Annotated in this window: 47 protein-coding genes, 3 pseudogenes and 1 riboswitch; of the genes and pseudogenes, 21 read left to right on the forward strand and 29 right to left on the reverse strand. The window is 38.8% G+C overall.

Features of this window, described 5'->3' with window-relative positions:
• The 4 genes from G6554_RS11300 to G6554_RS11315 form a co-directional block, all read right to left on the reverse strand.
• A partial coding sequence (locus G6554_RS11300) for a choice-of-anchor L domain-containing protein (protein ID WP_242692140.1) occupies positions 1–2,748 on the reverse strand: 2,748 nt, incomplete at its 3' end.
• A 372-nt stretch (positions 2,749–3,120) separates the two neighbouring features.
• On the reverse strand, positions 3,121–6,159 hold the full coding sequence (locus tag G6554_RS11305) for a hybrid sensor histidine kinase/response regulator (protein ID WP_166241823.1): 3,039 nt from the start codon (positions 6,157–6,159) through the stop codon (positions 3,121–3,123).
• 11 nt (positions 6,160–6,170) lie between these two features.
• Positions 6,171–7,295 (reverse strand): response regulator, encoded by a 1,125-nt coding sequence (locus tag G6554_RS11310; RefSeq protein ID WP_166241825.1) that lies wholly within the window; start codon positions 7,293–7,295, stop codon positions 6,171–6,173.
• 243 nt (positions 7,296–7,538) lie between these two features.
• On the reverse strand, positions 7,539–8,216 hold the full coding sequence (locus tag G6554_RS11315; protein ID WP_166241827.1) for a Crp/Fnr family transcriptional regulator: 678 nt from the start codon (positions 8,214–8,216) through the stop codon (positions 7,539–7,541).
• 65 nt (positions 8,217–8,281) lie between these two features.
• Between G6554_RS11315 and G6554_RS11320 the strand changes: the two genes are divergently transcribed.
• From G6554_RS11320 to G6554_RS11330, 3 genes are read left to right on the forward strand one after another with little or no spacing between them, the layout of a single operon-like run.
• The gene (locus G6554_RS11320; protein WP_166241829.1) at positions 8,282–9,424 is read left to right on the forward strand and encodes an aminotransferase class V-fold PLP-dependent enzyme; all 1,143 of its coding nucleotides are present in this window, start codon (positions 8,282–8,284) and stop codon (positions 9,422–9,424) included.
• Positions 9,405–10,010 (forward strand): YitT family protein, encoded by a 606-nt coding sequence (locus G6554_RS11325; protein WP_166241831.1) that lies wholly within the window; start codon positions 9,405–9,407, stop codon positions 10,008–10,010. The genes G6554_RS11320 and G6554_RS11325 overlap by 20 nt, the downstream gene beginning before the upstream one ends.
• Positions 10,007–11,404, forward strand: a complete 1,398-nt coding sequence (locus tag G6554_RS11330; RefSeq protein ID WP_166241833.1) for an amino acid permease — start codon at positions 10,007–10,009, stop codon at positions 11,402–11,404. The genes G6554_RS11325 and G6554_RS11330 overlap by 4 nt, the downstream gene beginning before the upstream one ends.
• 403 nt (positions 11,405–11,807) lie before the next feature.
• Here the strand turns inward: G6554_RS11330 and G6554_RS11335 are convergent, their stop codons facing one another.
• Entirely contained in the window at positions 11,808–12,224 is a 417-nt protein-coding gene (locus G6554_RS11335) for a hypothetical protein (protein ID WP_166241835.1), read from the reverse strand.
• A gap of 655 nt (positions 12,225–12,879) precedes the next feature.
• Between G6554_RS11335 and G6554_RS11340 the strand changes: the two genes are divergently transcribed.
• Together G6554_RS11340 and G6554_RS11345 are read left to right on the forward strand one after the other, a co-directional pair.
• A complete protein-coding gene (locus G6554_RS11340; protein WP_166241837.1) occupies positions 12,880–13,389 on the forward strand; it encodes a DUF6773 family protein in 510 nt (169 codons plus the stop codon).
• 9 nt (positions 13,390–13,398) lie between these two features.
• A complete protein-coding gene (locus G6554_RS11345) occupies positions 13,399–13,599 on the forward strand; it encodes a helix-turn-helix transcriptional regulator (protein ID WP_166241839.1) in 201 nt (66 codons plus the stop codon).
• Positions 13,600–13,819: 220 nt separating this feature from the next.
• Here the strand turns inward: G6554_RS11345 and trmL are convergent, their stop codons facing one another.
• Positions 13,820–14,290 carry a tRNA (uridine(34)/cytosine(34)/5-carboxymethylaminomethyluridine(34)-2'-O)-methyltransferase TrmL gene (gene trmL, locus G6554_RS11350; protein WP_166241841.1) on the reverse strand — a complete coding sequence of 157 codons (471 nt, stop codon included), beginning with the start codon at positions 14,288–14,290 and terminating at the stop codon, positions 13,820–13,822.
• Positions 14,291–14,724: 434 nt separating this feature from the next.
• Between trmL and G6554_RS26335 the strand changes: the two genes are divergently transcribed.
• On the forward strand, positions 14,725–14,853 hold the full coding sequence (locus G6554_RS26335; protein WP_166241906.1) for a YjcZ family sporulation protein: 129 nt from the start codon (positions 14,725–14,727) through the stop codon (positions 14,851–14,853).
• Positions 14,854–15,122: 269 nt separating this feature from the next.
• On the opposite strand, the gene G6554_RS11360 is transcribed toward G6554_RS26335, so the two are convergent.
• The 6 genes from G6554_RS11360 to G6554_RS11385 form a co-directional block, all read right to left on the reverse strand.
• Complete coding sequence (locus tag G6554_RS11360) at positions 15,123–16,400, reverse strand: TRAP transporter large permease (protein WP_166241843.1); 1,278 nt, start codon at positions 16,398–16,400, stop codon at positions 15,123–15,125.
• Positions 16,401–16,455: 55 nt separating this feature from the next.
• Positions 16,456–16,950, reverse strand: coding sequence for a TRAP transporter small permease (locus G6554_RS11365; protein ID WP_166241845.1), 495 nt, complete (start codon positions 16,948–16,950; stop codon positions 16,456–16,458).
• 97 nt (positions 16,951–17,047) lie between these two features.
• Positions 17,048–18,127: a TRAP transporter substrate-binding protein DctP gene (gene dctP, locus G6554_RS11370; protein ID WP_166241847.1), complete on the reverse strand. Its 1,080-nt coding sequence runs from the start codon at positions 18,125–18,127 to the stop codon at positions 17,048–17,050.
• 20 nt (positions 18,128–18,147) lie between these two features.
• On the reverse strand, positions 18,148–19,026 hold the full coding sequence (locus G6554_RS11375; protein ID WP_166241849.1) for an isocitrate lyase/PEP mutase family protein: 879 nt from the start codon (positions 19,024–19,026) through the stop codon (positions 18,148–18,150).
• Positions 19,027–19,040: 14 nt separating this feature from the next.
• Positions 19,041–19,565: a 3-isopropylmalate dehydratase small subunit gene (locus G6554_RS11380; RefSeq protein ID WP_166241851.1), complete on the reverse strand. Its 525-nt coding sequence runs from the start codon at positions 19,563–19,565 to the stop codon at positions 19,041–19,043.
• Positions 19,566–19,571: 6 nt separating this feature from the next.
• A complete protein-coding gene (locus tag G6554_RS11385; protein WP_242637773.1) occupies positions 19,572–20,852 on the reverse strand; it encodes a 3-isopropylmalate dehydratase large subunit in 1,281 nt (426 codons plus the stop codon).
• Between the two features lie 166 nt (positions 20,853–21,018).
• Here G6554_RS11385 and G6554_RS11390 point away from each other — a divergent pair, with 166 nt between their 5' ends.
• The gene (locus tag G6554_RS11390) at positions 21,019–21,609 is read left to right on the forward strand and encodes a TetR/AcrR family transcriptional regulator (protein ID WP_166241855.1); all 591 of its coding nucleotides are present in this window, start codon (positions 21,019–21,021) and stop codon (positions 21,607–21,609) included.
• Positions 21,610–22,266: 657 nt separating this feature from the next.
• Here G6554_RS11390 and rbsK read toward each other — a convergent pair.
• From rbsK to G6554_RS11410, 4 genes are all read right to left on the reverse strand, one after another.
• Complete coding sequence (rbsK, locus tag G6554_RS11395; protein WP_166241857.1) at positions 22,267–23,190, reverse strand: ribokinase; 924 nt, start codon at positions 23,188–23,190, stop codon at positions 22,267–22,269.
• Positions 23,191–23,202: 12 nt separating this feature from the next.
• Positions 23,203–24,219, reverse strand: a complete 1,017-nt coding sequence (locus G6554_RS11400; protein WP_166241859.1) for an aldose 1-epimerase family protein — start codon at positions 24,217–24,219, stop codon at positions 23,203–23,205.
• Between the two features lie 71 nt (positions 24,220–24,290).
• Positions 24,291–25,640, reverse strand: a complete 1,350-nt coding sequence (fucP, locus tag G6554_RS11405; RefSeq protein ID WP_166241861.1) for an L-fucose:H+ symporter permease — start codon at positions 25,638–25,640, stop codon at positions 24,291–24,293.
• A gap of 367 nt (positions 25,641–26,007) precedes the next feature.
• Positions 26,008–27,024 (reverse strand): LacI family DNA-binding transcriptional regulator, encoded by a 1,017-nt coding sequence (locus G6554_RS11410; protein WP_166241863.1) that lies wholly within the window; start codon positions 27,022–27,024, stop codon positions 26,008–26,010.
• 326 nt (positions 27,025–27,350) lie between these two features.
• On the opposite strand from G6554_RS11410, the gene G6554_RS11415 reads away from it, so the two are divergent.
• Entirely contained in the window at positions 27,351–27,827 is a 477-nt protein-coding gene (locus G6554_RS11415) for a hypothetical protein (protein ID WP_166241865.1), read from the forward strand.
• Positions 27,828–27,979: 152 nt separating this feature from the next.
• On the opposite strand, the gene G6554_RS26005 is transcribed toward G6554_RS11415, so the two are convergent.
• The 3 genes from G6554_RS26005 to G6554_RS11425 all read right to left on the reverse strand — a co-directional run bounded on the left by G6554_RS26005 (position 27,980) and on the right by G6554_RS11425 (position 30,547).
• The gene (locus G6554_RS26005) at positions 27,980–28,105 is read right to left on the reverse strand and encodes a hypothetical protein (protein WP_278187246.1); all 126 of its coding nucleotides are present in this window, start codon (positions 28,103–28,105) and stop codon (positions 27,980–27,982) included.
• Between the two features lie 104 nt (positions 28,106–28,209).
• Positions 28,210–29,391, reverse strand: coding sequence for a sigma 54-interacting transcriptional regulator (locus G6554_RS26010; protein ID WP_278187247.1), 1,182 nt, complete (start codon positions 29,389–29,391; stop codon positions 28,210–28,212).
• A gap of 286 nt (positions 29,392–29,677) precedes the next feature.
• Positions 29,678–30,547, reverse strand: coding sequence for a hypothetical protein (locus tag G6554_RS11425; protein WP_166241867.1), 870 nt, complete (start codon positions 30,545–30,547; stop codon positions 29,678–29,680).
• A gap of 512 nt (positions 30,548–31,059) precedes the next feature.
• On the opposite strand from G6554_RS11425, the gene G6554_RS11430 reads away from it, so the two are divergent.
• The 5 genes from G6554_RS11430 to G6554_RS11450 all read left to right on the forward strand — a co-directional run bounded on the left by G6554_RS11430 (position 31,060) and on the right by G6554_RS11450 (position 32,929).
• Positions 31,060–31,617, forward strand: coding sequence for a competence protein ComK (locus G6554_RS11430; protein ID WP_166241869.1), 558 nt, complete (start codon positions 31,060–31,062; stop codon positions 31,615–31,617).
• 78 nt (positions 31,618–31,695) lie between these two features.
• The gene (locus tag G6554_RS11435) at positions 31,696–31,923 is read left to right on the forward strand and encodes a helix-turn-helix domain-containing protein (protein ID WP_166241871.1); all 228 of its coding nucleotides are present in this window, start codon (positions 31,696–31,698) and stop codon (positions 31,921–31,923) included.
• A 164-nt stretch (positions 31,924–32,087) separates the two neighbouring features.
• Positions 32,088–32,351 (forward strand): helix-turn-helix domain-containing protein, encoded by a 264-nt coding sequence (locus G6554_RS11440; protein ID WP_166241872.1) that lies wholly within the window; start codon positions 32,088–32,090, stop codon positions 32,349–32,351.
• A gap of 98 nt (positions 32,352–32,449) precedes the next feature.
• On the forward strand, positions 32,450–32,668 hold the full coding sequence (locus tag G6554_RS11445; RefSeq protein ID WP_166241874.1) for a DUF1659 domain-containing protein: 219 nt from the start codon (positions 32,450–32,452) through the stop codon (positions 32,666–32,668).
• Between the two features lie 42 nt (positions 32,669–32,710).
• Positions 32,711–32,929: a DUF2922 domain-containing protein gene (locus G6554_RS11450; protein WP_166241876.1), complete on the forward strand. Its 219-nt coding sequence runs from the start codon at positions 32,711–32,713 to the stop codon at positions 32,927–32,929.
• A gap of 52 nt (positions 32,930–32,981) precedes the next feature.
• Here the strand turns inward: G6554_RS11450 and G6554_RS11455 are convergent, their stop codons facing one another.
• The 3 genes from G6554_RS11455 to G6554_RS26020 form a co-directional block, all read right to left on the reverse strand.
• On the reverse strand, positions 32,982–33,422 hold the full coding sequence (locus G6554_RS11455) for an SRPBCC family protein (RefSeq protein WP_166241879.1): 441 nt from the start codon (positions 33,420–33,422) through the stop codon (positions 32,982–32,984).
• 110 nt (positions 33,423–33,532) lie between these two features.
• Positions 33,533–33,655: a hypothetical protein gene (locus G6554_RS26015; RefSeq protein ID WP_278187248.1), complete on the reverse strand. Its 123-nt coding sequence runs from the start codon at positions 33,653–33,655 to the stop codon at positions 33,533–33,535.
• Positions 33,656–34,157: 502 nt separating this feature from the next.
• Positions 34,158–34,283 carry a hypothetical protein gene (locus G6554_RS26020; protein WP_278187249.1) on the reverse strand — a complete coding sequence of 42 codons (126 nt, stop codon included), beginning with the start codon at positions 34,281–34,283 and terminating at the stop codon, positions 34,158–34,160.
• Between the two features lie 48 nt (positions 34,284–34,331).
• A riboswitch (cyclic di-GMP riboswitch) is annotated at positions 34,332–34,417 on the reverse strand.
• 278 nt (positions 34,418–34,695) lie between these two features.
• Between G6554_RS26020 and G6554_RS11460 the strand changes: the two genes are divergently transcribed.
• Positions 34,696–35,613 carry an LCP family protein gene (locus G6554_RS11460; RefSeq protein ID WP_347564296.1) on the forward strand — a complete coding sequence of 306 codons (918 nt, stop codon included), beginning with the start codon at positions 34,696–34,698 and terminating at the stop codon, positions 35,611–35,613.
• A 200-nt stretch (positions 35,614–35,813) separates the two neighbouring features.
• Here G6554_RS11460 and G6554_RS11465 read toward each other — a convergent pair whose 3' ends face one another.
• Positions 35,814–36,425: a DUF1643 domain-containing protein gene (locus G6554_RS11465; RefSeq protein WP_166241881.1), complete on the reverse strand. Its 612-nt coding sequence runs from the start codon at positions 36,423–36,425 to the stop codon at positions 35,814–35,816.
• A gap of 367 nt (positions 36,426–36,792) precedes the next feature.
• Here G6554_RS11465 and G6554_RS11470 point away from each other — a divergent pair, with 367 nt between their 5' ends.
• The 5 genes and pseudogenes from G6554_RS11470 to G6554_RS11485 form a co-directional block, all read left to right on the forward strand.
• Positions 36,793–39,606, forward strand: coding sequence for a hypothetical protein (locus tag G6554_RS11470; RefSeq protein WP_166241883.1), 2,814 nt, complete (start codon positions 36,793–36,795; stop codon positions 39,604–39,606).
• 13 nt (positions 39,607–39,619) lie between these two features.
• A complete protein-coding gene (locus G6554_RS11475) occupies positions 39,620–42,367 on the forward strand; it encodes an amidohydrolase family protein (RefSeq protein ID WP_166241885.1) in 2,748 nt (915 codons plus the stop codon).
• Positions 42,368–42,627: 260 nt separating this feature from the next.
• Positions 42,628–42,783 (forward strand): annotated as a pseudogene (locus G6554_RS26340) (hypothetical protein); the annotation flags it as partial.
• Positions 42,784–42,874: 91 nt separating this feature from the next.
• The gene (locus tag G6554_RS26345; RefSeq protein ID WP_166241887.1) at positions 42,875–43,195 is read left to right on the forward strand and encodes an IS3 family transposase; all 321 of its coding nucleotides are present in this window, start codon (positions 42,875–42,877) and stop codon (positions 43,193–43,195) included.
• A gap of 40 nt (positions 43,196–43,235) precedes the next feature.
• Positions 43,236–43,538 (forward strand): annotated as a pseudogene (locus G6554_RS11485) (DDE-type integrase/transposase/recombinase); the annotation flags it as partial.
• A 27-nt stretch (positions 43,539–43,565) separates the two neighbouring features.
• Here G6554_RS11485 and istB read toward each other — a convergent pair.
• The 3 genes and pseudogenes from istB to G6554_RS25735 all read right to left on the reverse strand — a co-directional run bounded on the left by istB (position 43,566) and on the right by G6554_RS25735 (position 45,762).
• Positions 43,566–44,338: pseudogene (istB, locus tag G6554_RS11490) on the reverse strand (IS21-like element helper ATPase IstB).
• On the reverse strand, positions 44,335–45,303 hold the full coding sequence (locus G6554_RS25730) for a hypothetical protein (RefSeq protein WP_242637766.1): 969 nt from the start codon (positions 45,301–45,303) through the stop codon (positions 44,335–44,337). The pseudogene istB and the gene G6554_RS25730 overlap by 4 nt, the downstream one beginning before the upstream one ends.
• Before the next feature lie 6 nt (positions 45,304–45,309).
• Positions 45,310–45,762, reverse strand: coding sequence for a hypothetical protein (locus tag G6554_RS25735; protein ID WP_242637767.1), 453 nt, complete (start codon positions 45,760–45,762; stop codon positions 45,310–45,312).
• 199 nt (positions 45,763–45,961) lie between these two features.
• Between G6554_RS25735 and G6554_RS11500 the strand changes: the two genes are divergently transcribed.
• Entirely contained in the window at positions 45,962–46,210 is a 249-nt protein-coding gene (locus G6554_RS11500) for a transposase (RefSeq protein WP_166241755.1), read from the forward strand.
• Positions 46,207–47,256 (forward strand): IS3 family transposase, encoded by a 1,050-nt coding sequence (locus G6554_RS11505; RefSeq protein WP_166241892.1) that lies wholly within the window; start codon positions 46,207–46,209, stop codon positions 47,254–47,256. Before G6554_RS11500 ends, G6554_RS11505 begins: the two co-directional genes overlap by 4 nt.
• Positions 47,257–47,583: 327 nt before the next feature.
• Here G6554_RS11505 and G6554_RS11510 read toward each other — a convergent pair whose 3' ends face one another.
• The 3 genes from G6554_RS11510 to G6554_RS11520 all read right to left on the reverse strand — a co-directional run.
• On the reverse strand, positions 47,584–48,411 hold the full coding sequence (locus G6554_RS11510) for a glycosyltransferase (RefSeq protein WP_166241894.1): 828 nt from the start codon (positions 48,409–48,411) through the stop codon (positions 47,584–47,586).
• Between the two features lie 22 nt (positions 48,412–48,433).
• Positions 48,434–49,546, reverse strand: a complete 1,113-nt coding sequence (locus G6554_RS11515; RefSeq protein WP_166241896.1) for a glycosyltransferase family 4 protein — start codon at positions 49,544–49,546, stop codon at positions 48,434–48,436.
• A gap of 19 nt (positions 49,547–49,565) precedes the next feature.
• Positions 49,566–50,390 (reverse strand): hypothetical protein (locus G6554_RS11520; protein WP_166241898.1); only part of this gene is annotated, 825 nt, incomplete at its 5' end.

The raw sequence follows: 50,390 nt of genomic DNA on the forward strand, positions 1-50,390 counted from the left end.
CTTGATTTTTTTCGTATCCTGCGGGTCTTCTGCAAGAGCTGCTTCTAGTTCTGCTTTTGCCTTTTCTACCGCTTTATATTCCGCGGCAGTTTCTTCGCCACCAGCTTTGGTGTAACGATCTTCTGCTGTTTCTGCTTGCTTTTTCGCTTCTTCTGCAGTCGCAATTGCATTGCTTAATTCTTTCGCTTTGCTAGACTTATTCAATTCTTTGACCGCTTTTGTTAACGCTTTTGTGGCTTCTTTGATTTTTTTTGTATCCTTCGGATTTTCGGCCAGGGCTGCATTTAGGTCCGTTACGCCCTTTTCTACCGCTTTATATTCTATCGCCGTTTCCTCGCCACCAGCCTTTTTATAACAATTTTCGGCTGTTTCTGCTTGCTTTTTTGCTTCTTCCGCCGCAACAATCGCATTGCTTAATTCTTTTGCTTTGCTGGCATCATTTAATACCTTAACGGCCTCACTTACTTTTTTCGTTGCATCTTTAATTGCCTTTGTATGTGATGGATCGGCTGTTAATGCCACTTCTAATTCTATTAAGGCTGTTTCAACGGCCATATACTCATCATCGGTATCTTTACCGCCGGCTTTTGAAAAACGTTCTTTTGATATTTTTGCACTCTTCTTAGCCTTTTCCGCTGCCGCAATTGCATTAACTAACTCTTTCGCTTTACTTGATTTGTTTAATGCTTTTACAGCCCCATATACCTTTTTCGTTGCTTCATTGATTGCTTCACTATCTTGAGGTTCCGCTGTAAGGGCAGATTCTAATTCAGCTAGCGATTTTTCTACAGCTTTATATTCCTCATCTGTTTCCCCACCGCCTGCATTTTTATAGCGGGCTTTCGCTGCCTCTGCCTGCTTTTTCGCTTCTTCCGCAGCTGCAATGGCATTGTGCAATTCTTTTACTTTACTTGCCTCATTTAATGCATTGACCGTATTCACTAATGTTTGCGTGGCATCTTTTATTGCTTGAAGATCCTGTGGATTTTCCGCTAAAGCTGTTTCTAATTCTGCTAACGCCACTTCTACGGCTTTAAACTCCGCTTCTGTTTCTTCCCCACCAGCATGGTTAAATCGATCTTTCGCTGCTTCCGCCTTGCTCTTTGCATCTTCTGCAGCTTCAATTGCATTGTTTAATTCTTTTATTTTACTTGCCTCATTTAGTGTATGAACTGCATCCACTAATTTTTGTGTGGCTTCTTTAATTGATGGAAGATCCTGCGGGGTAACACCTAATGCCGCTTCCAATTCAGTTAAAAGCTCTGCTACAGCTATGAATACCTCTTCCGTTTCTACCCCGCCAACATGTTTAAAGTAATTTTCAGCATCATTCGCTTGTTCTATAGCTATATTAGCTGCCCCAATGATATCCTCTGGGATGATTGCCGCTGAAGGTGCCGATGCTTCCGATGTACCGATTGCATTTGTTGCCGTAACGGTAAACGTATAAGATGTTCCATTTATTAATCCTGGTACGATAATCGGGCTGCTTGTACCCGTTGAAGTGGCTCCCCCAGGATGGGCTGTAACCGTATATCCAGTAATATTGCTTCCGCCATTGGCAGGCGCTGTGAAACTTACGGTTGCTTGACCATTCCCTGCAACTGCCGTTACATCTGTCGGTGCTCCCGGAACCGTATTGTTTGGAATCTGATCTAAAGGCTTGGAGGTACTTTCCGGTTCAATTGTCGCCCCACCCTTAGGATTACTTAACTCAACGGTTTTTGTCGTTCCTGGAACCGTGATTACTTTTTCCGTTTCACCATCACCAAATGTAATAGTACCGTATTTCACAACCGTTCCGTTCTGATCCTTTGCTTTCCAATCTACTGCCGCCATACCATCACTACCACCAGTACGTTTGACGGTCACATCATAATCTTTCCGTGAATCCAAGGAAACTTGCCCTGGTTGAACCTCCCGGTCGTTTAAGCTACCTGCTTTAATCAATACATTGGAATCGTAACTATTATCATAGCCATCAGCAATGGCTAGTTTTATACTATTCTTCACACCTGGAGTTACTTGAACCGAAACAGACATAACAACGGTCAAACCATCCATTTCAGTATTTATCTTGTCTGCTGCACTTACAGTACTGATCTCATTATTGCGAAAGTACTCTGGGTTATTAGCCTTAACCCCATAAGGTTTCCCACCATTCACCGTATTGATTGACACTGGTGTGGTCGAATTGGGGATTAGTGCGGCATTTTTTCCATTGACAAAAAAGGCAAAGACATCATTATATTCACTATTTGCGTATTCGTTGTATTCCTCAGAAGAAAACACATATTGAAATGAAATATGATCTCCTTTAGGAATAAAATTAAACTCTAAAATAGCGGCATCCTTCGTAGCAATATTTCCTGCTAATGTAGATAAACTTGAATCACCTGGTGTATTCCACTCTGTTGATTTTTTATTAGATATGTTTGGGCCCACAATATCTTGAGCCTTCCCCGTACTCAACACAATTCCATTCTCAAAACCAACAATACTACTATCCCCGCTAAACATACCAAATGCCTGCGGGTTCCCCGTTAGCTTAATATCGCTTACCTCAACACCTGTCCCTACTATGTTTTGAACCAATTCTTCTTTGGTATGGCCCGTTGTGACCTGTAAGCCCCCTGCCGCTAAACTTTCCTTTGGAAAAAGGAAGAGATGAGTGCTAATGGAACTAAAAATCATGGTAACGAGTAGTACCCAAGTAAAGGCCTTATTCAGTTTCTTTTTACTCTTCAATTTCGTCTCTCCTCTTGTTTGAAATTTTCACACACACACCACCAACCTAACACCCACATAAAAGGAAGAGTCACATGTGTCTTTGTGCCTAAAAGTAGAATCTAAAAATATCATTCTATCCTTTTGTACATATCGAAAATAAAGTATAGGGTATTTATTCTTATTGACAAATCTCTATATTCGAACCCGAATTTCTTGCTTCAGTGGTATAAACCTACTAGTATCTTAAAAAATCAACCCCTTTTCGTGTGATAAATATCACGTTTCTACACATTTCAACATCATACGACATCCAACCTTAAAGAAACCTTAAAAAAAAACGAATTACCTGTCGCGATTTGACAGGTAATTCGTTTTTTCGAGTTGACTTTTTTATTCCGGCTCACAAGGAATTCGCACTGATACTTTTGTCCCAACTTCGGGCTCACTTTGAATAGTCAAGTCCAAACCATACTCATGCTTCATTCTTCTACGAATATTTTTTAACCCTACTCCATTGCTTTCGTTTGTATCACCATCTAAACTTTCCAGAAAGCTCCCTTTCATCCCTACTCCGTTATCTTCAACTACGAAATGATGATATCCCCGATCACGATAGGCAGTTAGTTTCACTGTTCCTCCTTCAAGCCGCCTCCCAATCCCATGCCGAATGGCATTCTCAACAAGCGGCTGAATGAGAAGTGGAGGAATCTTGACGTCGTGCATAACGGAATCAATCTTGTATTCAACTTGAATGCGGTCTCTGAACCGAGCTCGTTCAATCTCTACATAAGATTGAATCAAATTTAATTCCTGGCTAAAGGGAACCCGCTTTTGCAAATTATTAAAATGAAAACTTCCTCGTAAATAATCAGCGAGCTTTAGCGTTAAATTTCTCGATCTTTCCATATCCTTGTAACTTGACGCGACAATACTGTTCAACGCGTTATAAAGAAAATGCGGTTTAATCTGTGACTGCAAGAAAGCGATCTCTAAATTTAAGGCCCTGCTGAAAGAATCCTTCAACGCAAGCAAACTGCCAATCCTTGCCTTTAACTCATCCAGGTCAAATGGTTTTGGCAAGAAGTCATTCGCTCCCGCCTCAAAGGCGGACACCTTATCCTTCGGTTGTATGGCTGCTGTTACCATTAACACAGGGAACTCTGTTAAGGAATAGTTCGTACGAATGGCCTGGCAAACCTCATAACCAGACATACCTGGCATCATTAGATCCAAAATAGCCAAGTCAATCGAATGTGGTTTGTTAAGCTGCTCCATCACCTCATGACCATTTTGAACCGCAATGACATTACAATGCATGGATGTAAGGGCATCGATTAATATTCTTAAATTAGAAAAGTTATCATCCGCAATCAAAACAGTATATTCGCCTTGTTGTTCCAAATAATAGGGCGTTGGAAAGGTATACTCCGGCAGCTTTGCCGTTTTACCCGTATCCTGATTCTTTTTAGTTGGTTCGTCTCCTCTATTTGCAATCGGTAGAGCGATGGTAAATGTGGTTCCCTCACCCTTTGTGGATAAAACGCGTATTTCCCCATTTTGCAGTTCAACAAGCTGCTTGACAATCGTCAATCCCAGTCCTACTCCTTGCTGAGCTGTCTGCGACTCCAATGATTGAAAGGGTTCGAAAATATGCGGAATCTTTTCCTCTTCCATCCCCGCACCTGTATCTCGAACAGAAATTTCAATCATTCCATTTTGTGCATCAGCCACAATTTGAACAACACCATTTTCAGTATGCTTAATAGCATTATCAAGTAAGTTGCTGATAATTTGGACAACGCGGCTTTCATCCGCAAGCGCATATGGCAGATTCTCAGGTACCTGATTTTCCAGCTGAATATTTCGATCTGTCGCCAGAAAAGAATAGATTTGCAGATTGACGTCAATCGTTGAACGGATATCGACCGGTTCTAAGTGAATGGTCAATTCTCCTTCTTGTAGCTTTGAAAAATCTAAAATATCATACACTAACTGTGAAAGTCTGTCTGTAATGGTGGTAATCAATTGCAGCCGTTCCCGATGGCCCTCCGTTAATGGATGATCCGGATCATTCAGAATAGAACGTGAGATATTCATAATGCCATGCAACGGCGATTTAAACTCATGGGAGGTTCTAGCAAGAAACTCATCCTTCATTTTATCCGCTTTAATAAGCCGGACAGAGAGCTCTTTGTTTTTCTGAAAGGCATTTGAAAACCGCCATGACATAAACAACGCCAGCATGATTAAAAACAGGAACGGTTCAAAGGGAATCACCTTATATACCCGTACAGCAAAATAGGAATAGGCCGTTTGAGTGAGTGCATAGGCGATTAAAGCTACCGCAGCCACCGCAAGATAAATGCTGCCCTCTATCCGATGGAGAGCTGCTAATACGAAAACATAGGTAACATATAATAATGTCAACGTGATGTATCCTGATATAATCGGTAAAAACACACCTGTATAAAGATGCGTAAGAAAGACGAGCGCCAATAGGCTCATGATGGATCCAGCAATCAAGCCAATTTGAATGATAGCTCGTGAACAATACGACTGAAATGCTGTATAGACGAAAAGGACCATCCCCATCCCCGTGCCAATAGAAGATAAAATCTGTATCCGATAATATAACCAAAATGGAAGCTTGGGGAATAGGTCAAAGATGACTCTTTCTCCACTTACTGCCGCAAACAGTGCCGAACAAATACAGACCAGTCCGAAAATAATCAAGGAAGTGTCTTCCTTACGCTGTGAATATAACCCGACGAAATACAGACCCATAATCAGAAAGGAAACAACGATAATCCAATCATGGGAGAGTGCCTGATTGTCTAGAGCAGAAATTTGCTTGGCAGAACCTAGATAGAGTGGTCCGTTAATCCCACCGCTTCCCCGTAAGTCATAATTGGCCACTTGAACAATGAGTTCATTCCATCCCGGCTGTAAGTTGATATAGCTTGTATAAGGCTTATTCCTTGCTACATAGCCACCTTTTTCCGCCGGCTTTCCACTCTTGCCAATGGTCTTCCCATTCAGCATAATCCGATTGGCTAATTGTATCGAAGATAATTTCAAGCCATAAACTTGATTGGTATCCTTTACTTTTACATGCAAGCGATAGGTTGCCACACCCAGCGACTTCATCTCGCGATTGAATTTCCCCGGCACCTTGATCATATCTCGATTTAATTTACTTCCATTAGAATCAAAATCATCATGGAACAAAAGCTGATGGGGGTAAAACTCCCACTCACCATTTAACGGAACAGGCTGGTCCGTAGAGAAATCCCAAGAGGAAAGTTGTAAATACCCTTCTGCTGCTTTTGGAGTTTGTTTCGTATGATCGGTAAAAGCAAAATAGAGAACGAAACAAATCAAAACGAATATCAAGAAGGTAATGGTAATGGATTGGATCTTTTTTCTCATACATGCCTCTTTTAATGTAAAAGTACGTTCAGTTGCTTCAATAACTGAACCGTTTCTTGTTCTAATTCAATTCCCAGTTCATTAATCGTTTGTTCCAAATGCCTATATACCACAATGGCCGCATTCCGCCTGCCTAATTCTATGTATATCCGCATCAATTCCCGGGCATATTTTTCAGAATCAGGGATCATCGTCAATATACACTGTAAACTTTCTTCTGCCAGCGTCAGATTTCGGTCTTTGAAATATTCATAACGCCGAATTACCGCACGAATATACAGATTCTTTAACTCGATTTGCCTAGAGACTCCCCACTGATAACCAGAACTCTCCATATAGTCTCCTTTATATAGAGAATGGATTTGTTGAAAAAGGGTTTCATCAAAGTCCCCGTTTGCATGTAGGTCTAGCAATTTCTCCCTCACCAGTTGCTCGTCACTTTTTACACCGTTTGCTGTAAAGACAAATCCTTTTCCGATTTTATTTATTTCCACCTGAAGCCCAGATTCTTTTAAACTCTTTCGCAAGTACGACAAACACGTATATAAATACCCTTTTGCCTTCTTCAAATCATGCTCAGGCCAAATTGCTTCAATGATACTATCTGTATCGACAGGTTGATCAAAATGATGAACCAAAAAGGCACACACTTCTTTCTCCTTTTTTGTTTTCCATGATAGTGTCCGTTTCTGATCACCAGGCAAATGAAGATAGAGTCCTCCCATACACTGGATATAAGGGTGGACTATCTCATTCTGAGATTGGCGCTGTTCTATGATGATAGGCCGGATACGTGAAATACATAGCTGCAATCGTTCCGGTGTAACTGGTTTTACTAAATAATCATTCGATTGAATTTCAAATGCCTCAACGGCATATTCTGAATAGGCCGTTACGAATACCACCATTAATTGAGGGTTAACCGACTTCATTTTTCTCGCAACCTCTGTCCCCTTAAGGCCAGGCATATCAATATCAAGGAAAACAAGATCAATCCCATTCCCTTCAAAGGCCTGTAACGCCTGGAAAGGATCCGTATAACGTCCAACAATCGCTACATTTTCATTCTGTTGTAATAATATTTCTAATAGATCAAGTGCATCTTCTTCATCATCAATGAGCATCACACGTAACACGTACATTTCCCCTTAATCAGGCTTCTATGTTATAAAACTGGAAATCTAAAAATTAATCCATAGGCATCTGGTAAAATTCTAAGCCCTATACCTAACAATCCGTTCGTTCAATAGCTTTGTTATTATAGACTCAATAAAAAATTTCGTAAATATTATTTTATTGGAAAACCAGTATGTGTTTCTCCATCTTATATTGCGGAATATTCACTAAATTCAGGGATTTTGTAAAACACTTTACAGAATTCAATCGTGTTTGGAATTAAACTTATCATAGGTTAAAAGTTTAAAGGCGTTTATGGAGTGAATCAGGTATTGTTTATTTACTTTACTAATTAAGCCCTTTTCTTGTAAATAAAGCATGACATTGGAGACGCTTACTCTTGAAGAGCCAACGACCTGGGAAAGTTCTTGATGGGTAAAGGGTATGGCAATCAAAACACCATCGCCCGAGCATTCGCCATATGTTTCAGCCAATTGTGCCAGCACAAACATGACACGTTCTTCAATGTTTGAAAAACTCATTAGGTGTGTTTGCACAAGCAAGGCGTTTTGTTTTTGGCTCATGGATTGCAGCACTCGTTCAAATAGGCCTGGAGTTCCTCTAACAATTTCTCGGAATGGTTCATGGGGAATTCGAATGACTTCTATTTCTGTTGAGGCAGCAGCACAATACGGATAGGTTTCACCAGACCAAACATTGCATTCACCCATGATAGAATTCGACCCAATTACAAACAAATGCCGTTCTTCACCAGAAGGGGACAACAGGTACGCCCTTACTCGTCCAGTTAGGATTAAATAAATATCCGACAAAGCCTGATGCTCCATAAAAAGGCAGGTACCCTTTGGGTAGAGCTTTCTCGTTCCATGCTGCTTAAAAAGTTCAGGATCCCAATTTCCTTGTTCCACCCATAAGTTCATTTGTACACGCCTCCTTTAACCTAATGAAATTGAAATGGATATTTTTATAGAAAGGAAGAAAGTAGATGAATCATCCTTTTAAAGAACAAAGAAAACTTTTCCCAACACTTACGAATACCATTCATTTATCCAGCTGTTCACAAAGCGCGATCAGCCTACCCGTGAAAGAGGCTATAAATAATTACCTGGCAAGCTGGACTGAAAACGGCATGGATTGGAACGGCTGGATGGAGCGGGTTCAAGATGCAAAAAGTGAATTTGCCGCACTGATCAATGCCGATCCAGAAGAGATCGCTGTATTATCTAGTGTTTCGGACGCCGCCTCCGCATTCGCAAGTGCACTTTCCTTTACATCCGATCGAAATAAAGTAGTGACAACAGATATTGATTTTCCATGCATTGGACATGTTTGGCTGTCTCACAAAAAGAGAAATGCGGAAGTAACCTTTGTCCCTGCTGATGAGAATCATACAATCCCATTTGAAGCCTATGAAAAAGCAATTGATACAAATACGCTTGTCACGTCCATCGCACATGTATCTTATTATAACGGCTTCAAGCAAAATTTGAAATCGCTTTCCTCCCTTGCACATAGCAATGGATCCTTCTTATTTGTCGATGCCTATCAGTCAGCGGGAAGCGTTCCGATTGACGTCAAAGACAGCCATATCGATGCCCTTGTTGCGGGAGCCCAGAAGTTTTTACTAGGAGTTCCGGGAATCGCCTTTATGTATATAAAAAAAGAACTCGCAAATCAATTGGAACCCCTGACAACCGGATGGTTTAGCCGGCAAAATCCCTTTGCCTTTACCAATCAAATTTTAGACTACGCGGATGGTGCCAGGAGATTTGATACAGGTACACCACCCATGATCAATGCCTATGCAGCACATGCGGGAATTTCACTCTTAAATGATATTGGCATCAAACCAATTGAAGCCTATTTAGAACATTTATCTAGCGTTTGTATAGATACGGCGCAAAAACATGGACTGGAGATCGCAAGTCCATTAGATATTCAGCAAAAAGGAAGTAATACCGCCATACGGGTTAAAAATGCCGGCATTTTGGAAGGTCACTTGAAATCCCAAGGAATGATTGTATCAGCCCGTAATGATGTGCTTAGAATTGCTCCACATTTCTACAACACAGAAGAAGAAATAGTCCAAACCATTGAGGCGATTGCCCATGCTCTTATTACAAAGTAAAAAAATCGCATCGATTCTACTAGGAACCTTCCTTGTAGCTGCTGCTTACTATGTTTTTCAAAAACCAAATGGGATTACAGCACCAGGATTAGGGGGAATTGCGGTCATCGTGGCGAACGTCCTGCATTCTCCCTTAGGACTAATCTATTTTGTACTCAATATTCCCTTATTTTTAATTGGATACCGTTCCATCGGTTCCTCTTTTGCTTTCTTTAGTTTAATTGGAATGGGGGCACTCTCTCTCTTCTTAGCCATTTTATCGACAATCCCCACCCTTCCTTCACCCATAGTCGGTTGTATTTTAGGCGGGGTTCTCTCTGGGATTGGTATTGGCATCGTGATTCAAGCTGGCGCAACCACCGGTGGACTCGATATTGCCAGCGTCGTGATTGCCAAGCATTTCCCCTTCATCACGATTGGAAAAACGATGATGGTCGTCAATGGCTTTGTCCTTTTTTTAACCTTTTTAACAGACGGATTTGATCATACGGTTCTTACATTTATTAGCATTATCATTGCAGGAAAAAGCGTGGATTCATCGATATCCTTACTTCAACGATACAAAAATGAGGAGGCCAGTTTATGAAGGATCATTTAATCAAGCAAGAAGAAGGGTTACAGCGTGCCCTTACTGACCGACAACTAACGATGATTGCCATTGGTGGAGCAATAGGAACTGGATTGTTTATGGGAAGTGGAATTGCGATTGGCTATGCAGGTCCGGGTGTACTGATTAGCTATGTGATTACTGCGTGTATTGCGGTGATCATGATGTTCAGTCTATCTGAAATGGCGGTAGTTCACCCTACAGCTGGCTCATTTGGTACTTATGCAGAAATGTATCTCAATTCCTGGGTAGGGTTTTTAGTTCGGTATACGTATTGGGCCGCACAAGTGATTGCCATCGGGAGCGAGGCTGTAGCGGTAGGAATTTATATGCAATATTGGTTCCCCTCGATCCCTGTTTGGCTGTGGGCACTGGGATTTGGTGCCATTATCCTCTATGTAAACAGCCGTTCTGTAGGGAATTTTGGAACGATTGAATATTGGTTTGCGATGATTAAAGTCGTGGCTATTGTTCTCTTTATCATTTTCGGAATCACCGTCGTATTTGGAATTGGACATTCTGAATCCGTAGGTTTTAGCCATTATACAGACAACCAGGGTTTCTTTCCACATGGGTTTAAAGGGGTGTGGATGGGTGTGCTGATGGCCATTTTCTCCTTTTATGGAGTAGAAATTATTGCTGTTACCGCCGGTGAGTCAAAGAACCCACAAAAGGCTGTTCCAAAAGCCATGAAAACGATGATTATCCGATTATTCCTCTTCTATATCTTGTCGTTGGCCATTATTCTTGCCATCGTCCCTTGGGCACATGCCGGTGCACAAGTAGTGGAACAGAGCCCGTTTGTAAAAGTATTCGAAAGCTCTGGCATTCGGTATGCAGCCGGTATTATGAACTTTGTTGTATTAACAGCTGCGTTATCAAGTATGAACACAAATCTATATCTCACATCACGAATGCTTTTCTCCTTATCACGCGGCCGCTACGCTCCCAAAGCTTTAGGGAATTTAAGCAAAACGGGAACCCCTGTGAATGCGATCTTAGCGTCTAGCGGAGGCGTCTTGATTGCCAGTCTAGTGTCCTATTTTAGTCCCATGGCGTTTAATTATCTTTTTGGGGTTGCCCTATTTGGCGGCATCCTCGTATGGATCATCATTCTAGTAAGCCACTTGAACTTTAGAAAAACGGTCCATTTGCATCACCCGGAACCACTGCCTGTAAAGGCACCCTTGTTTCCATTATTGCAGTGGATTGGGATTATATTATTAAGTGCCATTCTAATTACGATGGCCTTTTCCTCAGACTTCCGAGTCGCATGGATCGTGGGAGTGCCTTTTATCATCGTCGTGAGCATCATCTTCTTCCTACGCCGAAAAACAATGCCGGCCGTAATCGACAGTCAAGTAAAATCCTAAAATCCATATAAATAGGGTTCAGCCTCCGGCACAAGCAGGAAGCTGAACCCTTTATTTAGATGGATTATGGGCCAAGAGCGACGTAAAAAAATTTTTACTAGCCATTTTTAGTAGAATTGCTTTTCAATAGCTGGATGAGGGGCTAATCTCAGTGGCTTTTTAAAAGATTAGTCCTTCATTGCCTTGATGAAGGACTAATCTCAGTGGCTTTTTAAAAGATTAGTTCCTCATAGCCTTGATGAAGGACTAATCTCAGTGGCTTTTTAAAAGATTCGTCCCTCATAGCCTTGATGAGGGACGAATCTCAGTAATTTTTAAAAGATTAGTCCTTCATTGGCAAATGAAGGTGGTTACTTTGCGACTTCCTCCAATTGTGTCGTTGTAAACATCTTCAAATCTTTCTTTAAATTGGCATCTCTTCTTTTCGTTCACTCAAAATATCTTGAATAATTTCCATATGAAAGGCTGCCCATGCCTTTTCACGAAAGTGGAGAATCACGCCTATAATGAGGATGAAAAGATAAATAAAGCCAAAGGATACCCAAAGTAAACTTCCAAGTAAGTCAGTAATTTGCTTTGAAAACATCAGCAGCAGCCAGGGAACAGAGGTTAAAAAGATGGGAATAAAGCCGGATCCGTTTTTCTCTTTGACCATTCGATAATAAATAAGTCTTAATGTACTGCTATCCAACGATTGATAAAGAGCCATGACTTCTTCTATTTCCGCGAACTCTTTCATATCATTGACAGATTCTTTTTTATGTACGGTTTTTTGCAGTTGAAGATATACTTTGTGTGCATCCCCTCGGTATGAAAACATAATGCAAAGGGCTCCTTTTGTAGAATTTACCTAGTGTAGTAACAAAGATAGAATACATCAGATTAGCGGTCTTTATACATAGAGGCGCGCGGGGACGGTTCTCATGCTCTATTTCCGCCTGCTAACATGTTTTAAGTTTTACTCGTTACCACCAACCCTTTCTTGACAAACTTCGCACCCCAAATGTCTCGAAATCCCCTCTGTACCAGCAAAAGCAGCAAATCCAATCAAACGTTTGATTAACAAGAAATGTACTAATCAAACGATTAATTAAAACTCCCCCACCCCGCCCCAATCCTGAACAACACCATCCTATTGCATAGAAAATATGTCGAAAATTGCTGCCAAAGAACCTTTAGTAAAAGGAAGAAAGTTGGCACCTTAACATGAAAGGGGCAGAGGCTACTATCAAGTAATAGATATTAAATGGCATTTTAAAAAGGGAAACGAAGCAAGTGAACTGTTTTCCGCTTCCCAAAAAAGCCACCAGAACCGTCCCCTTGGTTCTTCAATTAGGTAAGCTTAACTTCAGGCCTTAACTTCAGGCCTTAACTTCAGGATGACAAATAACTTTACCAAAATGTCATATATATATTGCATATTGCAAATTAAATCATATAATAAAGGGGAACAAGAAAAATGGAGGGGATTGGAAATGAACATTTTTAAGCGGGCGGGAAAGGTCACGGATGAACGCATTGAAAATATCCGCAATAAGATTTTTAAGGAAATGTATTATCTGATCATGGTCATTTGTTTTATCAGTATCGGGATAAAAGTTTTCAAGTATGGTGTGGATACAAAGTTGATGGTCTTGGAATTGGTGATTCTTTTCTTTGGAGGTGTTTATTACCTCATTCGCTCTATTTTCTTGGGGGTGTATTGGGATGAAGTGGAGATGCACGATCGCACAAGTAAAACGACAATGGGTTCGAAGACCATTTTTTCCAGCATTGGTTTAGCCTTAGTCATGGCCATCATGATTGGCGTGAAGAGTGCTGTTTCATACGCTGACGGCCGTGCGCAGGGTATTTGGTACTTTGCCATGGTATCATTTGCTTCTATTGTGATCTATGTACCCATTTTTCTTCTTCTTTTTGGCGGTATCCACCTGCTCGCGAAGAAAATTAGTTTGAAGAAACAAGATGACGATAACGAATTGTAGGTACTAATCATGAAAAATATAAAATTAAAACTGGCAAGGGTTGAAAAGGATTTATCCCAAGAAGAACTAGCCAAAGCTGTTGGCGTATCCAGACAAACGATTGGCTTAATTGAATCCGGAAAATACAATCCATCCTTAAGTCTGTGCATTAAAATCTGCAAAGTCCTATCTCGCACATTAAATGATTTGTTTTGGGATGAGGAAACATAATAATCCTTATCCCTTTCATTAAAGGATGGTTTTACGCTTAAAGGATAACGTCCCTTTTTCATAATTAGAAGCAATTTTGATAAAATGACCGTTATTTTAATATGGAGCTTTTGTTTTATAACGCAGTTTCTGTTCAGCTAACGGGGTGTATGGTGATCGTCTACGTTTATAATTCCGAATAGAAAAATCAAACAAAAAATCTTCCAAGCAGGAAGATTTTTTAGTTTAAATGAGGGAATCCTTGCTGGCGCAGGGCCTCATACACCAAGATAGCAGCCGTGTTTGAAAGGTTGAGTGAACGAATATGCGTATTCATGGGTATTCTCAAGAAATGGTCTTTATTATTTTCCAGTAAATCCTTGGGTAAACCGGTTGTTTCTTTTCCGAACATAAAATAATGTTCCTTTGCTATATGACTGAAATCAAAGGCGGAATGGGCCTTTTCCCCAAACGTCTCAATATAGTAGAACTCGCCTTGATTTTTTGAAAAAAAGTCATCCAATGAGTCATAGTACGTTATGTTGACAAACTGCCAGTAATCTAACCCAGCTCGTTTGATCATGGCTTCATCTGTAGAAAAGCCCAGCGGCCGAATTAAATGCAAGGCTGTGTTGGTGGCAGCACACATACGTGCAATATTTGCCGTATTGACTGGAATTTCTGGTTGATATAGGACAACATGGATTGCCAAGAATGGTCACCTCTATCTTCGTTTTACCATTCAAATTATAACATACCGCTTCGGAGGATATGTATGTACGCACACAACAAGAGGGAGAAATAAAAGCACACATAGAAACAGGTTTGATACAAAAATACTCAGAATTGCGCAGAGGTTTCAAAGTAGTTACCAAACGGATTCGCTTCATGGTTGTTAGAAAGGCTAAAAGTGATTGTCACTAAATCATGCCCATATCTGATCTAGACGGGCTCCAATTTTCTCCCCGAGTGTACTATATAATGTAATGTCATATTAACTGTCCCTACATTCGAAAGGAAGTGTATTAAATGCATAATGCCTTACCGATTTCAAATGCCTTTCCAAATGCGGTGCCAAATGCAGTACCAAACGCCTTGCCCAATGCAATACCAAATGCCTTACCAATTACGCCTCTTCCCCAGCCAATGGCTTGCTCCTATGCAACACCTGTTTATGCCGATTGTTTTCCTGCCCAAGGATGCGGTGACTTTATACTGATTGTAGTGTTGTTTATTTTATTAATCATCGTTGGTGCTGTTTGTTTCTGTGGTTAAAAAGTCTATAACCCCTATAAAGATATATTATGAATTAAATGCTTACCTTTTAAATGTATCAGCACTGGGGGCTTCGATTTCCAAGTTTACCGGGACCTGGTAACCAGCGGGTTTACCAGGCCTACCCGGATTCCAAATTCCAAAAGCTATTCCCTGTTATGGGCGTTTCTATAATAAAATGCGTCGAAACATGCCAGCCGAAACACACCTGCATTTCTTCTACCTCACCAACCTACGTGTTCAATGAAGCGGGAGAACTGTCCCCTGCCTCACATGTGAGATGGAAGGAATAAAACAATTTGTGGGAAGAGGATGATTAATAGAACGGTAAGTAATAGAACGCCGATAAAAGGAATTGATCCTTTTAAGACTTTGTTTATACTTACACCTGACTGCTGGCTCGTAATATAAAGGTTAATTCCTACTGGAGGGGTAACTAACCCGATTTCTAATACTAGTACTACTATAATACCGAACCATAAAGGATCATAACCTAGGTTGGTAATCAATGGGAAAACAAGTGGAAGGGTTAGTAGCATCGATCCAAATAAGTCTAAGAACAATCCTAATAGTAAGTACATTAATATGATAAGGAGCAAGACACCAATGGCAGGGATATTCGTTGATTCTATATAATTGATTAATGAATTTCCTAATCGACTAAAGGCAATAAAGTATGAAAATAATGTTGCCCCAATTAATATAACGAAAATCATACAGGTCTGTTGAACTGTTTCAATTAACGCATCAATAATTGCCTTGAAATTTAACCGCTTAATAAAGAGCCCAATCACTAAGGAACCGAAGGCGCCGAAGGCAGCTGCTTCTGTTGAGGTACCAATACCCGAATAAATAGCAACAATGACTATCATAATTAATAGTAAGATAGGCCAAATATGTCGTATGGAATTTAACCTTTCACTCCAACTTGATTTTTCTACCACACTTTTATTTTTTAGCGCGACGGCAACGACAACAATACATAATAAAAAGGCAAGTAATAATCCAGGAAGTATACCCGAAATAAGTAAACTACCAATTGATGTTTCCGTTTGAATAGCATAGACAATAAGGGGAACACTGGGTGGAATTAGTGCTGCTAGCGTTCCACTTGAGGAAGCAACTAAACCCGCAGAAAAGGAATCCGAGTATTTTGATTTTATCATTTGTGGCACAGCCACTTTGGACATAATCGAAGTAGCAGCAATACTTGAACCAGAGAGTGCACCGAATGCAGCGCTAGAGAATACAGTCGCAACACCCACTCCACCGGGTTTGTGCCCAATCCATTTTAGAATACAATCAAATAAGTCCTCTGCGATACGGCTTTTTGAGATGAAATTAGCCATTAAGATGAACATAGGAATGGTGGTATAGCTAAAACTATTGACACTTCTATAGGCGGTTGTCCCCATAATCCCCAGTAAAGCATCCCATCCAGAAACCAACCATACACCTATGGTACCGATAATTAATAAAACGAAAGCAATCGGCATACCCGCTAATATCAGAAGGAGTAATAACCCTGTCAGTATTAATACACTCATAGCATATTCACCTCTGCGAGAATTCTAGTATATATAAAAAGATTCAACGTCTTAGTCATTCAATATTACTTCCGCTTGTACCCAATTTAGCTGTAAAAATGGAGATAAATAGTCTAATAGACATGACGAAGGAACCAAAACAAATCATAAAAACTGCAGGTGTAAGGGGATAAGCTAAACTACTAACAAATCGAATATCCTGATTGAGGTGTCTGATAAATAATAAATAGGAAGTATAGGTAAGAATGGCGAAGATACTGGCAGATAGAATCTTTACCAAAATATCTAATAAAAATGTAAGTCTTGCTGAAAGACGTTTCTGTAAAATCTCAACTTTAACATGCCCTTCGTTTTTCTGAGTGAAGCTCATAGCAAGATAAACCACCATGACCATTAAATATTCTCCTGTAAATTCAATAACGCCAGTAACCGGTTTATTGAAAAGAAATCTTGAAATAGCATTAATAAAAATAAGCAACATCATACTAAACAAAGCGAAACTTGAAATATACGCCAAAATGTGATCGACCTTCTTAAAGACTTTTGACAAGATACACTCCCCCATGATCAAACCATCTAATCGATTTCTTTGATACTAAGGGTATTCACCATTCTGATGAATACCCTATTCAAGTGATATTTAGTAGCTACTGTTTAGCTAGAAGTTCTTTAAATTGATCCAAGACTTCCCCAATCTTAGAACCACTTTTCTCTTGTTCTTTAACCCAAGATTTATTAAATGCTTCGTATTTCTTTACCCATTCTTTCTTTTCCGCATCGGAAAGTGTCTTAATTTCCATCGACTTTGACCATTCTCCAATGATTTTTACATTTTGAGCATCATCCGCTTTACTTCCACTATCGGCTACTTCTGTTGCCGCTTGTTGGAAAGCCTTTTGTACCTTCTCAGGTAGTGACTGCCAAACATTCTCATTAATAATAAATCCGCAGCTTCCGGCTCCAAAACTAACTCCCTGTGTACCATATTTAATCAATTCCCCTAACCCAAAAGATTCAAGAGTAGTAGAATATTGACCAACCTGATCCACAATCCCTTTTTCAAGTCCCTCATATAATTCCGGGGTAGCAATCGTAACAGGTGTTCCACCAAACGTTTTAATTAACTCACTCATAAATGCTCCAGAACTTCTTACTTGTTGGCCTTTTAGGTCACCAGGTGCAGAGGCTAATTTTTTGGTACTGAATAAATCGTAGGGATTTGTCACATATCCTAGTAATGGCCTTACTCCATTTTTTAAATAATCGGTTTCAAGAACTGTGCCTTGCTGGATTAATTCATGGAATGCCTTCGTCCCTTGGTTACTAGAAGAAAATAACCCTGGAAAACCTGCTATAGAGCTGCTGTATGGCATTCTATCAGATGTGTACGAAGGGATGAAAAATGCAATATCCGTTACACCCTGGGAAGTTAAGTCAAGATAATCACTAACATTTCCTAATTGTTGAGATGGATAAAATTCAAATTCAACTTGACCATCTGATAATTCTTCCACTCTTTTCATAAACGGTTTGGTCACAGTCTCCGAGAAGAACGCCTCTGGTGCTTCATGTGAAGCGAATTTCAGCACAATCTTCTTGTCGGTATCAGCAGGCTTTTTAGACCCTTCTTCTGAGGAAGAACCCCCAGTGGAAGATGAACCCCCACATGCCGCCATCATTAGAACTAAACAAAGAACCAGAAAAGATACCATAAATTTTTTATTCATCTCAATACCCCTTTGCAAAGTTATGATTTTGGTAAAGCGGAAAGATATTTATCTTGTAGTCTTTCAATATCCTTAAATTTAATGATATCCTTAAATTCGCTAAGCGGCATCATTTCGGTTCTCATCTCATCCGTCTTTTTATATTTTACGAGTTCATTTAAGCCATTTTGAATAGCCGCACTTGAAAGTAACAGCGGAACAAGGGGGAAATGAATGAATTTGCAATTCATTTCTCTTAGTAATTCTTCCGGCAAGCCTTTAGGTGCAAACACTGTCATTTGTACAGAAAGCGGAACAGATACACTCTGACCAAACGTAACTAGACCATATTCATTACCATTCACATACGATAAAGGCTGAATAAAATCTGCACCTGCCTCAATATAAGCATTGGCCCGTTTTGACGCTTCCTCTCCTTCCGCATCTGTCCTAGCGATAATAACAAAATCTTTATCCTCTCTTGCATCAACCGCTGCCCTAATCTTCGCCACTCCTTCTTCAAGCGAAATGAGTTCAGGCTTTGAGTTTATGCCAAGCGGACATCTTTTAGGTACCACTTGATCTTCTAGTGTTATACCGGCAACTCCTGCCTTTTCAAAAGATCTTACCGTTCTCATTACATTTATCGCATTCCCATATCCAGTGTCTGCATCTGCAATAACGGGAGCGCTTACGGCATTAACAATATTTTGCACCACTTGCAGATTCTCAGTTGCCGTATAAAGTTCCGCATCTGGTAAACCTAGTGCACTTGCAGAAACACCAAATCCTGTTGTAAAAACAGCATCAAATCCAGCATTTTCTATCATTATGGCGCTTAATGAATCATAAGCCCCTGCAGTATAAATGAACTCCTTCTCGTGAATCAGCTTTCTCAAAAGCTTGGCTTTGCTAGACATAAGAATTCCCCTCTTTATTGTTGGATTTTTTGTTCATTGGCAAACCGTTGCTTTAAGTAGGCGATATGACCGCCAAGCTCAATCATGTATTTGTCCGACTTTGGAAGTGGATTATACACAATCTTTTCTTTCGTAGACTCATTTAGGATGAAAGATTCCTTCCAATTCACAGTAAGTTGATCAAAGCGTTTTACCTTCCCCAATATACCTTCACAATTTATTAGAGGCACTCCATCTGCCACTTGACCACGATAAAACCCAGGAGAAAAAGATTCTGCAATAATGCCCGCAATCCCCAAATGCCTCAACACTAACATAGGTGGTTTATGCGGGTGTCCATAGCCAAAGTTTCTCCCACCCACAATCCAATCACCCTTTTGAACCTTTTCGACAAAATCAGATTCATAGGGTTTCATACAGACCTTCACTAGATTATCCATGTTTGTTTCTTTAATATTCTCAATCCCAATGACACGATCTATATCAAAATGGGATTCATTAAAAATCCAAATGGCCCTCCCCTTAAGAACGTTTTCCAAGTTGAATCACCCCTTACTCTCCATTAGGTAATTTGTATCCATATACTTTCTTGGATCAGTAATCACTCCATCGATTGCAGATGCTGCCACTGTTGCCGAACTTACTAAATAAATATCCGCCTCTGTACTTCCCATTCTCCCCGGGACGTTTAAGGTTGCTGTTGATAATGCCTTTTGCCCTGCTGAGATGGTGCCACTTCTCCCGAAGCAAAAATCACAACTTGGGGCAGCAATAAAAGCCCCTGCTTCTAGGAAGATGGATAGAAGGCCCTCTTCAGAAGCTTGATGCATTAACTCATTGGACGATGGAATAATATTTAGCTTAAAGTTTGGATCTACTTTTCTCCCTTTTAAAATTTCAGCAGCCACGCGCATGTCATCGATGGTTCCCCCCACGCACGAACCAATATATCCCTGGTCAATCCTCGTTCCCACCACAGTACTAAGTGGAGCTATATTGGCTGGAGAAGGCGGAAGTACTACTAATGGTTCAAGATCTGTTAAATCGATAACATATTCATCTACGTACGTAGCATCAGAATCTGGATGGATTCGTTCAAAGTCATTTAATGCTCGATCTTTTAAGTACTCTTCTACTCTAGCATCAGGTATAACGATAGCACTTACAGCGCCGACAAACATGGCGAGACCACAGATAATGGCTCGTGCATCGATACTTAAATGGGCAACGGCAGGCCCATCAATTTCTAATACATTCGATAAACATCCATCCGGGCCAATTTTTGACTGAATGTAGTTATAAATATCCCGAGCCGTCACTCCTTTTCTCGGAATCCCTGTCAGGGTTACCTTGACGCTACCAGGAACTTGAACCATTACTTTTTCTGAGAAATAGGCTTCAAATAAATATCGGCGGTTGCCTATCGCTAACGAACCAAGTGCTCCTAATGCACTTACATGTCCATCGTAATGAAATAAAAATGATCCTGGTGTTGCATACCCAAGCTCACGAGCAATCTGATGCCCTATTCCTTTTCGTTCATAAAGAGTAATTCCTTGCTCCTTAGCAAAACGACGTGTTTGTTCATGAAATGCCTCTTCCTTAGCTGTTATGGCTGGGGTCATGTGGTCAATAAACAAGACAAACTTTTCTGGGTTTTTTACGTACTTTATGCCAAACTCTTCCTTCATCTGCTTTTCAATCCGATCCGTATATCCAGGAAAGTCATACGCTAATACATAATCAGGAGAAACCATTAGTTCCTCCCCCGGTTTAACAAAGTCTTTTCCGGCTGCACGTGCTAGTATCTTCTCAGTTACTGTCATTCCCAATTTTTCCACCTCCAGAATTTGATATAAAAGGAGCCACTTACCAAATTGACCCAAGTCAGTGACCGTGGTCATTGTTTTTTTTTATTATATAATCTATAATCAAATGGAGTCAATATAAATTATTTTGAATTTACTGAATATTTTTTTAGGGGTGAGGACCTTGAATCAGAGACAGATCAATGCCATGCACACAAAAGAAAAAATTTATAAAGTCGCTTTAAAGTTATTTATTGAACACGGCTTTGAAAATGTATCCATAAACGATATTACTCAACAGGTTGGAATGGCGAAAGGAACCTTTTACACGCACTTTAAATCGAAGGATCAAATAATAGTCGACCATTATAGGAAAATTGATGACCACTATGAAGATACCTTTCAAGTCTTAACAAATATAGAATCAAACTATGAAAGAGTTATGTTAATTTTAAAAGAGGGATTTTTATATACAGAAAAAATTGGGAAGGAATTATTACGAGTGGTTCTAATTAGTCAAATTAGTGGCAAGGAAGATATTCCCTTTGTTATGGATAGCAGACGAAAAATCTATAAAATTTTATTAGAGTTGGTTCGAAATGGCCAACAAAATGGGGAGTTTTCTTTAGAACATGAGGCTAATAAAATCGTCGTTTCCATCCTACAACATTACAGCGGAGTTTATATGAGATGGTGTTTATTAGATGAAGAGGATTCACTTACCGAAATCGGAATGGATTCTATACGTTTATTATTCGATAGTTTCAGAAAATGATGGTCGATAGTTGGCGTCCGTATTCGGGAAAAGAAAGTCGTAAAAGCAGCAAAAGGACCCTAAAAACGTGAACTCCTTTCAGGGTTCAAATCAACTAGTAAATGGTAATCTACTAGGTCTATTAAGAGGCGGTTTGATCTTGTTAGTGTCTGTTTATCCATCTGGAGAAACAACTAAAACAATTTGAGCTGCGTAGGTATGTGACAAAACCGCCTCTCGACAGCCTTCGCACCCCAAAAGTCTCGTAATCCCTTCTTTAACAGCAACAGCAGCAAATCCAATCAAACAGTTGATTAACATGCAATTTACTAATGAATCGTTTGATTAAATGTGGCCAAAATCCTTATGTTAAAATACCTCAGGCCAGTTGGTCGGTAAAATTCCTGTCGAAGATCGGTCTCAATCTTCGACAGCTATCCTCACTAGCACCTTATAAAAACGAATACTCAACAAAAGGTGGTACATTTTGATACTATCAAACGATTAGTTAAACTCCCCACACCACTGCTACTGCTAAATAGGGGGTTCTATAATAAAATGCGTCGAAGTAGGTTGCCCTTACACACGATGACGTTTCTTTTCCCCCCCATTGTCAATGAAGCAAGAGAACCGTCCCCTGCTTCACTTTGAACGATACTAGGCAGCGGAATAATTATTTTATACTGCCGTTACATTCATAAAATTTTCTACCTCATCGATAGTTGGATAAGAAGATTGTGTGCCACGTTTTGTGACGCTTAATGCCGCAAATGCAGTAGCCATTTTTATTGCATGAAGGATATCTTTATTCTTCACAAAATAGTGGGCAAAGCAGCCGATGAAAGCATCTCCCGCTCCAGTTGTGTCAATCGCATTTACTTTATACGAGTCCACCATATGTGCCTCACCTTTGGTTACCCACATGACTCCACGACTACCCATCGTGACAATCACATCCTTAACCCCTTTATCAATTAAGTTGATTGCAGCAGCTTTGATTTGCTCTTCCGTTTCGACAGGCATGCCCGTCAAGATCTCTAATTCAGTTTCATTTGGAATGAAAAAGTCGCATTTACATACATAACTGAAGTCCAGATCTATAGTGGCTGGTGCAGGATTAAGGATAACAGGAATTCCATTCTCATTACCAAATTCGATTGCTCGATATATCGTCTCTAGCGGTATCTCCAGTTGCAGAACAAGTAAAGAACATTTCTTTAATTTCTCTGCTGCCCGGTCTATATCCGCGGGTAAAAGGTACTGATTCGCCCCTTTAATAATGAGGATACGATTTTTGGATTCTGGATCTACAAAAATGGGCGCGACACCACTTGAGGTATCTTGAACTTTATTCGTAAACTCCGTATCAATTCCGTAATTTTCAAGATTTTTAATTGTATTCTCCGCAAAAAGATCATCTCCCACCTTTGTGACCATCATCACCTTGGAGCCCATCTTAGCAGCCGCAACGGCCTGATTTGCGCCTTTACCTCCACACCCAATCTTAAAGTCCGGTGCCTCTAGTGTTTCCCCTTCTTTTGGCATCTTATTAATATATGAAATTAGATCCACCATATTGGATCCGATTACTGCGATATCCATGTGATTACCTCCTTATTTCTTTCCCGTTACCACTGTAAACGTTCTCTCTTCACCTGCATCAAGCTTTAGTAATGTACCTGACTTTTCAGCAGCAAGAAACCCTTCCGGCCTGCAAGTCGCTGGAAGTACGAAGGCTCCCACCTGTTGATCACAATTATGAAGAATCCAACGTGTGGCGTAATTTAGTTCAGCCGTTGAAAACTGGGTAAAAAATACTGTTCCATCCGGTGATATCATTTCGAATTCAGCCGTTTCCTGGTACTGGTTTATTCGATCCGCAAAAAAGACAATCTCAGGATCGTACATCTCCGGCCTATTTAAAGTGCTAATCGTTTCTTCGCCGCTGATGATCTTTTTATTATAATCCAGCCATCCTTCAGTCGGTTTGACATGTCCCGGTACTGATTCTCTCAGTTTAAAAGCCTTGTCAGGGATATTTTGCTTCAATACCGCATTCTCGACATACGCATAGTTCGTGTGACACATATATTGAAGTGGCATTTCTAAGCCAGAGAGGTTTTTAACATTCATGCTGATTTCAATGAACGATTCTTTGTTGAACATTTTTACGGTTGGTCGTGCAAGATAGTGATGGCCAAACCCCTTCATGTACTCGGTTTCACCGCAAATGGTTATGCCTTCAGCCGTGATTTCAAGCCATGCCCGGTCCATTTCAGCACAAGGCATTTCACCATGCAACTCGTGATCATCCTCTGGTCCCGGACAACCGTTTCGGATCAGACCGGAATGAAAGGCAAAGCAGCCATATGTATCTATGACACTCGTTACTTTTTTCGGCTGCGAGAACATATTTTTCATTTTAAGATCTGTATGATCAAACTCTAAGTCCCAAATCATCTGACCCATAAATGGAAGCACAACCATCCTGCCACGTAAATTACGAAGTTCAATTGCTTCCACTCCTGATGGATACCGGAAAAGACTTGCCTTCAATTCCGCGTTTTGGAATATCACCTTGCTGGTATCGGTAAAAAAATGACGCTGCAATTCAATTGTTCCTAGAGTCATTTCATTTCATCTCCTCTATTTTCCACGATGGGCAGCAAATTCAATGCTGCCTCATTGATCATCTTGTTTTCTTATTGTGCTTTCTTAAGGCCTGCCTCTTCGCCCTGGATCATGGTCGAATTCTGCTTCATTTTTCCAAAGAAGTGGAAACCAACATATAGGAAGCAAAGCATCGGAACAAGGAATGAAAGCTGCATCGAACCAAAGAAGTCGGAAGCGAATCCTTGAATGGCTGGAACCACCGCTGCCCCAACAATGGACATAACCAGAATGGCCCCGGCTAATGCTGTGTATTGCTTGTCTTTAACAGAATTAAGTGTTTCTGCATAAATGGTTGCCCAACAAGGACCAAATAGCATACTAACAGCAACAGCACCGTAAACCGCTGTCATGTTTGGTACGAACGAGACATATGCAAGCGTTGCTGCACCAATGACTGAATAAATAACCAATATTTTAGATGAATGAAAGCGAGTGATTAAGAAATTGGCGATGAACTTTCCGATAAAAAAGGCGCTAAAGCTGAACACCATGAAGTTCGAAGCCACTCGTTCGTTAATATCCGGATTCAAGTCAAGTGCGAGACGAATCGTAAACGACCATACCGTTACTTGCATACCAACATATAAAAATTCCGCTGCAATTCCTTTTCGGAATTCTTTTATTCCTGCTAGATATTTCAATGTTTGGACTAAATTAGGTGACTTCCCAGAACCCTTTTCCTTTTTCACCACTGGTTTACATGAAGGGAATTTAGTGAACACAAATAATACGACCATAGCAATGAGCACAAATATAATATATTTATACGGCTCTAGCGTGTGCTGAAGCATTTCGAGTCCAAAAGCATGAGCTTCTTTTGGAGACATAGAAGCCATTCTAGCTTCCAGACTAGCGCCTTCCTGGAAAACAAGATATTTACCAAGCAGGATACCTGAAATTGATCCAAGCGGATAAAATGTTTGGCTGATATTCAAGCGCAACGTCGAAAACTGACGCGGTCCAATCATAGAGCTGTACGTATTGGCTGCTGTTTCCAAAAATCCTAGGCCAATTGCAATGGCGAAGAGTGCAACTAGAAACATGGTATAGGTTGCCATTTCGGAAGCTGGATAGAATAATGTACAGCCAGCAATATAAAACAGTAAACCGACAATAATTCCAATCTTGTAATTTGTCTTTTTGATAACCATCGACGCTGGAATCGCTACAAAAAAGTAGCCCCCATAAAATGCACTTTGAACAAACGCACTCGCAAAATCACTTAACTCAAATACATGCTTGAACTGTGTGATCAAGATATCATTCAAGCTGGCTGCTACCGCCCACATTGGAAACAATAACGACAAAAGAATGAACTGTAGAATAGGAGTTCGGTTTAAGTAGCCATCTGGTAACTGAATAATATTTTTGCTTTTCATGTTCATTTCTCCTTAGTAATAAATTGTAAAAATATGAAGCGTCTTACCATCCTCTTTTACTAACTTGATCAATCTATCCGTTTTCAAAAATGTAAACGTTTAGATTTATTTAGAAAAAAATAGATTTAACAGCTATTATTAAAAAAACTTATGCAGAACATATAATGTAAACGTTTAGATTTTTTGTTCGAATTTAGAATATCACTGTTCACAAATGATGGCAAGACTTTTCTGTATACGTTTGCAGAAAAACCTATAAAATGATGATCCGTTACCAGATGATAAAGGAGGTTTAGAAACTGAGGGATCCTATTTATCCATCGAAAACAGCCTCATCCACGTAAAGAATGGGGCTGTTCATTTCCATTTACCTCTTCATTAATCTGCAAGAATGCCTGATAATCAATTCTGGAGGAATGGAATACTTTCGTTTCGGGATATTGTCTTTATAATGAATGCGATCATGCAAGAACATGAAGGCAATTTCCCCAACCGTATTCATGGGCCGGGCCACCACAGTAAGCTTCGGGTTCAGGAATGTTGCTATATCGACATCATCAAAGCCAACGAACGACACCTCATCCCCTAGCACCCAATTCAATTCATTCAATGCCTTCATGCAGCCAATGGTCATTAAGTTATTCGATGAAAAAATGGCAGTGGGTCTTTCCTCCAGCTTACTTAGTTGCTTTGTCGCTGTATTCCCACTGTATTCTCCAAAATCCCCTTGAACGATAAATCTATCATCAAGAGGGATAGTATAATCCTCAAGCGCCTTTTTATAACCAAGGAACCGCTCCAAGCCCGGCGTTGTATTTTGTGGACCGCAGATGATCGCTATTTTTCGGTGCCCTTGCAGGATCAGATGTTGGACTGCCTGATACGATCCTTGCATATTATCCACCAGTACAGTATCTACCTCGAAATTTCTGATGCTTCGATCGACTGCAACAACTGGTATATTCTGCTCCCAAAGCAGTTCCAGATGTTCACCATCTTCATTTGCGGTCGTAATGATGACTCCATCTACACCTCGCTCTAAAAAGTTCCTGACAATTTTCTCCTCAATAATAGGAGACTCATTCGTGCTGCTTAGAATGGTGAAATAATCCTTCTCACGGGCCTTCTTTTCTATTCCAGCCATCACTAGGGGAAAGAAGGGGTTTTTAATGTCAGGCACAATGACACCAATGGTTTTGGTATCCTTTCGTTTCATGGTTCTTGCAGCAGCACTGCGGATATATCCCAGTTCCTTGATTGCTTTAAGAATCCTCTCTTCGGTTACCTTCCTCACCCCACCCTGGTTGTTAATCACCCTTGAGACCGTCGCAATTGAAACATCAGCCAATCTCGCTACATCCTGGATATTTGGTTTTGACTCCATTTTGCATAACCCCTAGAATAAAACGTTTAGATTTTTACTTAAAAAAATGCTTTATTATAAATAAAGTCTTATAAATGGCAGAAAATATAAACGTTTAGATTATTGTATATGAAATGACCCTAGCATCTTTTTTACCTTTAAGCAAGAAATTATCATTCACCAATTGAATTAATTGAAATGACTGCCTTTCTGTAATGGGGTTACCCCTTCGCCTAACCAGATATTTTACCGTCCATTCGCTAGTCTGATGCTAAATGAACCACACTATAAAAGAACTTGGTTTAATTTATAAAAATGTGCGTAACATAATTTTTAGAGGTGGCATCATGAAAAACTCAAAATTATTCTATATAGCTTTACTCATTTTACCTTGGCTTACAGTACCCTTTTTAGGTCGAAATTCATTTAAAAAATATCTTCCGGCTGCACTCTTTATAAGTACAGTCACAAAAGCAATAGATTTATTCGGTGAAAAGAAAAAATGGTGGAAATTTTATAAAATGGGACGACCTTTGGACACTATGGACTTTTTTAATTTCGGCCCATATTTTGTTACAAGTCTTTGGTCTTTGAAATTGACTTATGGCAAATTTCCATTGTATTTAATTTGTAATCTCATTCTTCACATTTGTTTTATCTTTTTAGGTGGAGTAAAGCTTGTAGATCATTTCAAAATATTTTCTTTGAATAAATTAACCAAAATGCAATATCTAGGGATCGACTTTTTAAGAGCAGTACTTCTGTATAGTTTTCAATTCATAAATAATCTGAGTCATCAAACAAAAAGGTTTGATAATGCGTAGCCCCAAAAAAAGAGAAGTGCGCTAACACTTCTCCAACTGTATCGTCAGGGTGATGGTTGAGAGGGACGCTCTCCGTTTAAACAACCATCAAGGGCCACCGCACAAAAAATTAAGCTGTGTAAGGGGCTGATTCCATAGCCCCTTATCCCTGCTTATGCTGTAAATTTATCGTCCGAAATAAATGCTGAAGGTGCAGCAGGAACTCCCTTTTTTAACTCTACCTTATTAACAATTAAAAATGTAACCATACTTGCAACACACCCGGCTATCACTGCCATAATGCCGAAAGGCTCCTTCGCCAATTGCCATCCCAGTCCTACAATAGTTCCTAAAACAATAGAGTATAAGCCAGCCTTTGGAGTAACCTTTTCCCATACCAACCCTAGTAAATAGGCAGCAAATGGACCAGTTGAACGAAGAGTAAAGGCGAAGGCATTTCGCCGATTTCATCTAAAAAGATGGTTCCTTTTTGTGCCAGTTCAAATTTTCCTAGCTTTCCCTTACTATTTGCACCAGTAAATGCCCCTCTATCATATCCGAATAATTCACTCTCCAATAAATTTTCCGGGATTGCGCCGCAATTGACCGTAATAAATGGATGCTCCCGCCTTGGGCTAGAAAAGTGAATGGCTCTTGCAAACTCCTCCTTACCCGTACCGCTCTCACCCTGAATTAAAATGGTCGAATCAGATTGCGAAACTTTAAAGGCATAATTTTTCACCTCTTCGATTTGAGAACTAACACCAATAATTTGATCAAATGGTTTCCGTTGATCTTCCGTAGCCATTTCCGCTAAACTTTGCATTTCATTCACATCTTGAAGACTAATCAGATACTCCATATTTCGCTGCCCGTTGGTCGACAACTTTTGCTTGGTTAAAAATAAGGACCTTTCACCCCTGCTGGTAGCTAACGTAACGGTTTGATTCATAACCCCTTCATTCCAGACAAATTCCTGAAGGATCTGTTGTATATGCTGTGGTACCGTTTTATTTTCTACTGCTAATAATGACTCTGCTTTTACATTCATTTCATTTAATGTACCTCTATCATCAAGCACAATGATTCCTTCATTTACTAAGTTCATCAATTTAACCATTTTTTCTGAATTACTCGTAAGGTGCTGAAGGGAAACGTGTAAATGTAATTTACTAGAAAGTAGGTCTGCCATTTTCCCTAAAAACGTCAAAATCCCTTCCGTATTTTCAAAAAGCCGATGCCTTTGTTCCTCGTTAAAAGCCAATAGCCCAATAACGCCAATTGCCTGGTTTTCATAGGTAATGGGAGCGCAAATCTCTCCTGTCTCGGAGCAATTCTGGAAGAATTGGCATCTTTCACACACCTCAGCAAACCCAGGATTTGATATGATGACTGGCTGCCCCGTTCGAATGGCAGATTTATAAACCAAATCCCCCTCCATTTTGTGAAGGACACTTACCCTTTGTTCCCCGGTACCCGCTACTCTTATAAAATGATGATTTGCTATTTCAACCTCAATCTTTAAAACAGCTGCAATAGCGTCCGCAATACTTTGAACGACAGGCTGAATATTCATCAAATCCATTTTTTCACCCCTAATTAGATGACATCACGCTCTCAACTAACTTTACTTTATATTCTGAATATTATCATAACAATAATTCCTTTACTATGATAATTAACTAGGTAACACTTCACCCCTTTATTTGAATAGAATTCTCCCATTGCTCCATTCTCCTTTATCACAAGTGGTGGCTGTCACCATCAGTAAAACTTATGTAGAGATTAGCCGTCAATCTTCGCTAACAATCTTCAATAGTAATTTATAAAATCTAGTAACCTACAAAAAATAGCATACGACGACAGGACTTCTACTTCATCCTCACACTTCCCCCATGCAGCCAATCCCACTCAAAGGTCTGGCCATTCACATGATACAGATGTGGTCTATCTTCCCTATCACCTTCCACATGCATATCTTTTAACCGCACATCATAATACCGATAAAACTTCTGTTTTAAAATCCCATAAAAATAAGCAATCGGTTTTCGGACAACCTTTGTAAACTTTAGTTTTCTAATCAATTGGCGGAAGGATTCAATGGCGATTCCCACAATGACACCTGTTTCTTCCTGGAGTCTATAGTCAAAAGCTAAAATGTGAACCATATGCCAATAGTCTTCCATTAACTTGGCATCATCGAAGAAACATCTAACAAACTGGACAAATTCTTGTGGTACACGGTCACTCACAAAGGTGTGATCTAATGGAGACGGTTCTTCTTTACGTTTTTTTATCTCTTGATCTTTTTCAGTTTTTAAAAGATGAGTAGTTTCTTTCAGGGGGTTCAATGTTTCTTGCTTGGGTGGTTCACTTACGGGAAAACGATTAAACACATAGAGATTACTCGACTGTGAACCATTGCCCCGTTCCGTTTCATAAACAGTGAAAATGCCTAATCCTTTTGCTTTGCCGATCATCCGTTTAAAGGTGGAGCGGGAAATCCCGTTGTCATGGTATTCGTCATGAATCGCCTTTAACACCGTGCCGATTTTGGCATTGCATACGCCAGGAATTTTCGCAGCAAAACGAACCAGCCGTTTTAAACCGACTAGCTCCCCTTTTGAAAAATCAGTCTTGTGCTCTAGTAACCACATTTGCATATGATAATTAAACTCTTTCAAACTTGTAAATTTCGAATACTGGTCAAATCCCTCTATCCTACCTGATTTTACATTCATCGTTTTAAGCCACCCTTCACCACTTGTTTCCGTTTCCGGCTTCTCCATGATATCGGGCTATCAAATGTAAATCGAATCGCTAAAAATCACATTTGGTGCTACTCTTTAAACGAAAACCCCTGTTTTTGCGTTCAAAAGTGATTTTTGAAGCCGATTTTTGCATTTTTGGTCGTTTTTCTATCGATTTTGGAATGGGAGACTATTCTTGCGATCCATGAACATATCTTGAAAGCACTGTTAACAAAATTGTCAAATTCTGACGTTCTTTGTATACTCCGGTTTATAGTAAAAAGGAACTATTTGTAATTTAATAGTAATAGAGATAAGCGCTTCCATGTTATTCACCAGAATATCTGAATCCATCGGTAAAGCCCTTAAGCCCCGATCGGAAACATGTAGCAAAGAGGTGAAGATGATGTAATGGGTATAGCAGCTATTTTCCCAGCATACCCCCATGAAAAATGGGCAATCAAATTAAACGTTATTTAATAAAATCACTAGGAGATGAATGTATGAGTATGGATCCATTTTATTTAGTCGATAGGAACGTGATTTTAATGACAGGTGAATATGACAACCAGGGAAGGTTTTGTGCACGGGTCATGATTGGAAAGGATACCCTTCTCGTAGATCGGACACCCGTTCAATTACTGGATGATACTTTAAAATATATTGGCTTCGATTTGAAGGGCGCCCTTGAAGGGGCCAAAGCGATTGTCGGGGAAAAATATATGCGACCAGTCTTGGTCAATCCCTACAAGGAGATTTGCTTATTTCCAAATATGTCCCCCAAGAAGGAAGATTGCGTCTGGTTTAATCCCGACCATATTATCACAGCAAAAAGTAGAGGGTACAAAACAGAAGTTGAGCTTAGCAATGGCGTTTCCATTTTAATTGATTCGAAACTAGGCTGTTTTAACACAAAACTACAGCGTGCCTTTCAATTGAAGCGAACTTCAACTGAAAGAGGGAACCATCCAAATCCAACAAACTCCATTATTAATCTGAAACAAAGGAACCCTTTCTCCAAGTCGAAAGATGGGAAATACAACTTTGGTTCGTTAGCGTAGAATCGTGGATACATACAGGGGACAATATGCAGTTCAATAAATCACCATACATAGAACGGCTCAGTGAGGAGATGTAGTTTGGAAAATCACCATTTGCCCTATATCGGAACAGAATTAAAAAATTTAAGAAAGGATAAAAACTTTACACAGCTGGAATTATCCTGTCGCTGCCATATCAATCGCCCACACATTAGTAGTATTGAAAGGAATGTGAAACAGCCTATGCTCAGAACCATCTTTTTACTTGCAGCCGGTCTTGGGATGACGGCATCTGAATTGGTGCAGGAAATAGAAAAATACCTTTAAAGATGGCGCTATTTACAGAAGGATGGCTTCCTCACCTTTCACTCTAAAAGAAGCAAAGGGATCAATCTTTCTTCCATTTTCGAATAAGGAAAATCGGAAAATTTAGTATGTGTTAAGGAGGACTTTTTTATTATCAAATAGACGTTAAAAGGGGGAATTTCCTTATGCACCATAAGATTCTGATAGGAGCAGTTATAAAGAGAAATAGATTAATCCATAAGATCTCACAGGCAGAGTTAGCTGAACGCAGCTCATTAAGTCAAATCACAATAAGTAAATGTGAACGGAACATCAGTGAACCAAGTTTTGAAACAATCATTAAATTATCCCAAGCATTTAAAATGAACGTTTCAGAATTTGTCAGTGAAATTGAAGAGAGCGTAAGATTAACTTCAAATCTAGATGAACCGATGGCCCATTACCCATGATCATATCTACTTCCTTTTAATCTACAGAAATATTTAAACCTCCCCTGTCCTTTCTGCCGCCTTTTATCTATATAAAAAGCGAAAGGTGGTGAGGGACAATGGCACAAGCATTATTAGAAGGAACGAAGCTTCGCCTGGTGTTTGAAGCAGGCATTGATGACGAAGGCAAACCAATCCTAAAAGCAAAAACATTTAACAACGTCACAAAGGCAGCCACTGCGGAGCAATTATCACAGGCTGCTCAGGCAATCGCTGTTTTATGCACTGACAAGCTAAACAAAGTGGAGCGCAATGACAGCTCTGAAATCATTGGCTAGTACTCTATCTATTGAAAAATTTAACGCTAGGAGGTGAAAAAGATGGCAAAGACATTAGAGTTAGAATTCGGCACTGAACTTGGCAAGACTGCCCGTATTTCAGTCGATAATCCGAAAGAGCCAATTGATGAAGAGGTTGTAAAACTGTCCATGGCTCAGATTATTACATCTGAAGTGTTTACAACAGCTAGCGGCAAGATGGTTGCGGCGAAAGGTGCCAGAGTAATTGAACGAAATGTAACAGATTACGAACTTGCTTAAATCTAGAAAGAGGCCGGGTTCATCTTGAACCCGGCCTCTCTTATTGTAGAACCTAGGAGAATACTGCAATTTTACGTGCGATAGATTCTGTTAAACGGGAAGCTACTTTTGGAACAGCCCATTTAATAACGGGTGTTAACACCGTACCCGTTATTCCACCAGCACGGACGTCCACCGTACACGTCATTACTGTTTTACCATTAACATTTTCTGCAGCAAAGTGACCGCTTCCGGTAAAATTATCTGATAAACCTGTTAGTTCAAACTTAATAGTTGATGGCTCATTCCATTCGGTAATGTCTACCTGTGCCTGGATAGTTTTTTTCATATTTTTCACACTACCCTCAAACGTCCAAATGGATTGTTTGGCATTTATGATTTCATGTTCTTTATAGGCCGGAACTGACGTTGCCCATTTTTCAAGATCACTGACATAATCCCAAACTGCTTGCACCTCTACAGGGATTTCTACTGTATGTGATCCTGTCGCCATTATAATCCCCACTTTCACTATGTATGATTTTGTAAATTTGCATTTCACAAAATCATTATTACATAAAAAACATACACGAACATCGTTACTTATGCCTAACTTTCCTTTTTTCAATCCTCTTCCCGCTTTATGGAAGCTAAACATGCTTTAACTGCTTCCCTTCCCTTTGGAGTACAAGCAACATGGTAACCATGCTTTGCTTTGTTTTCGCCGGCTGTCTCAAGCCTCATCATATTTTCTTCACTTCCCTCTCGATCCGGTCAGTTTTTCCTCTAAATGCATGGTTGTGTAGCGGTTATCCACAAGAAATGGCCATTTTATTCCGCCTCTCCCTGATTGCACAGCCAGCTCATTCTGTCTGCACTACTCAACGAGAGTGAACCAGCACCTTGATGCAATGTCTCTTTAAGGATGATGCCTTTTGATAAAGAATCATACAAAAATACCTCCTGAATAAAAATGACACAACCGAAGGTGTGCTCACTAATTATTCAGAAGGCATAGTGGAAAATAGTTTGTCATTTACTGGTGCATTTCTTGTCATTAGGTAGTTAATAGCATCTCATGAGTTGTATTTTTTATTGGTCGTACTCTTCTATCAATCTTTGACAAAAATTAATGTATGACACGAGTAATCATTCATATAGTAGCTCAGCCAAAAAGAGCAAAATCAACAAAGGTTATGTTTACACCTTCAATGTTCGTAATACTTTAAAAGGTTAATATCATTTATCGCTAAAATGCCTTTTCCTGATAAAAAGCCTCTGTTTGCTTGTCACCTTTTTTTGCTGCCATCATTAAACTCATAATGAAAACCATAGCAGTCGAACCAATAACTAAGCCACTAATAAAAATAAACAAAGTGTACCCTCCCATTTTTTAGTCATAATTCGTAGGAAGGTGATCATATTCGGTATCTGGCTGGCTTAGTCCTTATAACCTTAGCCCCTATAGTTTTGCGTCGCCATCTTTCAATGGTTTTGCCCTTTCGTACGAACTATATATGTATATTATACCAATAATTACTATTAATAAATAGTACCATTACCCTATTTATAAAGATAATTACAAGTCTAATAAACTATTCAAATAAAAAAGAAGGTAATGTACGATTATCCTAATAGATTCATATTGAATCACCCATCCAAAAATAGTAAAATTAATCTACTTGTTTAAAACTAGGAATCGACAGAGTTCTATACTCAGTAATGGAGGATAAAATGGAAAAAAAGAAGAAGAAACGTAGATTAGTCTTTTAGGAGTCATCGTATTAGTGGTTGGGTTCCTTGGCTATGAATACTATCAATTACAGCCGAAAAATCACTTTAATACCGTTCCCGTAGTTAGTTCGGGGAAAAAGGCTGATACAAAACAAACGAATGAAAAGGTTGAAATAAAAGAGCCAGTCTTTAACTTACTATTAATTGGGTCTGATGAAAGAAAGGGTCAAAATATTGGCCACTCTGATTCTATGATGCTGGTTCATGTTGATTTAAATAGGCACAAATATAACGCCATTAGTATTCCTCGTGATATGCGTGTTCATTTAGACGGTTATGGGTATACAAAGTTAACAAGCGTTCAATATATCATGCAAGCTACAAAAGGTGCCCAAAAGGGTGTTGAGGCCGCTGTTACCGCGGTTAGTGAGTTAACTGGTGTTCCAATTAATTACTATGTTGAAACCAATTACAGTGGCTTTCAAGCAATGGTGGACGCGGTTGGCAGTATTGAGATGAATGTACCATTTGATGTGAAATTAACCCATCCTTGGTATGCTGAAAACAAGGATAAAGTAATCAGCACTGGGACACATACTTTTGATGGAAAAATGGTGACAGAGGTTGTCCATGAACGTTACTCTTTAGCTAATGGCGAGTTCGGTCGTCAAAGATTGCAAGAGGAAGCATTAAAAGGTATTGCAAAGAAGGCCTTAAGCCCAAGTAATGTGACCAAGTTGCCTTCGTTAATTAAATCAATTGATGATTTTGTGATTGCCACCAATATGTCAACATCAGATATGTTAAGTCTTGGTCTAACAGCAAAGAATTTTAATCCTGATAAACAATTTACGTATCAACAATTACCTGGTACAGGTCAAAAACTTTATGATGATATCTTAAAGGCAAAAAATTCACAACTAGTACTTGATCAACAAAGAATGAGCGAAATCATTTCAGCAAACTTCTAGTAATTTATTTTTGAAAAATTGTATAATAAGCAGAAAAGGCTGTCTTGGGAAAAAACTAAGATAGCCTTTTTTCTATAATTCTTTTAAACACTTCACACATATTTTGTATTACTCCTGTCAATCTTCGACAAATTTCGAGGCGTGACAGTAGCACGGTAATAAGCATCGGGATTAAAAAAGCTCCTTTTCTAAAAGATTGATTAGATTACGATTCCCTCGTCCATTTGCAGTTGTTGGACAATTTGTTGAAAATAGTTCTCCCTGTGTGCTGGAATCCTTGGGTATGGGTGATAGTACATCAGTCTGCCATTAGCTTTTAAGCCAAATACTTTAACATTGGATTCATGAATAGCTGCTATCCATTGACTTTTTAATTGTTGAAGTGCTAAACCCTCTTCGGTACTCCATGCAAGTAACACCCACGGATGGTTTTCTTCCTGGAAATGCTGGATAATATTTTGGTTGGTTTCAAATGATTTCATTAACAAGTCCTTCTGCCTTACTGCATCTTTAGAGGATGTATTTTGAAGGGGAAATAGATTATAAATATGAAAGCGTCCTTCGAGAGGCAATGTTTTGGAATTTTGCAAGATTTCTGCCAACCTTTTCATAGTTTTATCCGGTAACACCTCCCCGGTTTTTTCACTTTCATCAATGATGATCGATTGATCTATAAAGCTTGCTTTACCAGGATTCAGCATAATTGTTGAACCTATTGAGGAACATGATATTCCAAATTGAAGAAATGCTGCTTTTCTGCAAATGTAATCATTACTTTTATAGAATGTACCGTATGCTTTAAAGTTGTTCATCTCTTTCTCCCTGCTTTCCAATTAATAAGAAATACATTCTAGAAAAATAAAGCAAAATCCTTTTTCTTACCATAAGAAGCTCAAACTCCTATGAACAATGGGACACGGCGACAAGAGTTGAACGGGGGTCTGACCCCGAAATTTCTAGTAACACTGATTGCTAAAACTGCAACCATCAGGGTGGTAGTTGTCGGTGTTTTGTTTTGTTTTGTTTTGTTTGACCCACCCCCTTTTCTTCCTATGAACTGCACCCCAAATCTTCAAACCTTTTCATTACGAAGCAAAAAGAATTGTTTTCGCTTTTCATTAAAATGGTAAAATAGAGCTATGATTCCAAATGCGTACATATCAAGTAAGGAGCGTTTTCATGGTGAACCAAAAGACTGTATTACCAGTAACAATAGGGGTTAGGGAGCTGAAGCCTGAACAAGCTGAACAACTCCTTCCTGGTTATAAGAGAATTGCACATCAAATTGAACTTTTCCGCAGTGAAGCAAAAAAAATCCGTGAATCCATAATTAGGACGAATGATTCCAATTTTAGTAATAAACAGAACGGATACCGTGAGCACTATAGCGTCGATAACACCATTTCTATTCTAGGTAGTCGTGGATCCGGCAAGACTTCTGTCATGCTTACCTTTAGGAAGGAACATTACGAAGATCCTAAAAACAAAGAAATCGACATTATTTTACCGTTAATTGTGCCGGAAGATATGAGTGATGCCAACGACACATTGGGTTGGTTTCTTGGCTATTTAGGGCATGAGGTAGATAAAATTGATGACAAATACAAATCGGCCCGATTTAATTCCCATGCCAATAACCAATATGACCAATGTTTACATAAAGAAAGAAGCCCATTAAAGGACAGGTATAATCGTTTATTGAAAAGCTATATAACGCGGAAAGATCAATATTATGAGATTATTCAAGGCAAAAATGTTGGTAAGGCAGAATACATAAAAGAAAACGAAGCCTATGTACATACAGATCAGAGATTTGGTAAAGACTTCAGGGATTTTATTCATCAACTAATTGAAACAAAAAAACAGACCAACCCTAAGGAAGGAACAGAACCACTTATTATGGTCTTCTTTGATGATGTCGATATTAGCGCCGAACGATGTCCAGAAGCATTAGAGACCATCCGAAAATTTTTCTCTCATCCGAATATTGTAATTTTCGTATCCGGTGACTACAATGTGTTTTCCGAGGCGATGACGATTGAATTCATGAGAAAAGAAAAGATTGAGGGAAGACTTTATGATAAAATCTTCACCCCTTCCGATAAATCTTCTTTACTAACGGGAAGAAGTAGTGAACAAATCAATACGGCATTAAATCAACGGAAAATTCGAAGTCAGGATTATCTTAAGAAGGTATTACCTCCTTCCTTCCGTTTCGAAATGAAGAAAATGGGGAATGAAGACAAAGCCAATTTTTCCTATCAAATAGAACTTGAAGAAAAGAATTCAGTTCAGGATATTATCCTTAAGGAATTAATAGCAGAGATTTCCTTTCAAAATGGGGGAACAGTCAAAGATGGGATTATTATCCCCTATTACAGAATCTTTGATGAAAATCCCCGTGGCTTGATTAATCCGTTTTACTTTCTATATCAGAAAAGTCAGCAGAGGGATCCTATTTGGGATAAAACTGATTTAGTGCAATTCTTTAATGTTCTTGTGAACTCTTCTCTGCGGTTACGAGAATACAGGCACGACCTTGAGAAGGCCGTACAGATTGGTCTTGGGGCCCAAGCTACAAGAATAGATTATAAATACATTAGTAATCTCTACGAAATGTATAATAGGATCCAAGAGCAGGAAGATATCGCAGAAGAAGAATTCTATGAAGATATGATTACACTCTATCTCTTTGCTGATTTCTTTGAAATACTATGCAAAAGAGCAAAATTGCAACCTTTTCAGGTGGTAAACAAAACAGGCGTACTTGTAAACATTTTGAATAAACCCCATAGTGGAAAGAACATGACAGCAAGAATTTACCCAAATTTGAAACACGATCGTGCGTTAATTAATATTTACCAAAAATTATCTGAGTCTATTTCATTTCATAATTTAAAGGATTTATTTACTAGCTCCAAACCATCCCTTTATTTTGAAGTAAAATACTATAAAACACTTGAGGATAGAAAATTAGATCTAATGAACTTTTTTAGTAAAACTTTTGAACAGGATCCCGAGTGGGTTACACAGCATATTAACTTTTTATTTGAACAAGGCCGGAGCTTCACAGAATTAATCGAGGCAAATATAGATGAACTTTTAGCACATAACTTCTTATCCAAGGATATAGTCCCGAAAGAGCTCCGATCTTTTCTTTATCATACATCTGAAAATCCAGAAGAAATAGAAAGCGAGCTAATACGTCACATAGAGAAACGATCAGAAAGATATCAATTGCATAACTCAGAAAAGTTGGAACTCATATTTGACGAAATAGATAGCGAAATGTGGAGTTTGGAGAGATCTATTACTGATGATGGTCCTAAAGATAATGATATTGACCGATATAAAGAACTTTGGGAAGACATGATCACATTAAGGATAGCAAGTGAGTTAAAAAATAGAGAGAATAAGAGAAATCATAAGTCACTTTTTGAAAAAATCATCCTTATTTTTGATGAACTGATTGAGGAAGGAAAGTTACTCTCCCTCAAGAGACCATTCTCCGAAGAGCATTTTATGCTGCTCTATCAACTTCGGGATCTGTCACCAACAGCCATGATTAGTGATAGATTTACTAAGGCCATCTACCAACTACGCGAACATAACTATGACATCGATATATTTCGTGATATCGTTCAACAAATAGTCGCAGTAGTTGAGCGTGAAATTTCCAGACGTCCTAGTATCTTTGAGGAGAATTTTCTTGAAAGATTTCGCCACTTGCAAAGTAGCATTTTACAAGAAAAAGCGGATAAAGAAGAAAAGCCAAGTGATGAAATTAGGTGGGGAAGCTTGGCTGCCCTATTAATAGACTATGCCTCCTTTTATATCCATCTAAAATCATGGGTACAAAATCAAAAAATAATTGAAAATGATGAACTTAAATACTTCCGTGACATTAAGGATAAACTTCGAGAAAAGTATGGAAATAAACGGACTTCACTTTCTCGATTTGAGGGTTATATCATTCAAAAATTGAATCATTGAGGTGGCAAAGAAAATGCTTCGTGAAAAAATGGACTTACGTATCAAAAGCCTTTTGCTGCCGTTTACTGATTTTTCTTTTTACAAGCGGGACTTAATTGCCGAGCTTGCCAAGAGTAGCAATACTGTCCAATACCATGATTTCTTTGAAAAAGAATTGCTGCAACAGGTTTATCCCATTTTCAATCGGACAAATAGAATCTACAATTTAGATGAAGTGAAATTATTAATTAAAAAGTACTTCCCACAAGAAAAGCTTTATCGGACAAGCTTTAAAGGGGAAAATGTATCCCATTACTATTTGGAATATTTGTCGCAAATAAGCCATATTTTCTTAACCCATCGTAATGGGAAGATCTCTTTGAAATACTGGAAAAGTGAAGATGAAGATGCGCTCCTCGGTCCATATAGCGGCTTGAATAAAGTGGCGATGTGGAACTCTATGGATCGTATGTTTACCACTGAAATATTAGTCATTCTCTATCTTTTAAGAAATGGAATGACAGATGAAGTGTACCTAAAAGGATATCATACCAATGTCCATTTGGCGGATACACAGTTAGAGCAGGTGTTAAGCCGCGGGGTTGCAGAAACCCATATGCACTTAAATGCCGGGGGCAATTTTGGTATGAACTGGCTTGGAATGATGTCCCCCATAAATAATAGTTACGATTCGAAAGCAACCAACGAATTTTATGACCAAGTGATCAGCAAGGACTTTGAACTGCAGCCATATATTCGTGCGATGGTCATTGTCCGGATTCTCCTTGCCAATTACTTAAAGTTTTTTGAACAGAATGCAACTAGCGGACAAGGACTATATCATTTTTATCAAAATCAGGAATTGGAAGATCAACTACCGATTCCACTCTTTTTAGAACATATTTATAAAGGAAAAGAATTACATGGAAAAAGCCTTGACTTTGAGGGAATCTATCAAGACCTACAATTGCGTTATCAACTTGTTGCTGTAAAACTAGGAAGTGAAAGTGATTGGAGACGTTCCGCAGCACAGGCTGATATCATCCACACTTTACTAGATGCCTACGGGCAATACAACACAGTCGAAAATCTCTTTCTATTTAAGTGTCTTCGATATATGATCACTGTTCCATCGGACAATTACTTTGCACAGATCTTTTGGCAATATCTTCGAACGAAGAATGAAACGTTTCAGATCTATATTCAGGCAAATCAAATTCGGGGCCTAGATAACTTTATTCCCTATTGTGCACGGGCCACGGAACATGCGGACAAGGGATTAATTATTCATCACCAATTACAGAATCCTTTTTTACAAAAAGTAGAATTACGTATGACCACGGGTGGAAATGTCGGAGATAGCAAGGAAACTGTGAAAAAGAAGCTAGCTAGCAGGGTCAAAGAGATTCTTTCCTATTACAGAGACATTATAGGTGATATTAACAGTGAGAAGCGCTCCATTCCTAATTTAGGCATTGTTTTTCACTTTATTAAAAAAGAAGATGAAAACGGAATAGAAAAGTGCTGGCTGGAATACAATCCATTCCTCGGGAGTGATTCTTCAGGGCAAACCCCGTCTCTTGACAATGCCAAACTCTACTTCAGGCAGCGGCAAGAGGATTACCGAACCGAAATGGCGGCTGTTCGGGAATTGCGGGAGTCCATCCCTGGACTATCTGATTTTATAGTTGGGATCGATGCTGCCGGATCCGAACTTGCAGTAGAACCATGGGTATTCGCTCCCGTATTTAAAGAAGCGCGAAACAGTACAACCCATAAATTATTGTACAAAGGTGCAAAAGGCCAGCGGATTCGTAACCTTGGTCTAACCTATCATGCTGGGGAAGACTTTCGTCATCTACTGACCGGAATCAGAAGAGTCCACGAGGTGATAGAACATTTCCAATTCCATGCTGGAGATCGAATAGGGCATGGTATCTCCTTAGGAATCAACCCAAAAAACTGGCAAACTCGAAACCGCGTAGTCATCTTGCCTAGAATAGAACACCTGGAGAACTTACTTTGGGTATGGGGAGTCTATAAAGACGGATATGGCGTCAAGATCGATGCAACATACTTGGAACAGGAAATCCTATCGCATGCCGAACAAATCTATAAAGATATGACAGGTATTACGGTTTATAATCTTTGGAAGGCATATCGAAAAAAGTTTAAAACCTTTGAATTTAGTCAAACCATGGATGTAAGGCAAGATGACAAAGATACAAGCCAAATCTATTGTCCATATGTTAAAAGCACCAACACTTGGAATGAAGAACGCCTTACATATGCCCAACACTGCAAATGTTACCTCCATTCCATGAACGAACCAATAGAAGTGGAAGTGAGCCAAAAGGACATATCCATTATTGAACAAATACAAAAAGTCGTAAGAGAAGTGGTAAGTCGCGAAGGAATCGTGATTGAGGCTAATCCAACTTCCAACACTACAATAGGAGAAATTGAAAATATCTTTGAACATCATATTGCCACCCTTAACCAACGGGGCCTGCAGCCGAGTTCAACTGTAGATAACGGTTTAATGGTTTCAATCAATACAGATGACCCCATCGTCTTCAACACCAACATCAATAACGAAATCGCCTATATCTTTTACTCCCTACTTGACAAAGGCTATTCTCGTGATGATATTTTGGTTTGGATTGATAAGGTCAGGGAAATTGGTATTCAGTCTAGTTTTGTAGAGAGCAGACAAATTCGATATTCTCAGCGTATAAATGAACTCAATAAAATAATTACACAGTTAGAGGAAGATTATTAGTACATCCAATAAATATCCTTTCATCGAAATCAATGGAAGGATATTTATTTATATAGTTAATAAAACACCTATCAATCTTCGACAAGTTTCGGGATGTGACAGTTGGTTGACCCCCTTATAATGGACATATAGTATAGATAAAAACACGACATATCTACATTTTAAGGGGGAAAACTAGAGTGGCAAGAAAACATACAAGTGTCGAAGTTAAGCTAGGAGCTGTACTTTAGGTATTAGATGGAAAGAAATCAGTTAAGGAAGTTGCGGACGGTCTAGATTTTCACCGTGATACAGTTAATCGTTGGGTTATTGCATATAAAGAAAGAGGACAAAACGGCCTTGAAAATCCTAACGCCCATAGTGCCCCTCAATCCAAAAATAGTAGTCAAAAAGTTAGAGAATTAGAGAAAAACTAAAAGAAATAGAATTGGAGAATGAGATATTAAAAAAGTTCGAGACCTTTCTCAAAGAGAACGAATAAGTAAGAAATTTGAAGCTATTTCGTACTTGAGAAAGGATTACTCAGTCAGCCTTCTATGTAAGGTATTAGGAGCCTCTAAAAGTGGTTATTATGCTTATCTCAAAAGACCCAAAACACAAATATCTTCTAAAGACCATGAGTTACTAACCAAGATAAAAAGGGCATATTCTTTTCACAAGGGAACCTATGGTGCCAAAGGAATTGCAAAATATATATCTTCTAAAGGAACACTTGTTAACCATAAAAAAGTAGCCCGCATCATGAGAGAAGCAACTATCAGAGCAACCGTACGACGTCCAAAGACTACAAAAGAAGACAAGGGCAAGGGCTGTTGGTTATGTCTATGAAAACCTCCTAAATAGGGACTTCGAAGCGGCTCATCCAAATCAAAAATGGGTGACAGATATGACTGAGGTTTTGGTGGAGGGCAAGAAGTATTATATTTCAGCATTAATGGATTTATTTAACCGAGAATTGCTTACCTTACAAGTTAGCTCCAGTCCAAATCAGGAGCTTATTAAAGCTACTATTGAAGCTGCTCAAAAAAGAAGAAAGTTAAAGTCATTAGAGGGCGTTCTGATTCATAGTGATCAGGGCAGCGTTTACCGCTCTTTCGAGCATAATAAACTGGCAAAAAAGTTAAAGTTCACTCCTAGCTGTAACCGTCAAGTAGAAATCAACAGTTTTTAATAAATAAGTTTAAACAGTTTTCATCAATTAAGATTCAACACCTTGATGATTAAATAATAATTTTCTATATTTCATTCTGATGCTGTTCTGTTCCTCACTGAACGTCAAAATTTCACAACGATGAAGGAGACGATCCAATATTGCTGTCGTAAGTGTCGTATCTCCAAGGAATTTCCCCCATTCTCCTGGTCCTTTATTAGATGTAAGTATAAATGCAGCTTTATCATACATCTCATAAATAAACTGGAAGAATAAATGGGCATCTTGCGGTTCATATGCCATATACATGACATCATCTATGATAATCAAATCGGATTGGGTGATACGGTTGTACCTCGTCTTGGATTTACTTATATACTCTCTTGATTTCAATACATAAATCAAACGATCCATTGATATAAAAGAAACCTGGTATCCACGCTCAATAGCGTGAATACCCAGGGCAGTTGATAGATGAGTCTTGCCGACACCGGTCTGTCCCATCATAATTAGCGTAAAAAACTCATCAACCCATGATAGTTGTTTCAATATATTCAGTTGTTTTTCACCAATCGCCGTCTGTTCTTCAAGACGGAAATTCTCAAATGTCAAAGTTTCTGGAAACTCTGCCCACTTCGTTAGTCTTTCAATGTTTTTCTTTTCCCTACAACGCATTTCATGGCTAAGAAACTCCTGGATGAACTCATGATAGGTCCAACCCTTTGCTTCTGCTTCTCTAAGAAGAGTGGTAACTCCTATGCTGTCTCTGCTAGACGTAAGGTTCGACATTTCTCCTGTAGTGATTCGTAAGGTTGGCTCATCTGTTTACTCCTCCCTGAAGGACACTTAAATAAATATCCTCTCTACGTTCAGGGGCAATTAAGGCTTTATATTTCTCATTCAGGGTTCCCGTTTCTATATGTTTCTTTCGGCCCTGTATTTCTAATGAGATGGCAATATCCCTAAAATCATTTGCACTTGTCAGCCGTAAACGTCTCATTTCATTAAGTGTCTTGTCAATGAAAGCTGGATATTTCAGAATGACGGATTGGACAACTTTAAGTTGATCTATCAAATGACGTGGATATTCGTTTGATAGAGTTTCTATTAGCCAATTTGCAGCTTCTTTATCGTTTAACATTTCTTTAATTTGCTGTATTAATAGGTCACGTTTAGATTGTTCTCGTTGCCGATGGGAAGGGTCTGAAATGACTTCACCACTTCCTTTTGCAATTTTATGTTTTGCTAAAGGCTCTCCGTTTTTCTGTAGGCGTATGTATAGATACTCAGTATTTGCGTCTACATAAGCAATGTTTGGCGCTCCTTTTCGATAGGTACCGCGAGGTACACTGTATCGATTTCCATCCCACCGGATAACATTGTCTTTGGTTATGGTTCTTGATATACTAGAATCGAAGATATCTTCAAAAATGTAAGTACCGGAGACCGGATGTAGGTGTGGCTTTTCCAGGGCGAACACCTCCATAGGTCTTTTTTTTGTATTATGATGTACTTTATAATTCCCCGTTCTCTTTAACCAATTTAAACAAGATTCCTGCCAATCTACTAGATTATCGAAGGTACGGTTCTTCGCAAAATTATTCTTTACATACTTCACTACCTGCTCTATTTTCCCCTTCGACTCTGGATCAGATTTCCTACATAGATAGACCTTAAACTTTCTTGTCTGTTGGTACTTAGTGAATTCCGCTGTCATAATTAGGTCTCCTGCATTTTCGCTAACTGCCAGAAGACGGTCTTGGTCGTAGGCGATTTCATTAGACATTCCCCCTTAAAAACGGAAGGCTGTTTCATGCATTCTAATAAGATCTGATGATTGAAATGGTCGGTCGAGCCATTCTACATATTTGTATCTGGAATGAGCGAGTACGAATCCAATAAAGTAGAGCCGCTTGAACACTCCATTCGTTGTAGGGACCCTAATTTGACCAAAATCCACTTGAAGCTGTTGCCCCATTGGAAGATCGGGTACTGTACTATATTCTCTTTGTAATATCACTTTAGGGATATGATAAGCTTCTCGTATCTCGTTAACATAATTTCGTACAGTTCCTTCTGTAACAGAGCTAACGTTCAATTTCTCACCCAACCAGTCCAATACTTGTGCTCCAGAAGGATCAGGATGATCCTTTAACCATCCAAGGATTTCCTCCCGAAAGGGATCTAGCTTTTTACTTCTGCTTTGTATTGAGATTGCAAACGAGTAAAACTCTTCTGGACTCATTCTCCCGTATTCTATCACCCTATTTCTAGATATCTTCAACTTTCTAGCTATCGCGCTATTTGAAAACCCCTCGCTGCGAAAGCCTATGAATCTCGTTGTATACCATCAGTTTTTCCACTCCCGTTTATTCCTCACTTTCAATAGACTAATTAAAGTATATAGAAAGTAGGGTTAATTAAGGTAAACTGTTGATTCTTATTTGTCGAAATCTGTTTATCCTTATTTGTGGAAAACTGTTGATTCTAGTTTATCGTTTACACTTAGCGCAAATGGTGCGGAATCAAATCAAAAGAAACAGCTAAATCAAGAATTAAAAGAGGAGAAAAAACGAGCTAAATCATTAGAAAAAGACTTGCGTAAAAAGGAGAAAGCATTGGCAGAAGCTGCGGCCTTATTACTTCTTAGAAAAAAGGCCCAAGCGATCTGGGGGGACCAAGAGGACGAATGATAAGCCCGTCAGATCGCGCACTAGCAGTAGAACTCATCCAAGAAGCTAACCAAAATGGTGCGCGCTTAGCCCTTGCGTGCAAGGAACTGAACATTAGTGTACGCACGTATGAACGCTGGGTTTCCGAAGGTGGAGTCAAAGAAGATCAGCGTCCTATTGCGCCAAGACCGGAACCCAAAAATAAGCTGACGGAAGAGGAAAAGATGGAAATTCTGGAGGTTGTAAAAAAGGAGGAATTTGCGAATTTACCACCGACGCAAATTGTACCGAAATTAGCGGACCAAAGCATTTATATTGCTTCAGAATCTAGTTTTTATAGGGTGCTTCGTGAGCAAAATATGCAAAATCATCGAGGAAGAAGTAAAAGACCAGAAAGTAGATTACCAGAAAGCCATTTAGCCAAAGCTCCAAACCAGGTTTGGACATGGGATATTACGTGGTTAAAAGGGCCGGTGAAAGGCATATTTTATCGACTCTATTTAATTCTCGATTTATTTAGTAGGAAAATAGTAGGATGGGAGATTTGGGAAACGGAAGAAGCAAAATACGCAGAAGAATTGGTGAAGAAGACAATTGTTAATGAGAAGATTCAGGGTAGACCGTTGGTCCTCCATTCTGATAATGGTAGTCCGAAGAAAGCAGCGACCTTTCAAGTATTACTCGAAAAATTAGGGATCCAAAGCTCATATTCTAGACCAAGAGTAAGCAATGATAATCCCTATTCTAAAGCAATGTTTCGGACACTAAAATATAGACCGGAATACCTGTACAAAGGTTTTGGAACTCTCGATGCAGCACGGGAATGGGCACTGAAATTTGTACATTGGTATAACTGTGTCCATTTGCACAGTGGCACTAATTTTGTGACGCCAGAACAGTGTCATACTGGCGCCTATGCAGAGGTTCTCAATAAGCGAAAAGAAGTCTATGAGCAAGCGAAACAAAAACGGCCTGAACGTTGGACGAGATCAACAAGGGACTGGAGTCCACATGATTCAGTAGCATTAAATCCAATGAAAGAATCATTAGAAAATGGATCCCAATAGATTATCTACAGATATGCTTGAATCCCCTTTACCCTTCTCCAAATAGAATAGAATAAAATTCTGTTCTATTTGGAGAAGGCCAGCAAGCGAAGCGCGGTAGGTATCTTTAAATTAAATACACTAGTAAACAAGGAAAATGCGACAACTATCTTGACAAACACCGCCCCTCGGGGCAAGATACCCTAAACTCCAAGTCTTCCCCCAAATATGGAAATAGCTCAGAATGAAGTGGCTCACTTTTGAAGTGATCACGCTGGCTCAAATTAATATTGACAAATACAGGCAGATCTGTCACTTTTGCATGGCTGTAATCGTTTATTGTAAAATTCATTTCGCTGGTGAGTCCCTTAATATCTTTTTATAAACAATAGCCCTTAATTTATTGGGCAGAAACCTAACTCCACTTCTTATGAATAAATTCCTTCCAAAATCAAATACATTAGTGAACTTTAAATCTAAAAAAACCTTTTGAAGCTTAATCTCACTTAATAAGTATTTAAATCCCCCACGCCGACTATACATAGATTCTCCAGTTCTTACTTTTAGCAAAACATCTTCAATATTTGTTATTTTAAAGTCATTAACTAATAACCTGACCCATAAGAAATAATCCTCGTTCCATAAAAATGGCTGGTAGTTCCCTACAGAAATTACCGCACTTTTCCTAAAGACAACAGACATATGGTTTAATGGGTTTCTATACTTTGCCTTTTTCTTTATTTCTTCATAATCTATTGGAACAGCCCTAATTGAACTAATTTCATCCGGATCATTATCAAATTCAGCTATCCAAGAGCCCAACACTGATATTGTTGAATCCTTCTTCATCGCTTCAATTTGCCTTTCAAATCTATATGGAAGCGAGATATCATCTGTGTCCATTCTAGCGATTATTTCATTAGAACAATGAGTAAGCCCTATACTCAATGCATTGCCAAGCCCTACATTCTTATCTAAACTAACTATTTTAAATAAACCAGGGTACATTTCTATATATTTATCTATTACCTCATTTAATAATTGAGTCAGCGGGCCATCTTTTACTAAGACAACCTCGATAGGAACTAAAGTTTGATCTAATATACTATTTAGGGCAATATCTAGATAAAGAGGATTCTCTTTTTGATAAACAGAAATCAACACTGAAAAACACATTTATAATAAGTCCTTTCAATATTTATAAGATTAACTGACGATATACATCTTCGTATTTTTTGGCCATTACCTTTGCACTTAAATGATTGTTAATTATCGACAATGCATTTTTTGATAATATTTCATTATTAGACATTTTCACCAGATCATCTATTTTTTCTGCCAAATCAGTAGATGAACCTTCGGAAAATATTACTCCAGCTTTACTATTAAAAGATAATAGTTCCTTATGAGGTTCAATATCAGATAGACAAACTGGGAGCCCACTTGCCAATGCCTCAAGAACTGCCATGGGTAATCCTTCTGCATGAGAGGCAGAAATCATATAATCTGCAACTTTTAAGAAATCAGACACATTTTCCACATGCCCAATCATTATAATATTAGGATATTCTTTAATTAACTCCTCACAAGCGCTTCGTAATGGGCCATCACCAATAAAAATAAGAATACTATCGCTCATTATTTTACTTGCTAAAAATCCCTTAATAACAGTTATTGGATCCTTCCGTTGTATTAGGTTTCCTGATGAGATAAATATTTTTTTCTCTAAAGGTAGTCCCAATTCAGTTCTTAGTCTTTGCCTTTCTTCTTCTCTAACTGGTCGATAAATCTCATTATCAATACCATTTTGAATTGTATAAAGTTCTAAATTATGGGTATTTGTTAGATTAGTTATAGTTTGTGAACAAGCGATTGGAAATTCAATTTTCCTAAAAGCATTAATTTGGAAGTAACTCATAATATACCCACGTAACTTACCATATGCTAGTGGATAATCATAATATGGATAATTATGTGAGGTTGAACACCGTTGAAATCCTTTTAAATATTTTGCTGAGATTAAATCTGCTCTTATGCCATGAGTATGAATAACATCAGGTTGGTAATTATTAATAAAAGCCTTTACTTTTATAGCGCCATAAAGTACTCCTGATATTCTAGACATTTTTATTTGTTCAACCTTTATGCCTAACTTAATAAATTCACCAATCCTTGAATCTTCACTCTCGGGAGAGAGTGTAAGAATTGCTAAATTGAATTGATCTTTATTTATATACTTAACGATATTATAAAGAACATTGATAGGTCCTGATCTCTGTAAGGTAGAAGCGATATATAAGATTTTCCTCATCTTAACCCCCGAATTTATATTAAACTGACTTACCCTTACTTCTGTTTATTCGCATTGTTTCAACTAACAATACCCACAGTAGAATATGTCCAATAAAGACAGAATTTAGAACCACCACCGTAGTTAATTCAGATGTCAGACAGAAAAGGCTAATAAAAATATACGATATTCTTTGATTTATATCTTTAAAGGAACGATAAAATATTATTGGAAGTAAAAAAATAATATATTGCAAACCACCTCCAACTATTCCAAATTTTTTAATTGTTAATATATATCCCATATCAATATATTGAGGGAGGTTGTTATCCCAAATATCCCCAAATAAGGGGTTATTTAAAGATTCAATTAGCCAATTTACCATTGAAATTCGATAAGATACACTATAATCGGAATTCGGGCTATTGAATATACTCATAATAATTCTGCTAGTATATTCATTACTCAGAATAACAAGTACTCCTATTGTCAACAGAGGTATACTAATAAATAGAAACTTTCGAACGTTATCTATTAATTGCTTTAATGATTTAATTGGAAAAAACACTGCCAATACTTCAAATAAAATTGCAAATAAAGCGATATTTCTTGAAAAGCCAAGTATAATAAAAGAGAATCCAAAAATCATCCAAATGGTTTTCTTTGTATTAATATGTAGCAATTTACACACTCCATACATAACAAAATTAAACCAAACTGGATTTCCAATAGTGCCGAAAACTCTATCACTATTAAAATCAACATAATAAGAGGCAGTATTTGCTGCAATGAATTCAAATATTGACCAAGTTTTTATCCCAAATAAATTAATTCTTTGAAATATCCCTAAAATTAATTCGAATAC

It is taken from the genome of Bacillus sp. MM2020_4 (assembly GCF_011250555.1).
Classification (GTDB): domain Bacteria; phylum Bacillota; class Bacilli; order Bacillales; family Cytobacillaceae; genus Neobacillus.

Coding starts and splice junctions, on each gene's coding strand:
- G6554_RS11305 (WP_166241823.1), bottom strand. CDS start 6,159: ATGAGAAAAAAGATCCAATCCATTACCATTACCTTCTTGATATTCGTT.
- G6554_RS11315 (WP_166241827.1), bottom strand. CDS start 8,216: ATGAACTTATGGGTGGAACAAGGAAATTGGGATCCTGAACTTTTTAAG.
- G6554_RS11320 (WP_166241829.1), top strand. CDS start 8,282: ATGAATCATCCTTTTAAAGAACAAAGAAAACTTTTCCCAACACTTACG.
- G6554_RS11325 (WP_166241831.1), top strand. CDS start 9,405: ATGCTCTTATTACAAAGTAAAAAAATCGCATCGATTCTACTAGGAACC.
- G6554_RS11330 (WP_166241833.1), top strand. CDS start 10,007: ATGAAGGATCATTTAATCAAGCAAGAAGAAGGGTTACAGCGTGCCCTT.
- G6554_RS11335 (WP_166241835.1), bottom strand. CDS start 12,224: ATGTTTTCATACCGAGGGGATGCACACAAAGTATATCTTCAACTGCAA.
- G6554_RS11340 (WP_166241837.1), top strand. CDS start 12,880: ATGAACATTTTTAAGCGGGCGGGAAAGGTCACGGATGAACGCATTGAA.
- G6554_RS11345 (WP_166241839.1), top strand. CDS start 13,399: ATGAAAAATATAAAATTAAAACTGGCAAGGGTTGAAAAGGATTTATCC.
- G6554_RS26335 (WP_166241906.1), top strand. CDS start 14,725: ATGGCTTGCTCCTATGCAACACCTGTTTATGCCGATTGTTTTCCTGCC.
- G6554_RS11360 (WP_166241843.1), bottom strand. CDS start 16,400: ATGAGTGTATTAATACTGACAGGGTTATTACTCCTTCTGATATTAGCG.
- dctP (WP_166241847.1), bottom strand. CDS start 18,127: ATGAATAAAAAATTTATGGTATCTTTTCTGGTTCTTTGTTTAGTTCTA.
- G6554_RS11375 (WP_166241849.1), bottom strand. CDS start 19,026: ATGTCTAGCAAAGCCAAGCTTTTGAGAAAGCTGATTCACGAGAAGGAG.
- G6554_RS11385 (WP_242637773.1), bottom strand. CDS start 20,852: ATGACAGTAACTGAGAAGATACTAGCACGTGCAGCCGGAAAAGACTTT.
- rbsK (WP_166241857.1), bottom strand. CDS start 23,190: ATGGATATCGCAGTAATCGGATCCAATATGGTGGATCTAATTTCATAT.
- G6554_RS11400 (WP_166241859.1), bottom strand. CDS start 24,219: ATGACTCTAGGAACAATTGAATTGCAGCGTCATTTTTTTACCGATACC.
- fucP (WP_166241861.1), bottom strand. CDS start 25,640: ATGAAAAGCAAAAATATTATTCAGTTACCAGATGGCTACTTAAACCGA.
- G6554_RS11410 (WP_166241863.1), bottom strand. CDS start 27,024: ATGGAGTCAAAACCAAATATCCAGGATGTAGCGAGATTGGCTGATGTT.
- G6554_RS11415 (WP_166241865.1), top strand. CDS start 27,351: ATGAAAAACTCAAAATTATTCTATATAGCTTTACTCATTTTACCTTGG.
- G6554_RS26005 (WP_278187246.1), bottom strand. CDS start 28,105: ATGGCAGTGATAGCCGGGTGTGTTGCAAGTATGGTTACATTTTTAATT.
- G6554_RS26010 (WP_278187247.1), bottom strand. CDS start 29,391: ATGGATTTGATGAATATTCAGCCTGTCGTTCAAAGTATTGCGGACGCT.
- G6554_RS11425 (WP_166241867.1), bottom strand. CDS start 30,547: ATGAATGTAAAATCAGGTAGGATAGAGGGATTTGACCAGTATTCGAAA.
- G6554_RS11430 (WP_166241869.1), top strand. CDS start 31,060: ATGAGTATGGATCCATTTTATTTAGTCGATAGGAACGTGATTTTAATG.
- G6554_RS11440 (WP_166241872.1), top strand. CDS start 32,088: ATGCACCATAAGATTCTGATAGGAGCAGTTATAAAGAGAAATAGATTA.
- G6554_RS11445 (WP_166241874.1), top strand. CDS start 32,450: ATGGCACAAGCATTATTAGAAGGAACGAAGCTTCGCCTGGTGTTTGAA.
- G6554_RS11450 (WP_166241876.1), top strand. CDS start 32,711: ATGGCAAAGACATTAGAGTTAGAATTCGGCACTGAACTTGGCAAGACT.
- G6554_RS11455 (WP_166241879.1), bottom strand. CDS start 33,422: ATGGCGACAGGATCACATACAGTAGAAATCCCTGTAGAGGTGCAAGCA.
- G6554_RS26015 (WP_278187248.1), bottom strand. CDS start 33,655: ATGATGAGGCTTGAGACAGCCGGCGAAAACAAAGCAAAGCATGGTTAC.
- G6554_RS11465 (WP_166241881.1), bottom strand. CDS start 36,425: ATGAACAACTTTAAAGCATACGGTACATTCTATAAAAGTAATGATTAC.
- G6554_RS11470 (WP_166241883.1), top strand. CDS start 36,793: ATGGTGAACCAAAAGACTGTATTACCAGTAACAATAGGGGTTAGGGAG.
- G6554_RS11475 (WP_166241885.1), top strand. CDS start 39,620: ATGCTTCGTGAAAAAATGGACTTACGTATCAAAAGCCTTTTGCTGCCG.
- G6554_RS25730 (WP_242637766.1), bottom strand. CDS start 45,303: ATGTCTAATGAAATCGCCTACGACCAAGACCGTCTTCTGGCAGTTAGC.
- G6554_RS25735 (WP_242637767.1), bottom strand. CDS start 45,762: ATGAGTCCAGAAGAGTTTTACTCGTTTGCAATCTCAATACAAAGCAGA.
- G6554_RS11505 (WP_166241892.1), top strand. CDS start 46,207: ATGATAAGCCCGTCAGATCGCGCACTAGCAGTAGAACTCATCCAAGAA.
- G6554_RS11510 (WP_166241894.1), bottom strand. CDS start 48,411: ATGTGTTTTTCAGTGTTGATTTCTGTTTATCAAAAAGAGAATCCTCTT.
- G6554_RS11515 (WP_166241896.1), bottom strand. CDS start 49,546: ATGAGGAAAATCTTATATATCGCTTCTACCTTACAGAGATCAGGACCT.